The organism is Paenibacillus radicibacter, from assembly GCF_024721995.1.
GTDB classification, from domain to species: domain Bacteria; phylum Bacillota; class Bacilli; order Paenibacillales; family NBRC-103111; genus Paenibacillus_AM; species Paenibacillus_AM radicibacter.
The window spans coordinates 57,672-115,342 of record NZ_JANQBC010000001.1 but is presented as its reverse complement, the minus strand read 5'-3'; the positions used below and the strand labels follow the sequence as shown (position 1 = coordinate 115,342).

Below are 57,671 nucleotides of genomic sequence, written 5' to 3'. Positions count from 1 at the left end.
ATCCAGTGTAGGGACGTGGGAGAAAGGGTCATTCGATTTCACCGACCTGCAGAACAACTATATTAATAAGAATGGCTACACACGTTACATGAATAACAACTCGAAAGTACCTTTCTTGTATAATCCAAGTAACGGTACATTTATTACTTATGATGATGTGGAATCACTTGGCTATAAGACGGATTTCTTGAAATCCAAAGGTTTAGCAGGTGCAATGATATGGGAGCTTAGTAATGATCGCAATAAAATATTGTTAAATAAAGTTGCTACAGATCTAAATATAGGTAGTGGTGGTGGAGGCGATGTAACACCGCCAAGTCAACCAACTAACTTAACTGCACCATCGAAGACAGCTACTAGCGTCAACCTAAGCTGGAGCACATCGACAGATAATGTGGGTGTCACGGGCTATACAATCACATATGGTTCGAATACGGTGAACGTAACAGGTACGACTGCTGAGATTACAGGATTAACAGCCAATACAGCGTATACATTTGTTGTAAAAGCGAAGGATGCGGCGAATAACCTCTCAACAGGTGCAAGCATTCAGGTAACGACGAATCAAGCAGGTGGTGGAGGTGATGTAACACCGCCAAGTCAGCCGACTAACTTAACTGCACCATCGAAAACAGCTACAAGCGTCAACTTAAGCTGGAGTGCATCGACAGATAATGTAGGTGTTACGGGCTATACCGTTACTTATGGTACAAATGCAGTGAACGTAACAGGTACGACTGCTGCAATTACAGGGTTAACAGCTAATACGGCATATACGTTTGTAGTCACAGCAAAGGATGCCGCGAATAACGTATCGACAGGGGCAAGCCTTCAAATAACGACGAATCAAACCGGAGGTGGTGGAGGAGCATGTGCGGCGGTACCTACATGGGATACAACAGTCGCTTATACAGGCGGACAGAAAGTATCCTATAACGGCAAAATTTATGAAGCCAAATGGTGGACACAAGGCGAAAAACCTGATCTAAGTGGACAATGGGGTGTATGGAAAGAAGTTGGCACTTGTACGACAGGACCTGCAACGCTTGAAGTGAACCTTTCTGAAGATCAATTGCAAGCTGAGATTGTTGCTCCAGAACAATAAATAAAAAAAGATCAGTGCTGAGTCGTAGTTAGACGCAGTACTGATCTTTTTTTCTACTTCATGTACTTATTCAGTAAATCATCAATGGATTGATTCATCGTCTCAATAGACACAGGTTTTCCAGGACTATCCTGCATATGATACTTCTGCTTCATCTTAATCACGCGAGCAACACTTTGATCGAGTTGTTCATTTGAAATTGTCCCTTTATCTACAGCATTCTTGATCGCATGCAGCACTCGTGTCTGGTTATCGTATCCATGGCACACCATAACTAAATCACTACCAGCTTGTAATGCCAATACAGCGGCGTCGCCGATATCACGCTGTGAAGTGATAGCAGCCATCGTTAAATCGTCGGTTACAACTACACCTTGGAAATTTAATTCTTTTCGCAAAACATCTGTAATGACAGCGCGGGATAGGGAAGCGGGAAGTTTCGCATCGATTTGGGACATGAGAATATGAGCAACCATAACAGCATCGGCTCCATTATTAATAGCATTAACGAATGGAACGAGCTCAAAGCTTTTCAAGCGCTTCAAGTCATAATCAACTACAGGTAAACCGAGATGCGAATCAACATGCGTATCACCATGACCTGGAAAATGTTTGACGACGGATATAACGCCTTTGGATTGGATACCCTTCATCGTTTGCAAACCGAGCTTACTTACGAGATTTGGCTTATCTCCATAGGCACGAACACCAATTATCGGATTCTGTGGATTACTGTTTATATCAAGGACAGGAGCGTAATTCATGTTAAGTCCAACGGACTTGACCTTGTCAGCCAATCTTTTACCAAATTCATAGGCAAAAGTCTCATTGTTCACACGTCCAATTACACTATTGTTAGGAAGACCTTTATAGGAATCTGGCAAACGGGTTACTTTACCGCCTTCCTCATCGATGCTCATGATCAGAGGGAGTTTATTTACAGCATTAGCTTGTTTTAAATCATTGACGAGTGTCAAGGTCTGCTCTTGGCTCTGAATATTTCTTGCGAACAGAACAAATCCACTGACCTTGTATTTCTGAATTAAGGTTTGCGTATGATCATCAGCCGTTAAGTAATCTGCCCCGACGAGGACAAGTTGTCCGATTTTCTCTTCGGCGGATAAGCTTGCGACTTGATGTTTGATCGCTTCATCATTGGAAAGAGTAGGTGTTTCGGTTGGAACAGTCTGTGGAGTAGATGTGCTGATAACTACTGTATCTGGTGATGATTGTACCGGTTTACTCTGATTGTTCATTGGCGTACAAGCTGTTAGACTAACAAGTAAGAGGCTACATAGTGCAACAGAAAACTTCTGTAATCGAAGGTTCATCGATAATCACATTCCTTTCCATGTATTTTATTGTATCTTTTTCGTTACATTTCATACTTTTGGAAGTGATAATATGAGGAATGAATGAGAAAAAATAATGCGCGGAGGTAACACATTGAACACAAAAGTCAAAGTAACATCCATCATATTCGCTTGTGCAATTGCTCTTGTTGGCTGTGGGGATGGAAAGCAGGCAGAGCCAACTCCTGAGGTGACGAGTTCACCAAAAGGTAGTGGAACGCCAACTCCTATATCTACAACTGCCCCTACAACTAGTGTAAGCCCAAGTGCTAGTCCTGCTGCAAGTAAACCACCTGCTAAGGGCGAAAACACAGGTGCGAAAGATCCTCAAGCGATCACAGTACTTGTAAACAAGCAGAATGCATTGCCGGACAATTACGCACCGAAAGACTTGGTCTATCCCGATGTACGATTTACATTTAATGAAAAGATTGAGAAACGGATGATGCGTAAAGAAGCGGCAGGTGCGTTAGAGGCTATGTTTGCTGGAGCGAAAAAGGACGGTATCAATTTAGCGGGCGTATCCGCTTATCGCTCCCATCAGACACAGACTGCTTTGTTTAATCGTTATGTGAAAAAAGACGGCGAGGCGAAAGCAAAGATGTACAGTGCAGTCCCTGGTCACAGTGAGCATGAAACAGGGCTTGCAATTGACGTGTCTGGAAGTGATGGTAAATGTGCAGCTGAAGATTGCTTCGGGGATACGAAAGAGGCCAAGTGGCTCGCGGATCAAGCTTATAAGTATGGATTCATTATTCGTTATCCAAAAGGAAAAGAAGCGATCACAGGCTATCAATATGAGCCATGGCATTTGCGTTATGTAGGAAAAGGCTTAGCAGCAGATATTCAGAAGAATGGTTTAACATTAGAAGAAGTATTTAATGCAGTACCAGCTTCTAAGTAGTCGTCTCGGTAAGCTCGATGGAGAACGTATCCTTAAATCCGATTAATCCGTCAGGGGTGATTCGAATGGCTCTAGTCTTAGGCAAGCGTTCAATCCATTGCAGTTCTAGCAATCGCTCTAACAACGCATGCCCAACTGCACCTGCAAGATGATAACGACGTTCACTCCAATCCAAACACTGCAAACAAAAGGCGCGGCGCTTCGTACGAACTTGAGCAAGATCGATGTTCAGGTTAGCGAAGAAGGCTTCGCCTTTTTGTGTGACTACATATTCTTTACCTACCTCTTCAACGATTAATTGATTGCGCAAACTCTCTGTTAATCGAACCCCTAAGTTGCCTGCAAGATGGTCATAACAAGTACGAGCTCTCCGAATGGCTTGATCCTCTGTGGCTTGATTTAGTGACTTAATCGGCGTAAGCGGGGTGATCGATAGGAGTGACTCCATGACATGAGCAACTTCTGGATTATGTATGCCATAATAGCGGTGCCTGCCTTGTTGCTGAACAGTCAATGCTTGGGCTTCGATCATTTTGGCAAGATGAAAGCTTGCTGTTTGCGGTTTAATACGTGCTTTTGCTGCGAGTTCAGTAGCGGTATGCATTCTGCCATCCATCAATACGGACAATATGGCCGCGCGCGATGGTTCACTAATTAGCGAAGCGATCAAAGAGACATTTGAGTTAATAGCCATTCTAGTTATCCTCCTTTTGTAATCCATATTTCGATGAACATGGAAGTGTTTCTATTTTACAATAAATCAGAATTAACAAACAAGAGGAGTTGCTATCAAATGAAACCAATGAACAAGAATAAACCAAATACAGTCGTGATCGAACCTAGAATTTTGTATTATGGAAATCCAGTGATCCTATTAAGCACTTTAAATGAAGATGGAACAACGAATGTAAGTCCGCTTTCATCTTCATGGGCACTAGGGAACAATGTCATTATTGGAATAGGTTTAGAGGGAAAAGCCTATGAGAATATGAAGCGTGATCCAGAGTGTGTTATTAATATTCCGAGTCCGGAGTTATGGGAGCAAGTCGAGCAGATTTCTCATTACACAGGTAAGAATCCAGTCCCGACGTACAAGCAAGAGATGGGTTACTCCTATTGTAAGGACAAGCTTGAGCATAATGCATTAACCTGTATTGCTTCTTATGAGGTGAGACCGCAGCGCATACTGGAATGTCCTCTACAATTAGAGGCAAAAGTAATGGGGGACCGGGTTCCAGAACATGCGCCTCACTTTGCGATTATCGAAACCCAAGTTTCTAAAGTGCATGCACATGCGGATATTCTGCTTGAACATCAATATATTGACCCTAGTAAATGGAGTCCGCTTATTTATAACTTCAGACATTATTTTGGCTTAGGAGAGCGTCTTGGTAATAATCGAAGGGCAGATGTTTGATCCCAATAAACAAATCTATAAAAATAAACCCTCAATTTGTTAATAGAATGATTCGTTTTCCGTATTAACTATTGTGAGACTCATACAACCACAACAAATTGCGCAATTTGTTTAGTAATTCAATTTCATTAACTGGTTGCATCTCCAAATGTGAGGAGGAGGGTAAGTAAGTGGAGGTAACTCAAGTGAATACAGGAATCAGCTACAACGACATTCGAGATCTTCAAAAGGGGCTCATGTCAGAAGACAAATTTGCAGAGATTTACGAAGCATACTACAGTCGTATTTACAAATATATTTGCTACCGTATCAACAACCACTATGAAGCGGAAGAGATTTGCAGTCATGTATTTGAAGTAGTGATTTCAAAATACAACAGTTACTCGTCACAAAAGTCCAATTTTGAAGTTTGGTTGTTTGCGATAGCTAGAAACGCTGTGACTGATTACTTCCGCTCACAGAAAAAAAGAGCCACCTTCTCACTAGATTCCATTCTGGACATGATCTTACCAAAGTCATCGCCAGAAGAAATTGTTATCAAGGATGACAGCAACGAAATCTTGTACATGGCACTTGCCAAGCTAAGCGATAAGGAACGTAATATCATCGGTTTGAAATATGCAGCCGGTTTGAAAAATACGGAAATTGCTGATCTGCTTGAAGTCAGTGGTTCAAATATCGGTGTAGTTCTCTACAGATGTTTAAAGAAGTTACAACAGGAACTAGAAAAAGGAGGGTTTCAATATGAAAAATAAGCAGGGTGTAGATGAATTTTCCGACTTAACTGACTTGCTTACCAATCTGGAGCATACTGACAATGCCTCCAAAGATCGAATCTATCAACGTCTTACTCTCAAAATGAGAGCAGGAACGATTAACCCCAATTTACTTAAAAAGGATGATATTGTGATGAAAAAAAAGACATGGAAAACAGTAACTGTTAGTGCGGCAGCTGTCGCTATCTTGTCAGGCGCGTTCTCGACTACCTCTTTTGCACAAAATATAATGGACTCTATTCTTGCACGCTTTCAAGTGGGAAATATTCAAATCACTCAATATGACAAGGAACCAGCTGCACCTGTGAATAATAGCGCATCAAAACAAGCGACGGGTGATGCTTCAGGTGAGATTCAATTGCCAGAAAGTCCTAATCTGACTGTGGATGAAGCTCGTGCTGCTATGGGGCTAAACTTCCCAGCTCCAACTTGGTTAGCAGATTACAAGTATGTCAATACAATAATTCAAGGTAAAACAATGGCAGAAGTACAGTTCGCAAAAGGCGATAAAAGCGTTAACTTCCTGATTTCCAAGGGTGGAGAGAATGGCATCGGTACCACAGGTGAAGTGAAAAAAGAAGTAATCAATGGTGTTACGGTTTATTTTGCAAATGGGATTGTAATTTGGGAGAACAATGGCTTTACGATAGAGCTGTATGCGCAAGACGATTTTGATAAAGTAACACTTGGCAAAATTATTGAAAATTTCAAGGTTGGGGAACCTTTGAAGAAGGAAGAAATCGAGAAAGTAAAGGAAAAAATTAAAAACACGCCTTCAACAGGTGTAGCTGGTCCTGCAGTTGCCCCACCTAGTAAATAAACGGGTAGTAAGAACAATCACAGTCATTGTTATAGCGAAGGAATTCCTTTAGTGGAATTCCTTCTTGTTTTGTATATTTGTTTACATAACATTTGTTATTTTATACATTATCGCACGTTACTTAGGCAAACACGTTAAGGCATTATTAAAAAAGAGGACAGGTTCTTTGTAAATATGTTAAATATACCCATGCATTAGGACGAAATATGCTATGATAAGAGAGTAATTCACCTCCTCGTGTATCGCCTGCGACATTTTCCACTGCACAGATCACTCCAAGACTGTAATATTCATAAGATACCCATTTAGCTGAAGTAGGTCAGAGATCCATATTCCAAGTCGAAAAAGGTTGAAACAATGCGATTATTCTGCATGTTACCTTCCAAATTTTATGAAAACCAAAAGGAATTTGCGAATATACTTAGAATATGTGTAATGTCTGCGCTAAAAAGCTGATGAAGTTTTTATCTCGAAAGGAGTCATCACATGGTCACGTTACCCAAAACGAATGAGCTTGGATTTTTCGAAATTAGATTAGAATCCATCGGAGGTCTTGGCGCCAATCTAGCTGGTAAAATGCTTGCTGAAGCAGGTGTAGTAGGGGCTGGATTAAATGGTGTAAGTTTCTCATCTTACGGTTCAGAGAAAAAAGGGTCTGCGGTTAAAGCGTACATTCGATTCTGCGATGCGTCCACGAACATCCGTGATACATCCCCAATTGAACGGCCGCATGTGGTTGGCATATTCCACGAATCGTTATCAAAAACAGTCAACGTCGTTAGCGGAATATATGAAGACAGTCTTGTATTGGTCAATTCAACGAAATCACCCGAACAATTAAAAGAAAAATTAAAAATGCGTGGAGGTACAGTCGCTGTAGTTGATGCGATTGGTATTTCTCTCGAAGAGAAGAACCGTGTAAACATGGCGATGTTAGGCGCACTGTTCCGGTTATGTGATTTCTTAGATCCCGAAATGATGAGAGGCATTATTCGTAAATCTTTGGAGAAGAAGTACCCGCAAGCTGTAGAGCCTGCGCTTCGTACGTTCGATCGTGGTTATAGTGAAGTAACATTCCAGACGTTCGAACTTCCAGAAGGTGAAGAAATGCCTGCTTTTGTGCGTCAAGATACACCGGTTCTTGGATATGCAACACAGCCAATGGGTGGTGTAATTACGAACCCAGGAAACAGTATCTTGAAGGATTTAAGCATTTCACGTGCGGGCATGATGCCGCATTTCGAAGATAGTGCATGTATTCATTGTGCGCAGTGTGATACGGTATGTCCGGACTTCTGTTTCGTATGGGAAGAGCAGCCGGATAAGAAAGGCCGTCCACAAATGTTCTTGCAAGGCATTGATTATCAATACTGCAAGGGCTGCTTGAAGTGTGTGCAAGCTTGTCCAACTGATGCGCTTTCCAGCGAAAGAGAGACGGAAGGTTATGCGGATGAGAACCGTGTGGCGCACCGTTTTGACTGGGCTGTGAATTAATTTTTCATTTAGAGAATCAATTTAATACTTGATTCAAGAAGGGTGGAATTGCTGTGGCGATTGATATGAAAAAAGAGCTTCAATCCGGAACCGTAGAACAGAAAGTGGTATACGAGTCTGGTAACGAAATGGCAGCGTATGCTGCACATCAAATTAATTATCACGTGATGGGTTATTTCCCAATTTCCCCATCGACTGAGGTTGCTCAGTTTTTAGATATGATGAAAGTGAACGGTCAGCATGATATCGTATTGATCCCGGCTGACGGGGAGCATGGTTCGGCAGGTATTTGCTATGGTGCATCTACAGCTGGCGGACGTGTATTCAATGCGACGAGTGCGAACGGTTATTTATATATGATCGAACAAATGCCTGTGCAATCGGGTACGCGTTTTCCTATGGTAATGAATCTAGTATGTCGCTCGGTATCAGGTCCGCTTGATATTCATGGCGATCATTCCGATTTGTACTATGCATTAAATACGGGTTGGCCGATCCTCATGTGTCGTGATCCACAAGCGGTATACGATATGAACATTATGGCGATCAAATTGGCTGAAGATGCAGATGTGCGCTTGCCTGTTATTGTTGCGTCTGATGGATACTTTACTTCTCACCAGAAGCGTCGTGTACAGACGATTGCAACCCGTGAAGATGTACACAAGTTTATTGGGGAGCAGCCGCCGATTGGCTATCCAGATACATTAGATCGCGATAACCCAATCACAGTCGGTCCTTACATGAATGAGCCGGATTACATTAACAACTGTTACCAACAATCGGTTGCGATGTACAATGCGGGTGAAGTGTTTGACCGTATTCGCAAAGAATATCTGGCACTTACAGGTCGCGACTATCCAGTACTTGATCTCTATCGCATGGAAGATGCGGAAGTAGCTGTATTCTTAATGAATTCATCTTCTGAGATTATTAAGGACGTTGTCGATCAGCTTCGTGCTCAAGGTATTAAGGCTGGTTCTGTTGCACCGAATATGATTCGTCCGTTCCCTGCCAAAGCAATTGCAGAAGCATTGAAGAATGTTAAAGCAATCACTGTCGGCGACCGTGCCGATTCTTATGGTGCGCATGGCGGTAATATGGTCAATGAGATCAAGGCAGCTCTTTTCACAGAAGGAAATAGCACGACGATGGTCATCAGCCGTATTTACGGTCTAGGTGGCAAGGACTTCTATGCAGAAGATGGTCATAACCTATTCCAATTCGCAATCGATGCGGTCCAAAAAGGCAAAGTCGAAGTACCGTTCGACTATTATGGTCATACACCTGGTGATCCTTCGAAAAAACCGCAGCGTGTCACGAATCCGATGAAATATGAAGATCTCAATACAGGTCTTATTACGGTAAAACAAGATGAAGAGACGGGGAAGCTGAACGTAAGAATCCCGCCACTTCGTTCTCTAACGAAGAAGCCGAAGCGTATTGCTCCTGGTCATGGTGCCTGTCCAGGCTGTGGTATTTTCTCTGGTTTAGAACTGTTCTTCAAAGGGATTGAAGGCGACATCGTAGCACTATTCCACACAGGTTGTGCGATGGTTGTTACAACAGGTTATCCGTATTCCGCTCACAAAGCGACTTACATCCATAACTTGTTCCAAAATGGTGCAGCGACACTTTCCGGTGTGGTTGAGATGTTCTGGGAGCGTAAGCGTCGTGGAGAACTGGATCACTTGAACTTGAAAGATGATTTCACATTCGTCATGGTAACAGGTGACGGTGGTATGGATATCGGAATGGGGCCAGCAATCGGGGCTGCACTTCGTAACCACAAGATGATTATTCTTGAGTACGATAATGAAGGTTACATGAATACAGGTGCGCAGCAGTCGTACTCGACTCCAATTGGACACCGTACTTCAACATCGAATGTTGGTTCCAAAAAAGGCGGTAAGCTGTTCCACCATAAAGATACAGCTCAAATTATGGCTGCTACCCACATTCCGTATGTATTCACTGGAAGTGAAGCGTTCCCGCAGGATCTCGTGAAGAAAGCTGCGAAAGCACAATGGTATGCACAGCATGAAGGTATGGTGTACGGTAAAATCTTGATAGCATGTCCATTGAACTGGTTGTCTGAAGATGAAGACGGCACGAACATTGTAAATGCAGCTGTTGATTCTTGTTTCTTCCCGCTATATGAGGTGGAGAATGGCGTAACGACGATTACGTACAATCCAGAAGACAAGAGCAAGAAGATTCCGCTTAGCGACTGGCTCAAGACGATGGGTAAGACTCGCCATATGACGAAGGAAGCTTATGCGCAGACGCTAGTTGCCTTTGAAGAAGAAGTCGAGCGTCGTTGGTCGATCTTGAAAGCGAAGCACGAGAATCCGTATCTATAAACTTGGAGGCTAGACATGGCATTCGTATTGCATCATCCTGAAACAGAGCAAATCTATACGCGAATGCTTGTGAATCATTATGAGCTGGCGTACTATGGGGTTCAGAATTGGGAGACGGAAGAGGAAGCGAAGGCACATTTGGAGGCAGAACCTGCATTTCTTGATAGGGATGGCAAGGTTTCGTGGTTTGTGCTTGAAGTATCCGAGCATCAGATGAAGATATTTAACGTGAAGCTGAAGAACGATCCTCAGAACTTGCTCTACTTGCGTGGGGGAGTAGCGTCTGTACAGCGTGAGACGGTAATTGAATAGCTAGTTGTAACACGAGAGCTGTGCATTCCAAGGAAACTTGGGGTGCACAGTTTTTTTTTATGAGTTTTATCCTTAGATATCTCCGTGGTGAATTGTTATGATCTATATATGATTACGATCTATAACTTTTGAGGAAAGAAAGAGGAGAATGAAATGATTGAAATTACGACTGTTGTGGTTCGTCAATTAATCAATAGTCAATTCCCTGAGTGGAAGGACTTAGAGATAGTACCTGTGGAAAAAAGTGGACACGATAACCGCACCTATCGGTTGGGAAGCGAGATGACCGTTCGCCTACCAAGTCATGAAAGTTACGCCTCGGCGGTTGAGAAAGAGATGACCTGGCTCCCTATTTTCAAGCCACTTCTGTCATTACCCATCCCGGTCCCTATTGCACAAGGTAAGCCGACAAATGAATATCCCCTTCCATGGTCCGTCAACCGATGGATTGAAGGCGAAACCGTTACACACTCCAACATACACAGTTTAAATGAATTTGCTGAAGATCTTGCTGGCTTTCTAAAAGAACTACAAGCGATCGATGCAAGCCAGGGCATTCCAGCTGGCATACAAAACTATCATCGTGGGGGAAATTTAGCGGTTTACGATCAAGATACAAGGTCCGTTATTGACAAGCTATCCGACCAATCTGATCAAAAGCTCTTAACAGAAATATGGGAGCTTGCCCTTGCGACAACATATCAATCTGCACCGCTATGGCTGCATGGTGACGTGGCAGTTGGCAATTTACTTGTGCAAAATGGGCGATTGTGCGGTGTCATTGACTTTGGAACTATGGGCGTTGGTGATCCTTCCAGCGATCTTGTGATGGCATGGAATTTCTTTGATCATGAAAGTCGTAACTTATTCCTCAGCCGCATGAACGCTAATCGGGATACGATTAATCGCGCACGCGGTTGGGCTTTGTGGAAAGCACTCATCACCTATGCCTGGAATGAACCAAACTCAGAAGCTTCACATTGGGGGAAGCATGTGATCGATGTCATTATTCAAGACTACAGATCGCAATAAGCATATGAACCTCCGAAACGGGCAGTTTAAAGGCAATCTTTTGTGGATGGTTTTTGAAAACCAGATGGACATTAAAGCCGACCAAAGCTGGGTAATACAGTCTTGGTCGGCTTTTTTCTGTTTTTTAGATCCGTTTCTTATACACACGCATGGCGAAGAAATAAGCCACGATCATAATTCCGAAACACCACGCAAGTGCAGTCCATATGTCATTTCCAACCGGCTGACCTGTTAGTAGAGCACGAATGGCTTCAACAATCGCAGTTACAGGCTGGTTTTCGGCAAAAACTCGTACTACTGTAGGCATCGAATCGGTTGGTACAAATGCGGAGCTGATGAATGGTAGGAAGATGAGAGGGTAGGAGAAGGCACTTGCTCCATCAACCGATTTAGCCGATAGTCCAGCAATCGCTGCGATCCAAGTAAGAGCTAGGGTGAAGAGAGCGAGTATACCGATTACGGCAAGCCATGGCAAGATTCCTGCCGACGAACGAAAGCCCATTAACAACGCTACTCCAATGATGACGATAACCGAAAGAGCATTGGATACTAGCGAACTTAACACATGTCCCCATAACATGGTGGATCGTGCAATCGGCATGGAGTGGAAACGTTCGAATATGCCACGTTGCACATCGATAAACAGTCGGTAAGACGTGTAAGCCGTACCACTTGCAATAGCAATTAACAGAATACCTGGTAATAAGTAATTGACGTAATTATCTGTGCCGGTTTGGATGGCACCTCCGAACACATAGACAAACAGTAACATAAATGCAATCGGCATAATGGTAACCGTGATGATCGTATCCATACTGCGGAATATGTGGCGCATAGAGCGCCCGACCATGACACCCAAATCACTGAAATAATGTTTCTTAATCGTTTCCATTTAAATAGCCTCCTTCTTACCGATGATTGAAAGGAAGATCTCTTCCAATGATGGTTGTTTTTCGATATATTCCACTTTTGCAGCTGGGAACAGCTTTTTAAGATCGGATAGGGTGCCGTTTGCGATAATTTTGCCTTCATGCAAGATCGCAATTCGATCGGCTAGTTGTTCCGCCTCCTCTAAATACTGAGTTGTGAGAAACACGGTCGTACCACCCTTAGCAAGTTCTTCTACGACCTTCCATACTTCGATTCGTGCCTCAGGATCAAGCCCAGTAGTCGGCTCATCGAGGAAGATAATTTGTGGTTTACCGACAACGCTCATCGCGAGATCGAGTCTACGACGCATACCACCCGAATACGTAGATGCCTTTCGACTTGCTGCTTCCGTTAATCCGAACCGTGCAAGTAAATCGCTGGCGATTTGTTTAGGTTTATCGAGGTGTCGCAGCTTGGCGATCATGATGAGATTTTCAAGTCCCGTTAAGTTCTCATCTACCGCTGCGAATTGTCCGGTCAAACTGATTGAATGGCGCACATGATCGGGGTTAGATGAAACGTTATAACCGTTTACAGTTGCTGTTCCACTGTCTTGTTTCAGCAGAGTAGAGAGGATCTTAACCACTGTTGTTTTACCTGCACCGTTAGAGCCAAGCAGTGCGAAGATACTTCCTTTTTCCACTTCAAAATCTACACCCTTAAGGACTTGATGCTGCTTGTAGGATTTTTGTAATCCTTTTACTTGAATGGACTTGTTAATCATTTGAATTCCTCCTTATATAACTAATCATTGGATCAGACTTAGACTAGTCGGCTTTGCCCGACTTTCGCATCACCATGCATTTCATAGCGTCCTGTGTATTCAACGAGATCAATCTTGCAACCTGCGCCAATCGTAACGTTCTTACCGCGAACGACTTTCGCTGTTGTATATTCCAAGGTAATATTTTCCCCTTCGATCACATCGACATGAAGCTCATTGTGAAGCGATTGGAAGTGGGTCTTGATCATCTTCATCACACTAAGACCGCCTAACATGTTACGACGAACTTCGATTTGATCGGCGTTAATTGATTTGACATGACCATCACCGTAAAGCTGAATATCAATTTTCTTCGCATGCAGTTGCCCTGCAATCCGGAATCCGCCCTTTACGTTGAACTCATCTACGGAGACATCATCTTTCACTTCAATCGCACCGTTGATCGAAATTTCGTTCGCTGTCAATTGACCTTTAACTTTCATGTAACCACTAACACTTGCTTCTTTCATGAATGCGTCGCCGTCTACACGAGCCGAACCACTAACCTTCAGTTCCTCTGTAATCAGATTACCTTCTACACCTACAGAGCCGCTAGCATTCATATATCCAGCCTTCACATCGCCATAGACTACGCCACTGCCACTGCAGTGAAAATCTAGACACTCCACGTTGCCAGATACCTTACCACTACCACTAATCTTAACTTTTTGAAAATCTCCGCCACCTGAAGTTCCAGATCCATTAATAATTAAATTACTTACACGTTCTCTCATCTTATTACCCCTCCACATTTTCCATTATTAAGCAAGAAGTTATATGAGTTGATTATCCAATTACTTCCTGCTTTCGTGAACTCAATATAACATAACACTGTTACGTTGTAAACAGGGTTTGTTATGTTTTTTATAAACAATAAAATTAATAACTGAACTAAAAAGTGAAAAACCCTTTAATAATAAGGGATTTTAGCTAATTTAGTATGCGTTTGTTATACAATGAGTAACTAACACTGTTTCGTTATATCCCAAAAAAATCAGCAATGTTTCGAGGGGGTTGTTACGTTGATACGTTACGATAAGGTAGTGCTTTCTTTTGTTATTGGTAAATAATTTGCTGACAGGTTCATTGAATTAACGGATAGGGCGAATCGATATGAGAAATATTAGGAGGTAGCAGATTTATTTCAGGATGATGAAGTGATAGCGAGGAGTGTGGGCTAATTCGAATGGATACGAAGTTATGGGATGTTGTCATTATTGGAGGTGGCCCTGCAGGACTTAGTGCAGCTTTAGTGTTAGGCCGTTCAATGAGACAAGTCGTTGTGATTGATGCAGGTCAGCCGCGTAATGCCGTCACGCAAGCTTCTCACGGTTATTTGACAAGAGATGGTATTCATCCACTTGAATTTAAGCGTATTGCGATGGAAGAGCTACATCGATATAAGTCGATACAGATTGTGAAGGGATATGCAGAGAGTGCGCAGATATCTGAATATATTTTTACTGTAAAAATAAAAGGTGGAGAGGTATACAATGGTCGGAAGTTGATAGTAGCAACAGGGGTTCAAGATCATTTGCCAGATATAGAGGGTTTGAAGGAGGCATATGGGTCAACCGTGTTTCCTTGCCCTTATTGCGATGGATATGAGCATCAAGATGCAGCAATAGCATTGTTTGGCAACGGAAAAGGACTCAAGCATTATGTACCACTCATTCATCATTGGAACAAGGATATCGTTGTGTTTACGAATGGACGAGCAGAGCTGGAAGAAGGTTTAAGAGCGCAAATGGAGGCAAGGCAGATTCGTATTGTGGAGGAACCTATTGGTAAGCTTGTGGTCGATGAGAAACAATTGCAAGGGGTTCTGTTGAATAGTGGAGAGATGGTTGCTCGCACAGCGGGTTACATCATGGATACGGGGGTTAAGCTGCACACATCAATACCTGAGAAATTTGGCGTGCAACTCGATGATAAGGGGCATTTTGCTACAAATAGTAAGGGACTTACGGCAGTTGATGGTTTATACATTATTGGAGATGCAAAGCATTTGTTCAACGGGCTCATTTGTGCTGCAAGTGATGGCTATGAGGCAGGTGAGGCGATCAATCAATTGTTCATTGAGGAAGAATGGGGAATGAGTGACGATTAATGTCGTAAAATTTCCCTTTATGTCTTGTATGACAGAACCATACCCTTTACACTAATAGTACTGGAAGATGAAGGGATGGTTCATGTGAAAATACCAAAAGTAACAGAAATCGCAAAGATAGCAAAGATACTATGGTGGGTATTGTTTGTGGTTGTAATTACAATAGTTGTTAATGCAGTGGTTAAGAATTTTTGGATAACGTTCCCAATGGTTCTCGGTTCTTCATTACTGATAATGTTTTATCAAAAGCTAATTCTAAATCCGAATGACGACAAGAATGTAAAACAACCGGATACGAATGAGGTTTATGCCGCTAGGGAGAAAGAAATCATAAGAATTGCAGTTAACAAAAAAGGTTTAGTGACCCCTACAGATGTTGCGATGTCTACAGAACTATCATTAGAGCATGCTAAAAAATACTTAGAATACTTGAAAGAAAGTGGCTTTGTCCGATTAAAAATCGCGAATAATGGAACCTATGTGTATGAATTCATGGGTATTCTTACTGAAGACGAGAAAAAGAAAGCAGAAGCGATCTAGTATAACTGAAGAAGGTGATTTACTGTGGATATGGTAGTTGGCATTATTGTTGTGTTACTTATCTTAGGATTTATTTGGAAATTCATCATCCTAGCGATTGAAAATATTTGGATTACTTTAATTGTAATTACAGGGATCTTTTCGGCATATGCGATGTATAGAAGTACGTTTCCTAGTGAAGCGCGAAAAAAGAATGTAGCTCACAAACAGATTAAAAAAGGGAATCTCAAATTTGATGAGAACTATGAGCAGAACGAACAGGATATTCTTGAACTTGTAGACTTTAAAAAGGGCCGCGTGACTCCGTTCGAAGTTGCAATAAGAACAGGACTATCGTTGCAAGATTCGAAGAGATATTTGGATTATTTTATGAGTATGGGGATTGCTAGAAAATTAAAAGCGATAAATACTTCGGACGTATACCACTTTACAGAGGTATTGACAGACGAGGAGAAGAGAAGAGCAGAATCCGTATAAGTACATACAAAGTAATTAAGCTGATGTCGGTTATTTACGGCTTCAGCTTTTTTTATTCCACAACTCGATTGTTAACCCATTCCTTACAAAATAGATTGACAATACCAACGACTTGAAACATACTTAAATCCGATAATGAGCATGGAGATGTGACGCATGATTTTTCAATATCAAATCGGGGAGTCTTTCTTTCACCGAATAGATCCCGTGTCAAAGCTGGTATGGGTCATTGTGATGTCGATTCTACTCTTGAGTTATGAACGGGCAGATGTACAACTAGGACTGTTTGGAGCAGTTGGGATCATTGGATTAGTAGGAGCTAAACTCTGGATACGCGCGATATGGCGAGCGATTCGTATCCCGCTTTACATCGGTATTCCGTACTTTATTCTTCAACTGTTGTTCGTGTCTGGAGAGACAGTTATATGGAAGATTGGCACGTTTGAGATCACAGCAGAAGCACTAGATTTTGCAATTGCGATCTCGATTCGATTCTTGACGCTGATCTTAGTCTCATTCTTATTCGTAGCAACGACTGAGCCTCGGATGTTCGTTCTTGCTTTATCCCAGCATCTTAAGCTTCCATATCGATTCACATTTGCGATCTTAATCGCACTCCGGTTTGTTCCGTTACTTGAGAAAGAAGCGGAGACAATTCGATTGGCACAGCGATTGCGGGGGCTTCGTGAACCGAAAGGGCTGCGTAATCGTTATATCGCTTGGAAAAGATTCGTTCTAGCCGTATTCATTCAGGCCGTGCGTCGCGCACAGCAGACAGCCAATGCAATGGATACGAAGGGATTTGGCGTATACACAGATCGAACGTACCTCAACCTCGTGCCAGTTTTGGCGTCGGGGGTGTATTTTGCAATCGGCAGTGGGCTTGTGATGATAGGGTTGTTGATTTTCGTATAAGCAGAATTGAGGATCGTTTGTTTTATAGGAAAGAAACATTAATGAAGGAGAGTTTAAGATGCAAAAATGGAGTTTGGCACGTTTCACAACAATGGATATTGTACTTATGGCCTTATTGGCAGTAGCAAATGGCGTTATGACGACTTACCTGGCATTCGTGAATAAATTTCTAACGACGCTTGGGGGTCCGATTGCAACTTCGACGATTGTCGGCGTTTATATGGTATATGGCCTTCTTGCGATGTATATCATTCGCAAACCAGGATCGGCACTCCTTACATATTTAATTGGAGCAAGTGTACAGATGTTAATGGGAATCAGCTATGGTGCGGCCAGTGCATATATTGCGGCATTATGTTATGCAGTAGTTGTAGAGCTCGTATTTGCGCTGTATCGCTACAAGAATTGGGGCTACTTCAGCATGTCATTAGCAAGCTTCTTAATGGTACCTCTATGGTTCGTATTTGCTGCGAATATGTTCGGTTATTGGAAATGGGATGTATCCACGCTTGTCATTGCATTTGTTATTCGCTGCATGAGCGGTATTATTCTGTGCGGGATGCTTACGAAATGGCTTGGAGACGCGATTACAAAGACAGGAATGTTACGTACATTTGCAGTTGGTAAAAAAGGAGCAGCGTAACCGTGACTGACGCTTCAATAAATGCTCCAATGATCGAACTACGAGACGTTTCGTTCACGTTTGAGGGTGAGACTGAACCGACTTTGCATCAACTGGATCTGAAACTGCATGCAGGGGAATGGATCAATATTGTAGGGGCTAATGGCTCGGGGAAGACGACGCTGAGTCACATGCTTCATCCTATTCTGCAAGCACAATTGCTTGGAGCACTTCATGGTCGGATTTTGTTTCAAGAAAATGAAGCTTCGTCGTTATCGAAGGAAAAGTCCGCAACTTATGTTGGGATTGTACTACAGAGTGCAGATGTAACATTCGTCCAAGAGATTGTGGAACATGAACTTGCATTCGGTCCTGAGAATATGCGTATTTCGACAATTGAGATCAGTGATCGTATAGATGAAGTGTTGCGTCAAGTTGGGATGGAAGGTGCTCGATATCGACGGATAGACGAGTTGTCTGGCGGTCAGAAGCAACGTATAGCGATTGCCTCTATGCTTATGATGCAGCCGAAAGTACTTGTACTTGATGATGTAACAGCGAGTCTAGATGCAGATGCGACGAAACAATTGGTGGAGACGCTTCATGATTTGCATCAAGCTGGGCATACGATAGTAACCACATCCAGTCGCTTGGAGGATCGAGTGATTGAACATGCAAGTCGGTTGATCGTAATTGATGATGGCGAGATTGTGGAGGATGGATCTGTGAATGATGTTTTAACTTGTAAAAGAGAACTGCTCATTCGCAGCGGCTGTATGCTAGAGGACGCAAGCATACAGTACCTTAAACTAGAAGATCAATCTACAATAATGAACAGAATATTATTTAATGACATTAATAATTTGGATAATCTTGAAATGGAACAACACCCGCTACTCAAAGTGGAGGGCTTAAGCTACTGTTATCCCTCGAAGGGAGTGAAGTCTGAGACTCAGTCTACTGAATCGTATGTATTTAATGACATTAACCTAATGATTAACCCTCATGATTTAATTGCGATTATGGGAGCAAATGGTTCAGGAAAGACGACATTAGGTAAGATTCTAGGTGGACTTATTCGACCAAAGCGAGGGATGATTTTCACAAAAAATAATGATCTCGCAACTATGCCAATCCATGAAATTACGCGTGTGGTCGGCTACATTTTTCAAGATCCAGAACATCAATTTGTAACAGATCGAGTCATTGAAGAATGCATATTCGGTTTAAAAATGCGTCTCGGCCTCCAGCCGTGGGACGCTAGTCCACCTGAACTGCTTGCGCAAGGCGAAGCGATGCTAAAGCGAGTTGGTTTATGGGAACACCGTGAGAAATATCCTTATACTTTGAGCAGTGGGGAGAAGCGCCTACTTAGTATGGCTTCCATCATGATCTTGGAACCTGCTATTCTCGTGTTAGATGAACCGACAGCAGGGCAAGACTACAAGCAAGCTGGCCGATTGATTGCTCTATGTGATGCTTATCGTAAGGAGGGCAAAGCAGTTCTTATGATAACCCATGATCATCAAATGGTGCGTAAGTGGGGGATGCGAGTCTTGAATCTCACTAATAAATGGAGCTGATACGCAACTAATGCGTGGTCAGCTCCATTTTTGATGCGATAATATAACATTCCTGCTTGATCTATTTCTCCATCATCTTCTCATAATCCCGTTTCGATAGGCCGTAAAACACCAAATCCTCATACACATCCCACTTATTCACATGCTCTTTGAATAAACCTTCGTACTGCATCCCAATCTTCTTCATAATATTGGAGGAGCCTGGGTTCTTCGTCATAGCGGCTGCCCATACTCGATTAAGTCCCAGCTGTTCAAATCCATATTGCATAACCCTAGCCGCTGCCTCTGTACCATACCCTTGATTCCAGTAAGGTTTACCGATCCAATAAGCAAGTTCTCCACGATCATGATGTCGTGTAACGCCAATCGTCATCGCACCGATTAGTAGATTTGTTTCTTTATGTATCATTGCAAAAGCATAACTCGTACCCGCTTCAATATTCTGATGTGTCGACTCAATCCATGTTTCAGCTACACCGTCTGGATAAGGATGTGGAATAAACAGCGTCGTACGTGCGATTTCTACATCACCAGCAAGTGCTTGGACTTGCCCAGCATCCTCTAATTCAAATCGTCTTAATCGAAGTCTGTTTGTTTCGTAATTCATCTCTGACATGGTAATTACTCCTCTCATTTTTCTAATAGAGCGCGTTCAAAAAGTTAAACGAAGAGGAATGAGGGTGCTGTAGGAGCGAAGCGTTCGCCTTTGAAATCGTGAAAATACCATATAATCAATTCAAAATTCACGATTGAGACTCACAGGCTTTCCGTGGAAAACCACTTCGTAAGCATTAAAGCACCCTCATTCCTCGTAGTGATCGACTTTTTGCACACGTTAACAGCCTATATTCAACCTCCACTCATGCCGCGCATATAGTATCACAAGTAAGCTGGCTGCGTGACAGATGAGGGAGGTAGTCACCCATATGAAATTGGAGCGAATGTTAGCAATCACGATATTGCTGCTCAATAAAGGTAAGATGCATCCGAGTGCACTTGCAGAACATTTTGACGTATCGATTCGCACGATATATCGAGATATTGACGTCATGGGGCAGGCAGGGATTCCACTCTTTTTCAAAAAAGGGAAGGGAGGAGGTTATGAGTTAGGCACGCAGTTTCGTCGAGATCATCTGTTTATGTCGGTTGAGCAATTGCATGCAATCATTCATGCACTGAGGAGTGTTCAGCCAGCGATTGATGTAAAGTACGTCGGTCGATTTATGGAGAGGGTGAAGGAGATGATTCACCTATCCAACCTCAACATTCCATTAACCATACCAGCAGAACCACTTGATGATCTGAACCCATGGACCCCGATCCATCCCGATTTTCGTAAAATGAACATGCTGCGACAAGCGACGACCCATCATCATCTCGTACGTATGCAATATACCGACATGCAGGGAACGAAGTCTGTCCGCACAATAGAGCCTATGTCACTTGTACTTAATGGATATGAGTGGTATATTCGAGCATTTTGCCGACTTCGTCTCGGTCATCGTATTTTCTTCGTTTCAAGAATTGATGAAATCTCGCTGATGGATGAGAAGTTTAACCCTCGAATAGAGCCTTTATATGAAAATGAAGCCTAATTCAATGAATAGAACATATGTTCTACATCATGAAAATGGGCATTTTTCTTTAGAATCAACTCTATATCCCAGTTAATTCCTGCTATTATAGCATAAATGCACAAAAAAGGATGACCTCTTTAACTATTAGAGATCATCCTTGTTCACGTTAATCTTGATTCAACTGTGCCAATAAACCTTCGAGCATTTGATCTGTAAATGCCCCGCTGCTAAAGGAGACTAATGCGCGTAATGGCATGAATTTCATGACTGCAGCCATCATATCTGAAGCTTCACCAGCTTCCTCCGAGGACACCGGCATCATGGACTTAACCTGTTCCATGAACCCTTGTACGATATGTGCTTTTGACGTATCTTGCATCAGGTCTACCATTGGTGTATTGCGTGTATATGTCTTCTTAATCGCAACCGTAGAAGTGACATGCAAAGTGTCTTGCAATACAATATCTGCGGAAGATCGACCGATCAGAATAGAGAAGTCACCGGTCTCTACATGCCAATCTTTAAGCTCCACATTATAATAGGCAAAAGAGTGCTTATCCAGCGTGAACGTCACGGTTTTCTTCTCACCCGGCTGTAATTCAAGCTTCGCAAAGCTCTTCAACTCCTTGTTCGGACGAGCGACTAGGCTCTCGTTATCCTTCACATACAATTGGATAACTTCTTTCCCTGCACGATTACCTGTATTCTCAACCGTCACATGAACATCGACAGTCTCGGTATCATGGATGTGTGTACGATCTATTTTTAAATCAGAATAGGAGAAGGTTGTATAGCTCAGACCATGACCGAACGGGAACAGCGGCTTCATGTTCTTCGTATCGTAATAACGGTATCCAACGAAGATGCCTTCGCGATATTCCACACGATCACTTTCACCTGGGAAGAACATATAAGCTGGCGTGTCGCTTAACTGCAGTGGGAACGTCTCAGCAAGTTTACCGCTCGGATTTACGATGCCATACAGCACATCGGCAATAGCGCCACCTACAGCTTGACCCCCTAAGTACGCTTCGACAACAGCGCCAACCTCATGAATCCATGGCATTTCAACAGCTGAACCATTCATAAGCACGATCACCACATTACGCTGAACAGCTGCAATTGTATGGATCAATTCAGTCTGATTCGCAGGCAACTGCAAGTGTGTGCGGTCATAGCCTTCAGATTCATAGCGATCTGGTAGACCTACGAATACAACCGCAACATCGGCATCATAAGCAACGTTTTTCGCTTCGCCAATTAGCTCTTGGTCACCTTGATCAGCATTAATCTCATACCCTTGAGCGTAGCTAACCTGACCATTGTCCCTAGAAAGTTTGGTGATCTCATCGAGTGGAATATCAACCTGCGTCGGTTTAATATGCGAACTGCCGCCACCTTGGTAACGAGGTTGTATCGCAAAAGAACCGATTAACGCGACTTTTTGATTTTTTTGCAGAGGGAGTAGGGAAGCTTCGTTCTTTAGAAGTACCATGCTCTCTGAAGCAACCTGACGAGCTAATTGATGTTGAGCAGCGCGGTCATAAGTCGCATTTTCTTTCTTATTGTCTACGCACTTAAATATAATCGTAAGCAATTGCTCGACTGTTTGGTTTAACTTTTCTAACGATAATTTGCCGTTATTCACAGCATCCACGATTTTCTTATCAGACAAGCCGTTATTGGCAGGCATTTCAAGTGCAAGTCCTGCATCAAGTGCTGGCACACGTTCATCAACTGCACCCCAGTCGGAGACGACGAAACCTTCGTGACCCCATTCTTTTTGTAAAATACCCGTAAGTAAGTACTCATTCTCAGAGGCATATGTGCCATTTACGCGGTTATAGGAACTCATGACTGTCCAAGGCTGACCGTTCTTGACAGCGCCTTCAAAACTAGCAAGATAGATCTCACGTAAAGTACGCTCATCAACAATTGCATCTACAGACATACGGCGATGTTCTTGATTATTCACGGCATAATGTTTCATCGACGTTCCAACGCCTTGGCTTTGAACCGCTTGAATATAACTCGTTGCCATCTCTGTAGAAAGGTATGGATCTTCGGAGAAGTATTCAAAGTTACGTCCGTTGAGCGGCGAACGCTTAATGTTGACACCAGGTCCAAGGAGGATAGAGACATCTTCAGCTTGGCAAGTTTCTCCAAGTGCAACGCCTAATTTCGTCACTAATTCACGATCCCAAGAGCTTGCAAGTCCTGCAGCAGAAGGGAAGCATGTTGCCGGAACGCTATCTAGTAATCCTAAGTGATCTCCTGATTGATCTTGTTTACGAAGTCCATGCGGACCATCTGTTACCATTAAGGAAGGAATGCCAAGGCGCTCCACACCTTTCATATGCCAAAAATCCAATCCTGAGCACAAACTTGCTTTTTCTTCTAAAGTCATTTGTTCAATTAGTGCCTGAATGTTACGAGTCATCGAAATTAGCCCCCTAAGTCATAGTGGATTCAAGGTCATTATAGCGCAGTTGGAAGTGTGAATTATGGTATAATCTTTGTATTAATAGTATGATTCTGAGGTGTAATCTATGAATATATTAGCTTGTTGCAAAATGCTCCATGAGAGCTTGCAGCTCTCGGTTTATTACGTTCAAAATGATACAACTGAATTTGATTCCTATATAAACAAATCAAACCAGCATCCATTATTTCAAGATAGATTCCAGCTCTTGCAATCTGTGGTAAAGGGAGCAGAGGATATTCAATATCCGATCATTCGGACGACGAACTATCTAGAGCAGTTTATTGTACTGCCGATTCGAAGAGATGAGGTTAGCAGCGGGTATATGGTTATCGGTCCGAGTCTATCGAATATGCCGACAGATGAGATGGCACGTAATCTACTGAATGATAATGATGTTTCGCAGCGTACCCAATCGTTATGGATCGATTACTGGTCATCCTTACCGATTATGAATAAGCTGCGTCTCTTTCATGTAAGTTTACTTGCGTACAAGCTCATTAATGGGATTGAGCTTGAGATTACAGATGTACAGGCCTATAATTTTCAATTCGAACACCGGTTTGTCCCAGACGATCATATCGAACTGACCCTCTCCAGTCATCAAGAGTATTCGCTATTTCATACTGATTCTGGTGAAGAGTTATTCGATCATATTCGCAAAGGGAATAAAGAAGCGGTATTAAACTTGATGAGTACCATTTCCTATGGAGAGCTAGGGGTACTATCAAAGCGAAGTCATCTGCGTAATGTGAAAAATTTAGGAATATGCGCTGTTGCAATTGCTACGCGTGAAGCGATTAGGGGAGGCGTGTACGAGCGACTTGCTCTATCCCTGAGTGACTTACACATTCAGCACATCGAAGAATTGCGTCATGTCCAAGCCGTTGAGATCGCAACACGTGATGCGATACTAGATTTTGTCGAGCGTGTGAGTGAGAGTCGTAAGGGTGGTGTATCCAAACCCATTGCGCAATGTAAGGAATATGTGTTTACTCATATTTACGAACCGATTACGCTGCATGAGCTGAGCGAATTTACAAATTTAAATGAGAGCTATTTATCTCATCTTTTCAAAAAAGAAACCGGTATGACATTCACGCACTACGTGCAACAAGAGAAGATTGAAGAAGCGAAGAAGTTGCTTCATCTGACGAATGATCCGATCTCGACAATTGCATCGAAATTGAATTTTTACGACCAAACGCATTTGAACAAGATTTTTAAGAAACATGCGAATTTAACACCGAAACAGTACCGTGATCGAAGAAAAATAGAGTAAATCCGGATTTTTTTCAAAAAGATTTATAGAAAACCGAACCTTTTTTCGATAGAGAGACAATATAGGGTGTAAGCTGCTGACGAGGAGGGCCCTCTGAATGAAGAATGAAGATATGTACGAACTACTTTTAAGAATGAAAGATGGTGATCAACAGGCTTTTCATACCGTATATGAGGCGACCTATCAGGATGTTTATCGGACGCTTTCCTTTCTTGTTGATCATCAGCAGGATCGGGAAGATGTGATGAATGAAATCTATATGCAAATGTGGACTTCACTTGCTAATTACGATACGAATCGTCCTTTCAACTTCTGGCTACACGGCTTAGTCATTCGCCAAGTGCAGAGGTTTCGAGTCAAGAGCTGGAGGAGATTCCGAATTTTTGAACGCATCTGTACTTTCTCTCGGGAAGAATCTTATTTGGATCAAGATACGGCATTGATGGATGAGACGAACCAAGAGCTATCGCAATCTATACGCAAACTGACCGATAAACAGCGAGCCGTGATTATCTTCCGCTTTTATCATGACTATACACTAGAGGAGATTGCGACTTTACTCGAAATTCCATTAGGAACAGTAAAGTCCAGATACCATGCAGGTCTTGAGGCGCTTCGAAAATTTGTAGGGAATCTCCCCCCAGAAAGGATGGAAAGGCTAAATGACATTGGAACACAAAATCCGTGAAAACTTGCTTAAAGAAGCAGAGCAGATGGAATGCCCGCCGGCCATTTCCAATCGAATCAAACAATCATATTCTCAATACGCACAACCAAAAAGGAGAGAAACTACGATGAAAAAACGACTAATTGGTGGCATTGTTGCTGCTGCACTACTAATTCCAACTGCGGCATTTGCTGCGCCTACTCTATATGACATGATTAAAAGAACACCGATGACAGCTGAACAAGTAAAGGCAGATGAGGTTGGTAATGCAACGCTTGAGAAGCTTTATAAAGCATACCCGGAAACAAAATCATTCGAGATTATCGATGCAAGCAACGCGAAAGGCGATGTGCTTAAACCGGCAAATCCTGACGATGCAACACAATTGAAAGTGAATCAAACAAGTATCATCCTTCAAGAAAAAGGAGGAAAGGGCAAGAAAATTACTCTACATACTAACGGGATTACGGGTGATATCGAACACGTGAATCAAGAGAATTGGGAGCCTGCGTCGAAGCCCGTTATCAATTTAAGTGAGAAAGAAATCAAAGCCAAGGTGGATGATCTCATTAATAAAATGTATGGCAACGCCAAGGTGTACGAATTTGCTATGGAGCAAATGGAGAACCCGGATAATAAAGTGTGGATGCTAAATTACTCGATAAAAGGAGCAGAAGCACCTTTCTTCCAAGTATTTGTTCATGACAATGCGATTGATCTTATGCGAGTAGGCGGCGAACCTGTACAAAAAAACATTAAAGTAGAAGGTTTGTTCACTAGAGATGGTAAACCAGATCACACCTATGATTCAATTCTCAATGATGATAAGTTGTTTGCTTTACTGAAAATTACCCCACAACAATTAAAAGAAGAATTGGCAAAAGGAAAATCCGTAGCGGAAATTGCAGCTTCTAAGAATATCTCGAAACAACAAGTGTATGACGTAATTGCAAATACACAGGTTGATATCCAATTGGAAGCTGAGAAAAATGGAGTCGTTCCGAATAACAATCGTTCCAAGGAACAAATGTTGAAAGAAATTTCACCAAAGCTTGCTCCAATCCTTGACCATAAGAATGTAACAACCAAGAAAAAATAATAAATAGAGATAGCGACCGAAAAAGTGGAGAGAAACACGACCTTTCGGTCGCTGTTTACTAGCATTTATGTCATAATTAACAGCGTGAAATACATATTTTCACGCTGTTTGCTCTCAGATTGATTAAAGTTATTATGTGCGACCAAGATACACGATAAAAGGTGGTAGTTTTACCTATGAATACCGATATTTGGATAGATTATGAGTCGTATTTGAAAGTATTCCAAGTATGGATGGATGATGCGGGTTATACGAGTGCGACACAGAAAGCTTACATACATACCGTGCAAGATTTTTTGAAACAAGCAAGTGATAAGCAAGTAGAGAAGATGAACAAACTCGATATTATGACTTACTTAACGAGAGCTCGTAGAAAAGGGGTAAGTGACCAAACGCGAAATCGCAAACTGTTTGCAATTCGTTCTTTTTTTAAATCACTAAAAGATATGGAGATGGTAGAGGTAAATCCTGCTATGGATGTGAAGTTATCGAAAACAGAGAGGAATCAGTTACCTGTATTTTTAGAAGAGAATGATCTATCTGTGTTCTTGAAGCAAATTGAGGGAAGGTATAGTTCACGCAATATTGCGATCTTTCTGCTAATGGCATACGCTGGATTGCGGGTGGGAGAGGTACATAGACTGAATATTGCGGATTTTCATCAAGAGAGGGGAAGTCTGCATGTAATGGGGAAGGGGAGGAAGTGGCGAGCGGTTCCGCTTCCAGGTGCGCTTGCCCAAATTCTTGGACAAGTCCTCGGCGAGCGTCGTGATCCGAATCGTAGCATCGAAACGTCATTCTTCATTTCGCAAAAAGGATACCGGCTCTCGATTCGTCAAATTCAGACGATTGCCCAACAGACGTTTACCAAGTTGCAGGAACAGGAAGGTCAAGAAGGGCTGCAAGACCTGAAATTATCCTGTCATAAACTACGCCATTCCTTCGCGACAATGATGCTACGGCAAGGAACGGACATTCGAATTGTGAAGGAATTAATGGGTCACGAATCGATTGAGACGACAATGATTTATACCCATGTCAGCGATAGTCAGCGTGAGGAAGCGATGCAGGCGATTCAACTACCGGATCTTCAGCTGACGAGTGGGTAATAAGTGTATATTTTACAAGTTTGATCATTGACATCTGTACGTAAACTATACGAAAATAGAAAGGTTGGACTTGGACAGCTTAGAGGAGGGAATGACCATCCCACGTAAAGTATGGATATTGTTTATTGGAATGTTTATTAACGTCACTGCAATTTCTTTTATATGGCCGCTGAATACGATTTTTATTAATGGTCATTTGGGTAAACCCCTATGGATCGCGGGTTTAGTATTAACTTTTAACTCACTTGCTTCCGTTATTGGCAGTATGCTCGGGGGTTACTTATTCGATAAGATGGGAAGCTATCGCACAATTGTGATAGGTATTAGCATATCCGTTGTCGGCGCAATCATACTTGCTATTGATCATGGTTGGTATGCGTATGTACCTGCCTTACTTATTACTGGTTTTGGATCGGGGATGGTGTTCCCGGCCATCTATGCACTTGCTGGTAAAGTGTGGCCAGAAGGTGGAACGAAGACGTTCTCGGCCATTTATGTTGCACAAAATGCAGGAATGGCGGTTGGCGCTGCACTCGGCGGCTACATCGCATCGTACTCATTTGATTATATTTTTATCGGAAATGCTGTTGTGTATGTGGTATTTACCGTGTTTGTAATCGCCACATTCCGCGGTATGGCAAATGATTCTGAACGTAAACCGTCGAAAGCGAAGAGTGAAGAGAGAGGGTGGAGAAAAGTTTCGCCATCCATGCGCGCACTATTGTTCTTGTGTATCGCATATATCTTCTGTTGGTTCGGTTATACGCAGTGGCAAGCTACAATTTCAGTTCACATGGAGCGTTTAGGTATTGATCTGAAGATGTACAGCTTACTGTGGACGATCAACGGATTATGTATCGTCTGCTTGCAGCCGCTTATTACGATTATTTTGCCCAAAATATTTAAGTCCATTAATCGTCAGATGGTGGCGGGCATGTTCATCTTCTGTTTATCGTTCTTGCTGCTCATTGGTGCAAAAGGGTTTAACATGTTCTTGATCTCGATGATCGTCATAACGCTTGGTGAAATGCTGGTGTGGCCAGCGATTCCAACAGTTGCGAACCGTCTGGCGCCGCCGGATAAAGTTGGATTTTTCCAAGGTGTCGTGAACAGTGCAGGTACCGTAGGGAAAATGGTTGGACCTCTTATTGGAGGACTAATCGTGGACTTATCCGATATTAATTTGTTATTCATCGTCATTGTTGCGTTAATTGGTGTTGGAATGGTTATTACGAGTGTATATGATCGAGGATTACCGAAGGAACTACAGACAGATCCTGAATATGCGTCATAATCGAGAAGAAAGGCAGAAGAAAGGCAGTCCTAGTGGACTGCCTTTTCCTTTTGCCTACATATATATGGGTTTGGTTACTTGTTGTTACGTTCGTTACCGCGTTTAAAGTTACCTGTAACTTTTGCCATAATCAATTGTGATTCTAGAAAATCCACACCTTCGATGCTTGCAAGGAATTTATCTCTTTCTTTTCCTGAGAGAATCGTCACTTGTTTGCCATACCACGAAATAAACACTTTACCGTCCTTGTTCACGCGATACGCAAACACTTCTTCATCAAACCGATTGTTCTTATCGATGTTCGAGATAGTTAACTCTACTTTCATGTCAAAATAGCTGTACTTCTAGCTTGGAAGATGCTGGCATATATATTTTAACATGTGAATAAGGAAGTCGAAATGACTTTCTACAAAATATGCTTAAGCTTGTTAATTCAACCAATGGTTTCGACAAAAGTAGAAGGAATGTTCTTCTTTTGACAACGAAATAGTGACACTTTACCCATGGACAATGCGCTATAATCGTTATCAGACGAACCGTTGGAACTACTTTTTAATAGAAGTGAGGTTACCTAAAGTCATGATCAATGAGAAGATGATGCCTCTAGTAGGCGAAGAGTTAACCCCAGATAACCGGATTGTAATGGATGTCAGAAACATCCTCAGTCAACTAGGGATCGATCGAAAGAGTAGTTCCGGCGAATTGTTACGGTTGTTAAATGGTGAGGGTGAAATGGCGAGTTAAGTGAATACAAATTAAATTAAAGGTAGTCACTGGACTACCTTTTTGTATATAGCTCAATTGAATTATTGAAAGGAACGTTCAGCGCGGATGAATGCAATAAACCGCTTGGCTTCTTCTGGGGTTAATTCTTTGCCATCAATCGTTAAGGCGAATTTTTCTAGGATGGATTCATCGGATAACTCTAATTGATCAACAAACTGATTCATATTCGGATCAAGTTCAGTGTGGGGATTGTTCGTTCTACCAAGCAAATAATCTACAGAAACATTAAAATATGTAGCAATCTTATTCGTCGTTTCATAGTCAGGTTCTCTTCGATTAGTCTCATAATGTGAGAGGGAAGCGCGGGAGATACCGATTTTATTCGCCAAGTCGCCTTGCGTTAAACCATGCTTCTCTCTTAATTGCGATATTCTGTCACCATATTTCATTGTTGTAGTTCCTTTCCTATGAGAATGTTTCTATTATACCAGACTAGTTCTTAATTACATATAAGGTTAATCGTTCGTTCTTGTTTTTGATAAAATGTGTCGCAGCTACGTTTATGTAGATACAAAATGTCGCAATTTACTGATAAAACTCTTGACATGATACAAAATGTATCATAAATTAAGATTAGTAGTCAAATAAGCAATATAAAGGATGAAGGTGCAGTAATGAACGATATACATTGTCACATTCTACCGAACCTAGACGACGGGCCAAGAGATTGGAATGAGGCTATGCGAATGGCTGTGGTTGCCGTAAATAACGGAATACATTCCATAATAGCCACACCTCACCATGGTATACATGGATATGTGAATCCGAGTGAAAAGATTACAAGGGAAGTTCATATATTTAATCAAATGCTGCAAGAGAAGGGGATCTCGCTTCAAGTCCATGCTGGACAAGAGATTCACTTCAATAATCAAATCTTCGATGAATATGACCGTGGTCATTTACTTCCTCTAGGTGATTCCAAATCTTTACTTATTGAGCTTCCTATCCAGACAATCCCATCAAACTTCTATGAATTTGTTTCTTATATGAAAACGAAGAATCTGCAAGTCATTGTTGCCCATCCAGAACGTTATACGAACATTATCGACAACCCGCATATTGTTAAAGAGTGGGTAGAACGCGGCATACGAACTCAGCTTACAGCAAGCGCACTCCTAGGATTAAGCGGTAGAAAAATTCAAAAAACAGCAATGACACTTATAAGTTATCAATTCGCGCATTATATTGCATCGGATGCACATAACACCATATTGAAGGGTTTCTACATGCGAGAAGGCTACTATAAATTAGCGGAAATGTTTGGACAAGAGCGGATGGCAGACTTCCAAAGGAGGGCCGATACGCTAATCGAAACGCCTATTACGCTATAGTTGGAGGGTTCATGATGGATATTGAATTGAAAACAATACTGCGCATGTTTAAGAAAAGATTCTGGCTGATCGCCTTAATTGTTTTCACAATTACTTCACTTGTGGGTGCTTATTTTTACTTGTATTCCAAACCAACTTATGAAGCTTCTACAAAAATCATTGTGAATAAGACACGTCAAATAAATGGTCAGTCTGAACTAAATGCAGGTGATGTCGAAACGAACATGAAAATCATGGGGACGTATAAAGATCTGATGAAAACCGAGTGGATGATGAAGGATATCGTGTCGGCTCATCCTGAGTTCAATCTAGGTGTTAAAGACTTAATTGATAAAGTTAGCGTGAGTGATTCAAGCGGTTCTCAAGTGATGACATTCAGTGTTAAAGATCGTTCTTATGAACGCGCCGTCCAAATTGTCAATGCAGTGACCAAACAGTTCTATAAGAAGATCCCCGAATTAATCGAAGTTCAGAATATTACGATCTTAAATGAAGCTGATGCTAAGGCAACGCCAGATCGAGTAGGGGCTTCTCCATTATTTAATGTCGTTATTGCATTCATCGTATCGTTCATTCTCGGCATTGGTCTTATGTTCTTGCTTGAACATCTAGATGACACGATAAAGAGTGAGCGCGATATTGAAATAGCTCTTGAACTTCCTACACTCGCCATTATTAGTAAGATTCACCGACAGGATTATAAACCTCATGCAGATAAACACGCGTTAGCTGAGAATAGCAAAGTGGGGGACAAGTATGCGACGAACTAATCGACAAGCACTCATTACCGATTTAAACCCCCTATCACCCGTGTCAGAAACGTACCGCATGCTGCGGACGAATCTACAATTCCTTATTCAAGAACAAGAGCTTGAAGTCTTATCTGTTGTATCTGCTCATCCTGGTGAAGGGAAGACGACGACACTCGTTAACTTAGCCATAACATTCGCTAATGAGAATCGAAAAGTCATTCTAATCGATGGGGACTTAAGAAGATCGACACTACACCATATTTTTCACAAAAATAATGACTTTGGCTTATCTTCTGTGCTTCGTAAATATCAAGAATTAAGCAATGCCATCCATTCAACCCATATTAATAACCTAGATCTGATTACAGCAGGCCCAGTTCCTATTAATCCTTCGGAGTTATTAGGCTCACAAGGAATGAAAGATGTCATGGAGCAGCTAAAGGCACGTTACGACTTGATCCTGCTGGATTCACCACCGTTACTTGTTGCAGACTCGAAAATCATTGCAAGACAATCGGATGGTGTCATGATGATCGTCCGATCTGGGAAGACCAAGCGTGATGATGCTTGGAAGGTGAAAACACAGCTTGAGAATGTGAATGTGAAATTGCTTGGCGTTGTCTTAAACAATCATAAGCTCAAGAATAATAACGATTACTACAATTATTATCGTGATAACAAAAACCTATAAACCAGCAAGGAGATGCTCATACTAGCCGTGTGAGTGTAGGAATTCTTCTAAGGTAATGTCTACCTCACCTTTATCAATGTAGGCACTCGGTTATGCTGTGGGCATTAAACCTGCCTTAGACATGCTTGTCAGGGGTGTGACGTGAGGTGGGGTTAGATGCCCCTTTATCTTTATTAATCATTTGTTGATTGTCTGCCAGAAGCTATGATCTCCAATCAAGAGATGATTAATGGTGTAATTGAATTCGATTAGGGAACAAGGTGATGCGGTTTTGACTACACGATTACTTCAGTTGAGAAGGAAATTGCTCTCCAATAAGCTATTCATGAATACGTGGTGGATGCTGCTTGGGCAGGGATCAAGAATATTAATTCAAGCCGTTTATTTTATCATTATTGCTCGCGTATTAGGTCCGCAAGGATTTGGAGCGTTTGTTGGTGTTGTTTCATTGATGGCAATATTATCGCAGTTTACGGGTTTAGGCACTGGACTACTCATGATTAAGCATGTTGCAAGAGATCAGACTAGTTTCCCTGTTTTTTGGGGAAATGCATTAGCTGTGACAATTGCCTCTGGCCTTATTATGATTGGACTATCACTTGGGATTGCACATCTTGTATTTCCAACAACGATTTCCCTATCATTAGTACTTGTTATCGCATTTTCGGATTTATTGTTCTTGCCTTTGCTCGACCTTAGCACACTTGCATTTCAGTCTTTTGAAAAAATGTTCTGGACTTCACAGTTGCAAGTAGTTATGAGCGTGCTACGTATGATATTTGCGCTGTTCTTACTTTTCTTTGATGCGCAACCTTTACCTGAAGATTGGGGAATTCTGTATTTAATCGGAACGATCGTTAGCGCGGCGATTGGCTTCATCATGGTGACATTCAAATTAGGATTACCTGATCTTAACTTGTCTCGATATTATAAGGAAGCGAAGGATGGCTTATATTTGTGTTTAAGCCAACTAGCGCAATCGATCTTTAATGATGCAGATAAATCGATGATGCCGCGTCTATCTAGTGTTGAAGCTGCGGGGATCTATACATCAGCCTATCGGATTATTGATGTCTCGTTTACTCCCATACGATCTTTGCTCGCAGCATCGATGTCCAGAATGTTTAAGTACGGGGAAGCGGGGATTGAAGGGGTATGGTCTTTCGCACGGAAAATCATTTTGATTGGTTGTGCACTAGGGGCAGTGACAGGAGTCTTCTTGTACTTCATCGCACCAGTCATGACCTATATACTCGGCAGCAGTTACCAGAGTTCAATTTTCGCAATACAATGGCTTGCCGTTATTCCATTATTTAAGGCTATTAATTATTTTGCAGCAGACATGTTGACGGGTTCAGGGTATCAAGGGCGTCGGAGCTTTATTCAATTTACAGTTGGGTTTATTAGCATCGTTATGAACTTGATCTTAATTCCAAAGTTCTCGTGGCATGGGGCTGTCTTTATGAATATAGCCGCTAATTTTCTCTTAGCTATTGGCTTATGGGGTGCGGTAATTAATCTTAGAAAGCAAGAGAGACGCAAACCGACAGCTGCTTTATATGAATCGGTATCATCATAAACACAAAAGTAAGAATCATCTAATAGGGGGTTGCGCCTTTTGATCGTTGCTGTACACCAACCGAATTATATCCCGTGGATCGGCTTTTTTGACAAAATGGATCAGGTCGATCAATTCGTTATTCTCGATATGGTGCAACACTCAAAGATGAGTGTGACACATCGTAATTCGATTAAGAGTCCGAGCGGGAGCTTATTATTATCAGTTCCGCTTAAGAATAAGGGAATGCCCATTCATGAATTGCAAATTCGTAATGATGAGGATTGGCTAGCTAAGCACTGGAAAAGCATCACTTATAACTATAGTAGGAGCAAACATTGGGAGATGTATGCTCCTTTTTTTCAGCAAATCTATGAATCGACTTGGACTTCGTTATCGGATCTGAATATGAGCTTGATTCTATTGATTCGAGATATATTGCACATCGAAACAGCCATTGTCTATGAATCTGAACTTAAAGCGGAATCGGGTTTAGGTAGCACCAGAATCGTCAACATCTGCAGTCATCTCGGTGCGATGATTTATTTATCAGGCAATGGCGCGAGATCATATAACAACGAATTAGAGTTTAGAGAACGTTCGATCAAGCTCGTCTATCAACAATTTAATCATCCGGTGTACGCCCAACAATGGGGGGCGTTTATCAGTCATTTATCGATTATTGATATGATTTTTAATCATGGGCCGCAATCGATTGAGATCATTCGTGCAGCTCGTAAATTGGATATAAGGTCGGAGGCTCTGTATGGATAAAAAAATCGTAGTATTATCTCCACACACCGATGATGGGGAGCTCGGTTGTGGCGGGACGATAGCGAAGGCAATCGAGATGGGGCATGAGGTTTATTACCTTGCATTCACAGGTGCTGAAATTTCGGTCCCTGCGGGATTTCCATCCGACATTCTTCGTCAAGAAGTCAAGAAAGCTACTCGTGTTCTGGGCATGCAAGCGGATCATGTGGAGGTATTAACATACCCCGTTCGGGAGTTTAGCTCATGCCGTCAGGAAATATTAGAGGACTTAGTCAAGATGAATCGACGTATTCAGCCTGATATTGTCTATCTGCCATCGCTTCGAGATCGACATCAAGATCATCACGTCATTGCGAATGAAGGGCTTCGAGCTTTCAAATCGGCTTCGATATTCAGTTATGAACTACCGTGGAATAATGTGGAGTTCGCTGCACAAGGATTTAGTGAGATCGAAGATCGATTTTTACAGCGAAAAATAGAGGCATTAAGTTGTTACGAATCGCAAAGTCATCGTCCTTACATGACGGAGTCTTTCCTTAAAGGATGGGCGAATATGCGAGGGGTGCAATGTGGAAAAACGTATGCAGAGGCTTTTGAGATTGTGCGTACATTCTTATAAGAGGAGAAGGTGAATCGGTTGTCTCAAACCTCAGTCATTGCATTTAAAGATCGAATCCTGGACAAAATTCGCAATCGTACAGCAGTTGTAGGTGTAATCGGGCTTGGATATGTTGGATTGCCATTTGCAGTTGAGAAAGCCAAAGTCGGTTTTCATGTCATTGGACTGGATTATAACTCATTTCGTGTGAATCAGATTAATCAAGGCATTAGTTATATTGAAGATGTTCAAAGTGAAGAACTGTCGGGATTAGTAGAGCAAGGACTTATTCATGCGACATCTGATTTTCAATCGCTACATGATATGGATGCAATTGTAATCTGTGTACCGACACCGCTTACGAAAAACTTGGCTCCAGATCTTCAATATGTTACCTCTGTATCGCAAGAAATTGCCAAGAGAATTAGACCCGGACAATTAATTAGCTTGGAGTCGACGACCTATCCGGGAACGACAGAAGAAGTTATTTTACCCCTATTAGAAGCATCTGGACTTAAGGTTGAACTGGAAATATTCTTGGTTCACTCACCTGAGCGTGTGGATCCAGGTAATACCCGTTACTCCACGAAAAATACGAATAAGGTAGTTGGTGGAATCGGTCCGCACTCGCTTGAGGTGGGTGAAACCTTCTACAAACAGACAGTGAATAATGTGATTACGGTATCGAGCAGCAATGCAGCAGAGCTTGTCAAAGTGTTCGAGAATACGTTTCGCGCTGTGAATATCGCACTTGTGAATGAACTTGCCTTGCTCTGTGATCGTATGGGGCTGAATGTATGGGAAGTGCTGGATGCAGCATTTACGAAGCCGTTCGGAATTATGCCATTCTATCCGGGACCAGGCGTTGGCGGTCATTGTATTCCGATTGACCCCCATTACTTGGAATGGAAAGCGAAGGAGTTTAATTTCAATACGCACTTTATCGCCTTGGCAGGTGAGATCAATCGTAAAATGCCAGAATTCGTAATGGAGAAGACACTGCGCATTTTGAAAAAAATCGATAAGCCGATCTCACAAGTCGAAGTGCTTGTGCTTGGTGTTTCCTATAAAAAGGACTTACCCGATTATCGAGAATCTCCAGCGCTCGAGGTTATTCGATTACTAAAGGAAACCGTCAAGGTTCAGTATCACGATCCTTATGTACCTTCATTTGATGAGCATGGTTTACAGATGACTTCCGTCTCTTTGACACAGGAAGTAGTAGAAAGCGCAGATGTTATCCTCATCCTAACCGATCATCAAGTGATTGATTATGAGTGGGTTGTACAAAGCGCGAAACAGGTGTTTGACACACGTAATGCGGTTCGTACTCTATCAGGTCAGAAGGAGAATGTTACGTTATTATGACGAAAGTAGCCGTAGTCGGAGCAGGTCATTGGGGTAAAAATTTGGTTCGAACGTTCTATGTACTTAATCGGTTGGCCGCAATCTGCGAGACGATTCCATCCTTGGCTAATCAAATGTGCGAACAATATCCTAACATTCCTATATATAGTGATTACTTGGATATCTTAGACAGTTCGATCTCGGCAATCGTTATTGCGACGCCAGCTCCTACGCACTATGAACTCGTTAAACTTGCGATTATGGCAGGGAAAGATGTATTTGTAGAGAAACCGATCACGTTATCGGCGAGTGAAGCAGAACATTTGCAACAGCTTGCTGAGCATGCAGGTTGCGTCCTCATGGTCGGTCATATGCTTGTCTATCAACCAGCTATTCACTTCATCAAGGAATCAATTGATCGGGGAGACATTGGGAAATTGCATAGTCTACACCTCAAACGCTTGAAGCTTGGAAGAGTGCGAACAGTAGAGAATGTACTCTGGAGCCTAGGTGTCCATGATATAGCCGTATGTATGTACTTAACAGGGCAAGCGAAGCCAGATGTGAGTATTAGTGGTCAACGTGTGCTCCAAACTCATATTGAAGATGACTTCTACCTGCATATGCAGTTTAAGGATCAAGTTCAAGCACACATACACACCTCATGGATGTGGCCAATTCAAGAGCGGCAGCTTGTAGCTGTTGGGAGCCAAGGAGCTATGGTGTATAACGAACTTACACAGACCGTGACGCATCATCGTACTTATATCGATATCAATTTACAAGAAATTAATGAAGGTTCTGAGCTCGTCTTTCAAGGCGAATCAGAACCTTTGCGTCTAGAATGCGAGCATTTCTTATCCTGCATCGAAAATCGAATCCTGCCTAGATCTGATGCAGGTCAAGGTGTTGCGGTCGTACGTGTTATGGAGCAGGCAACTAACTTATTAGGTAAAGGTGATCTTGATGAATACAAGCGAATATTGGGTACATGAATCTGCATATATAGATGAGGGTGCTTCTATTGGTGCGGGTACGAAAGTATGGCACTTTTCTCATGTGATGAATGGTTCTACAATCGGTGAGCGTTGTTCGTTGGGGCAGAATGTGTTTGTTGCTCGTGGTGTTCATATCGGATCTAATGTCAAAATCCAGAATAACGTTTCGGTATATGAAGGTGTTGTACTGGAGGATGATGTGTTCTGTGGACCGAGTGTAGTATTCACGAATGTCAAAACGCCACGATCAGCGTTCCCACGAAATACGGCAGAAGATTATAAGGTAACACGTGTGAAGAACGGGGCAAGTTTAGGTGCGAATTCGACGATTGTATGCGGCGTGACGATTCATGAACATGCACTTGTTGCAGCGGGCGCTGTTGTGACGAAGGATGTGCCCAAACATGCTATCGTTGCTGGTGTGCCTGCTGTGATTATAGGCTTTGCATGTGAATGCGGGGAAGTGCTTGATATATCGAAGGTTGTTTTACATTGTCAGGTTTGTCAGCGGGAATATGAACAAATGGCACAGAATGGAGTGAACCCTATTGAAATCGATTCCGATCTTGGACTTACAATATGAAATTAATGAACTCTGGGAAGAGTTGAATAGTTCGATACAAGCAGTTCTTCGGTCAGGTCACTTTATCATGGGGCCGAATGTGCAAGCTTTTGAAGAGGAAGCAGCAAAGTTCTTAGGTGTTAAACATGCAATCGGTTGTAATTCGGGTACCGATGCTCTTGTGATTGCCTTAACTGCCGCAGGCGTGGGTCCTGGTGATGAGGTCATTACAACTTCGTTCACCTTTTTTGCAACGGCTGAAGCGATAAGTCAGGTAAGAGCTCATCCTGTTTTTGTTGATATTGATCCGTTGACGCTTAACATCGACCCGCTCCAAATTGAGAAAGTAATCACTTCTCGAACAAAGGCAATCATCCCTGTACATCTGTTCGGGCAAGCGGTTGACATGCAGCCGATTACGGAACTGTGTATAAAGTATGGACTAAAGATCATTGAGGATGTCGCGCAAGCTTTTGGCGGCAGTTATAAAGGGAAAATGCTTGGTTCGATTGGTGATGTAGGTTGTTTCTCCTTTTTCCCAACTAAAAATTTAGGGGCATATGGGGATGGCGGACTGCTCACGACAAATGATGATGGGATTGCAGATGTTTCTCGGATGCTACGTGCACACGGTTCAAGGAAAAAGTATTATAACGAGCTTATTGGTTACAATTCGAGATTAGATGAATTACAAGCGGCAATTCTGCGCGTTAAACTGCCACATCTTAAGCGGTGGAATGAGCTGCGTAAGAGTGTTGCTTCTGTATATAATGAGCTTCTTCATGAAGCAAGTGGCATTACAACACCTTATCATGCCCCATATGCTGATCATGTTTATCATCAATATACGATTCGAATTGCAGAGGGCAAGAGAGATCATGTTGCACACGTGCTACAAGATCATGGAATCAGTACGATGATCTACTATCCAACTCCAGTCCATCAATTACCTGTCTATGCGCATTTAGGATATAAGCTGCCACATACTCGTGAAGCTGCAAACGAAGTCCTATCTTTACCTATATGGCCCCAGATGGAGCGCGAGATACAGGAGAAGATTGTGGAATCATTACGTCATGCTATGAATTAGCTGTGTATCTTAGGGGGAGCTAAGTGTGATGATGAACTTTATTATGTTCAAAGATATTTTGCTGTACGCAACCGACACTTACTTCCACATCATTGCAGAGGATATGGGGCAGTTCTTACCTATATATGTGGGTTCAAGAAGGATCAGAGAAGATCTCCCTTTAGATGAGAAGCGGATTAAGGTGCTCAATAAAGGGACGTGGTTTGGCTGGCTTAGAGAGGCTGTTTTTAAAACAACAGGTTTAGCATTTGGGCTAATTCGTGCACTTAAACCATATAAGCCTGCCTTTATTCATGCACATTATGGATTCGGTGGAGTGTTATCTTTACCGATACAACGATCGCTTAATATTCCATTAATCGTGACTTTTCATGGTCATGACGCGACCGCGAAAGATGAAGCTGACAATGAATATTACACGCATCGACTTTATGTGCGTAAAAGAAAGATTTTGCAAGAGCGAGCAGCGCTATTTCTGGCTGTATCGGATTTTATTAAGAGTAAGATGATCGCTCAAGGCTATCCTGAGCACAAAATTGTTACGCATTACTTAGGGATTGACTTGGATTTTTTTAAGCCAGATCCTACTATACCTAGGAAACAACTTGTTCTTTTTGTCGGGAGACTGGTTGAGAACAAGGGTGGGGAGTATTTGATTCGAGCAATGGAGCAAGTACAACAATCAAGTCCTGAAACCGAGCTTATTGTGATCGGTGAAGGTGATCTTCGTGAAGCACTTGAGGTCCAAGCCGAATATTCGCTTACGAATTATCAGTTTATTGGAACGCAAAGTCAAGAGTCGGTAAGAGCATGGCTAAATCAAGCCAAAGTCTTATGTGTACCGAGTATTACGATAGAATCGGGTAAGTCCGAAGGGTTTGGTCAAGTGTTTATCGAGGCGAATGCGATGGGGGTTCCAGTCGTTAGTTTTGCAACGGGTGGTATACCTGAAGCAGTGGAACATGGGAAGACAGGTTATCTACTGCCGGAGAGAGATTGGAGTGGGCTTGCAAAGCATATTCTTCTTCTCATACAGAGTGAATCGCTATGGCAGCAGTTTAGTGAGCAGGGGATGAAGCGGGTGTCCGCAGAGTTTAATTTATCGATTCAGAAGAAAAAACTCGAACATATTTATGATCAATTTCTTATTCGTGATTCTAGTATGTAAACCTATTTTCAAAGGAGAACAACTTGTGCTGCAAATACGAAGCGAACTGCTACAAGTATACCAAGCGAATCAATTAGTTCCCGACCCTAGGTTAGCTCATTCATACGATTATCAAATGGACATTTTGAGCGAGGATATTATACAACAATACTTTTCTAAGGATTTTGCTAGGAAAAAGGTGTTTAGATCTTTTCTCAAAAAGGGATATCAAGGTGTGTTATTAAGTGATGATAACAAGTGGGTAGGGTACGGTTGGATGACAAACTTAATGTTAAATCGACCTCCTCATTTACCGAAGCAACTTCTACCTAGTACAGGGTATTGGATATTCTATTGTCATACCAATCACGATTATCGTGGACAAGGTTGCTATAGACGGACATTGTATGAATTGTATCAATTGATCCTACAGACTCAGCTGCATCCAGATATTTATGTGGATACAGATCTTGGGAATAATGCGTCGCATAGGGGAATTGTATCGTCAGGTTTTGAGCGAATTGGCTGTGTACAAAGCCGTTATCTTGTCTTGTTAAATACTTGGATACCTATTAATGCGAAATGGGGAGAGAGCATTTGAATTCAGAACAGCTTATCCAAATGGTTCCTAATCCTAGCATAAATACTACTATAGTCGATGATCTTTATAAAAACGATGTGTTCTTCAGTGATGGTTGGGCAACTTTTAATGAAGTGAAGTGGGGCGTTACGAGTAAGCGTATTAACCTTGTTGGATATGACACCGATCAGCCAAGTATGCATGCGATGCTGTTTTTGAACAAAGAAGGTCGCATTGTCCGCCCACCGATGAATCCCTACTTACCTATTCAGTTTAAAGGGACTTCAACTTCGAATGTGTTTCGGTTGAATTCACAATGGTTAAGTTTGTGTAAGCCACTGCTTCAAGAGTTTTCGCAGCATCAATTCTCTAACACCATTTTCCTACCCCCACATATACAAGATATTCGTCCATGGCAATGGGCGGGATTACGTACGAGTGTCCGGTATACGTATATCATTGAATTCCCTTACCACATACAGCAAGCGGATGCGACGGTGCGACAAAAAATCAAGAAAGCCCACAAAAATGGTTATATTATGGAACGTTCGACCAACATGGAACATGTGTTTGCGTGTTTAGAAGAGACGGAAGCCCATCAGAACTTTAAACATCAAATCACATTAGAAGATTTGAAATTAGCCTATTCCTTATTAGGTGATAAGCACTTCTTAGCTTATGTGGCGTATGCGCCAAATGGTGAACCTGCGAGTGCAGAGATTATTCTGTATACACCAGATGGGTTCGGATATGGATGGGCATGTGGGAATAAGAGAGAACATCTTAAGTATGGGACACAATTCGCCTTAACAAGCTATGCCATTGACGATTTAAAAGCGATGGGAGCAAAAGGGCTCGATATGTGTGGTGCTAATATTCCTAGCGTTGCACAGACCAAGATGAGTTGGGGAACCCCAATAGCACCTTATTACACAGTAGATAATTTTAGTATTCAGACTTTAACGAAGTGGAGTCGGGATTGGTTTCGTTACGCAAGACAGAAGGGCAGGGAGAAATAAGTTGTTATACATCTATCATCCTCCTGGTTATGAAGCCGAACGTACCTATATCTTACATGTGATCTTCGATGTCTTTCTTGGACTTCCATATAAAGCGTTTATTGAACAAGGGAATACCATTCGCATCGTTGCAACAGAGGACGGTTTGACCACCACTACCAAACAACTCGTGATTCACGATGTGCTCATGCAAACCAAGGAGCGGGATTGGCTTACGATCCCAACACTACCCGTTAAACCTCTTGATCGAGTGGCAGATGACACACATGATGATTTGCCTGTCATTTATGGTAGAAAATTACCAAATGGCAGCTACTCTTCATTTACTGAAAAATCGATAACGCTTGGAATTGATCTATTCGGCAGTATCTTCTATATGTTAACGCGTTATGAAGAACTAGTTCTGCCTGATCGTGATGCTAGAGCAAGATTTCCTGTTACAGCATCCCTTGCATATCAAGAAAATTTCCTGAATCGTCCGATTGTAAATGAATATGTGGAACTGCTCTATCAGTGTTTACAACAACTGTATCCGCAAATGACTCGGAGACAGCGATCTTATCGTATCCATTTGAGCCATGATGTAGATGTTCCTCTATTTGCTGCTGGTCGAACATTCAAGCAAGTTGTGCGGCATTCGGTAGGGGATGTCGTAAAAAGGAAATCCGTTGCCACAGCGGCGAAACGTATGCGTGCTTACGTCGGTGGACACTTCAATAACTACGATTGGGATGAAGCGAACACGTTCGATTTTATCATGAACTTAAGTGAACGAAAGGGTCTACAAAGCGCATTCTATTTCATAACAAACCGTAGTGCAGGTTCGATTGATGGGGATTATTCGATGCAGGAGCCTTGGATTCGTATGTTGCTACGAGATATCCATACACGAAATCATGAAATTGGCTTGCATCCGAGTTATCTTTCATTTGATCGTCCAGAAATCATACAACACGAGTTCTCCATCTTACAGCAAGTGTGCCAAGAAGAAGGAATTGAGCAAGAACAGTGGGGAGGAAGACAGCATTTTCTTCGGTTTGATGCAGCATGTACATGGCAGGCATGGGAGTCTTCTGGCTTGCATTATGATAGTACACTTAGCTTTGCTGAGCATGTTGGTTTCAGGAGTGGCGTATGCTATGAGTATCCAGTATTTGATTTACGTATAAGACGCCAGTTGAAGCTGCAAGAACGTCCACTTATAGTCATGGAACAGTCTCTGATTCATGAGAATTATATGGATGTGTCAACGGAAGTGGCATATGCGAAGATGCTGGAACTTGCTCATCGTTGTAAAAGATATCAGGGTGATTTTACCCTGCTTTGGCATAATGACCAATTGGTCGAACCCGAATATCGAAATTTATATCAAAGCATCGTTGAAGCGATCTAAGGGCAATTGAGGAGGGCATTGGGATTGCGCATTTTATTGATTTCTTATTTTTTTCCACCCTATAATACGATTGGTGCTGTTCGAACCGGTAAAATGGCGAAGTACTTGACGAAGATGGGGCACGATGTACATGTAATCTCTGCGAATAATCAACCCTTACAGCGAACGTTGCTCTTGGAGATTCCTGAGGATCGTGTGACGTATACAAAGTGGATAGATGTGAATAAGCCTGTTCAAACTTTGTTAGGGGGAAGGGACAGCATTGCTAGACAAGGCTACATTCCCCCTAAAGGCATACTTCGTAAATCGTTCAAAATGCTGGGTCAAGCTTATAAGACGTTATTTAATTTTCCGGACGGGCAAATTGGCTGGGTGCCATTTGCTATTCGTGAAGGTTCCAAACGTATCAAAGCGTGGAAACCAGATGTTATTTATGCAAGCGCAATGCCACACTCCTCATTACTTGTTGCCAAAGCATTGTCCATGAAGTTTGGGATACCATGGGTTGCAGAGTTTCGAGATTTATGGGTGGATTATCAATATTATCATTATGGACAGATCCGTCGTACGATGGAAACTTGGCTGGAACGCACGACACTCTCATCAGCTGCAGGTTATGTAACAGTCTCAGAGCCTTTAGCCGAAACACTTCGGTCGAAGTATGATTCGAAACCTACACAAGTGATCATGAACGGATATGATGTTGATGATTACAAGGCTCAGTATGTATCCGATCAGCAAGATGTCCTACGTATTGTCTATACGGGAATGGTATATGAGGGCAAGGAAGATCCATCTCCCTTATTTCAAGCATTAAACATGTTAGGTGATCAGAGTCGTCATGTTCGAGTTGAATTCTATGGACGATATTTGGAATCGGTAAAAGTTTTAGCGATGAAGCATGGGGTTGAACATCTAATTCAAATTCATGATCCTGTGACGTATCAGCAATCTGTTCAAATTCAATGTCAGGCAGACATTCTTCTCCTTTTGCTATGGAACGATAGGAATGAGAAGGGGATATATAGTGGTAAATTGTTCGAATATATCGGGGCAAGAAGACCTATCTTAGCAATAGGTTCACAAGAAAATGTTGCTGCTGATTTAGTTCGGGAGCAGGATGTGGGTGAATCCTTGCAAGATGCCATGGAGGTAGCAGAAGTGCTATTGGGATGGATTGAACAGAAGTTAATTTCTACCATTACAAGTAAACCTCTTGAAGGTGTCCTACATTTATCCAGGGAAGCGCATGCGAAGCGGTTAGACGTGTTCTTGCGCAGTGTTGTCTATGCGCAGGAAGCCATTATAGAGTTACATGGTCATGAGGTGGTCTAAGTTGAATCCTATTGAATTAAGTCCAATTCAGATGAAATCAACCGCCTATCCAGCCTGGTATGCAAGGTTAGTCTGGCTGTTGTTGCCACTTTGTGCGGTTGTCTTTATTGAACCAGCGCCTTATGAAGCATTCATGTTACTTGCTTGTGCCATTGCGATCTATCATTCTTACATGAAGTTCTCGAGCTATATGAGTGTGCCTATGTTGTTCATTGGTATTTTCCTCGTTTGCAATATGATCCCGCTTCTCTTTGTTAGAGAGGGTCTGATGCAATCGATGAAGTACTTCATGGTCACTTTATACTTGATTATCTCTTGGTTATTCTTCATTGGTCTATTGAATCAATTCAAAGAATCGATTTTAAAGATTATATTCTCAGGCTATATGGCCGCGGCATTGTTCGCAACTACAATCGGGCTATTAGCGTATCTTCATATCATTCCTGATTTCGGAATCATGCTGAAATATGATCGAATTATGGGGCTGTTCAAGGATCCGAATGTATTTGGTCCCTTTCTAGTTCCTGGTGTAGTGATTGCCTTACATTATATGGTAACAAAACCAAGACGCACTGTCCTCCTATGGATAGGCGTCTTTATTTTTCTCATCATCGGCGTGTTGTTCAGCTACTCAAGGGCAGCATGGGGAAATTGTTTTATCGCGTGTGGTGCTTACTTGTTGTTTCCCTATAAGGCAAGTCTGAAAAAGCGTCTTCTCATGCTGTTTGCAGTCATGTTGACGTTAATTCCTGTTCTTGTGTACGTCATCTCAAGTCCCAGTATTAATACGATGTTTGTCGATCGCTTTGCCATGAAGAAATATGATGATGATCGATTTGGCACTCAGGCAAAAGCATTGGAAGAGGTTCTCGAGAAACCGCTTGGAATTGGTCCTGGACAGTCCGAACTGGTGTATTCCTATGCCACCCATAGCTTGTATGTCCGTGTTCTTACTGAATATGGTGTTGTTGGGTTTACTGTATTTGCGCTATTTATGGTTTTTACGATTTATCGTTCGTTTTCTGTCGCATGTTTACGGGGGAGTCCGTATAACACTTACTTTATTGTGTTCTTTGCTTGTTTATTAGGACTAATGTTCAATAGTTTCTTTATCGATACGCTGCATTGGAGGCATTTCTGGTTGCTGTTTGCTTTCCCATGGATGCCACATGATGCTATTAAACCACATTTCCCACGTAAAGAGGGGTTCTATGAAAATCGTACAAATCATCACACGCTCTGATAATATTGGCGGTGCACAGATGCATGTGTTCGACTTATCGAAGTCATTAATGAAAATGGGGCATGAGGTCACCGTAATCGTCGGGGGAGAAGGACCTTTCTGCGAACTACTGCAGGAACACGGTATTGCCTACCGATCGATTTCTCATTTAGTTCGCTCGATTCGACCTGCTGCAGATGGGCGAGCTTTTATTGAAATTCGCCGCGTATTGAAGCAAATTCAGCCTGACTTAATCGCTACACATTCCTCCAAAGCAGGCTGGATCGGTCGTATGGTAGGTAAAACACTTGGCATACCGACCGTATTTACGGCGCATGGTTGGTCATTTGCGGAAGGGGTTCCGTCCAAACAAAGACGGATCTATGTCATTGCGGAGAAACTGGCTGCCTATTTGGCAACACGCATAGTGACTGTATCGGAGCATGATCGCACATTAGCACTTAAACATAAGGTATCTTCGGCTAAACAACTAGTTGCGATTCATAATGGTATACCCGATATCCCGAATTTGCTAGCTAATCCCAAGCAGAATCCACCCCATATGATTATGGTGGCACGATTTGAGCAGCAGAAAGATCACAGAACGTTACTCGAAGCACTTTCGCTGGTCAAAGACTTGAATTGGAAACTTGATTTAGTTGGAGAGGGTCCTCTTAAGACGGAAATGGTGAAACTTGCTCAAGAATTGAAGCTCGATCATCAAGTTCGTTTTCTTGGAGAATGCAAGGATGTACCTCGCATGTTGACACAAGCTCAAATCTTCCTTCTTATCTCGAATTGGGAAGGGCTGCCGATTAGTATATTAGAAGCGATGCGTGCAGGCCTCCCTGTTGTTGCATCTGATGTCGGTGGTGTATGTGAGACGGTAGAGGATCAAAGTAATGGATTCTTAATCCCACGAGGAAATGTAAATGTATTAGCAGAGCGTATTCGTGAACTCATTGAATCTCCAGAATTACGTATTCGCTTCGGAGCGGAGGGTCGTCTCAAATTCGAGAATCAATTCACGTCTAAACATATGAACGACAAAATACTATCTTTATATGAAGCGATCACATCAAAATCAGGTATGAGGGGGTAGGGAAGATGAGCACCATCTCCAAATTTAGTGCAACACACTTTTGGATCATCTTAATGGATCTTCTCTGGGTGCACATTGGCTTCCTGTTAGCCTTCTGGGCGTATGATGAATACAACATGCAAGAAGCTCACCTTACCTTATATATGTCCTTTCTTCCTTGGATTACGATCGCTGCCTTTATCGTGTTTTATTTGTTTGGACTTGGGCATGTGAGCCGTGGTAAAAAGATGCAGACTGATATTTACACGTCCATCTTATCTGTCTTAACCTTACATGCCACGCTGCTCATTTGCTTACTGCTGTTCCATGTATTTACACTCCCAGCTTCCGTCTATGTAGCAGCATGTGCGACGCAAGTGATATTCATTCTTACTTTTCATCTGACGATTAATTCCGTTAATAAAAAATGGTTCGGTGCTCAAAAGGTGATCATTATTAGCGATTCGATACAGAATTGCAGACACCTCGAACAAAAAATGGCAAACCTGAAATCCGGTTGGTTTGAAATATCGGACTTCGTACTTACAACCGATTGGAAGATGAAACAGCACACATTGAAACAAGTGGACATCGTTCTCATCCAGTCGGATTATAAGGATAAAGAGGAATTGATCAACTACTGCACGCGTATGAGGATTGAACTGATGGTCATTCCTGCGCTTCCTGAGTTGTTTCTTGTGAATGCCCACACCGAAAGCATTGACGATGTCCTTGTATTATCCATTAAGCCCCCGCAATTGAGTATTGGAGAGAGGTTGTATAAGCGTACTTTTGATTTTCTAGTGTCCTCTATTCTATTAGTGCTCTTGAGTCCATTGTTCCTAGTTCTGACTATATGGATCAAACGTAGCTCGCCAGGTAATGCCTTGTATTCGCAAATACGATCGGGCTTACACGGTAAAGAGTTTCGAATCTATAAATTCAGATCTATGGTTCATAATGCTGAAGTTCAGAGTGGACCGATGCTTGCCACAGAGAAGGACCCTCGTATTACATCAGTAGGTAGAGTACTTCGTGCTACAAGACTAGATGAGCTTCCGCAACTATTTAACGTATGGAAAGGGGACATGAGCTTAATTGGTCCAAGACCCGAGCGACCGTTCTTTGTGGAGCAATTTATGGAGGTGATTCCGACATACGATTATCGGATGTCCATTCGCCCGGGTATTACAGGTCTTGCTCAAATCATGGGGAAGTATACGACTTCAGCAGAAGATAAGCATCGATTTGACTTGATGTATATTCGGCAATACAGCTTTCTCTTAGATTTAAAAATAGTACTGCAGACGCTGCTCGTCATCCTCAGCAAAGAGCAAGCAGAAGGTGTGAAGCAACCTGTCGTAGTTTCTAGCTCTTTACCTACGATGCAAGAGTCGGCGAATAAAGTATGAAGAAGCGTTGGTACCGCAAGTGGAAGCTTATTGTGCCACTCTTGCTGCTTGTTATCGCTACTGGATGCGGCTTTTGGATGTATGGGAAATATGAGCCCGGACGACATTTTGAACAAAATGCGATCCCTGTTTTAGTTCAACCTAAGCCCCAATCACTGTCTGCTAAGGAACAATCTAGCGAAGTAGAGTCTGAAGAGGAAACTGCAAGTAAGACGACAACCTCAATACAGCCGTCATCAAAGGAGCCAGATCGTTCTTTTAATATCCTAATCATAGGAACGGATGCGAGGGACACGGAAATATCCCGTTCAGATGTTATTATGGTCGCCCATGTGAATCCGACAAGTAAAGAGGCACGGCTCTTATCTATACCACGAGATACACGCGTTAATATTGATGGAGTCGGGTATACGAAAGTGAATCATGCCCATATTCTTGGCGAAGGAAAAAGCGGGAATCATGGAGGCACCGAATCCGTCATGCAGGTCATTAGCAACATGTTAAACATTACGATTAACTACTATGTCAAAACGAATTTTGAAGGGTTTGAGCGGTTTATCGATACAATAGGTGGTCTTGATGTACAGCTGGATGAAGAAGTCCGCTTTACTTACACCGATAATATCATGGTGGGTCCTGGGCTTGTACATCTGAATGGTGAAGAGGCGCTTATGTTCGTTCGAGAGCGGAAATCACTCTCTGAAGGTGACTTTGGTAGACAAAAAAATCAAGCCCTGATTCTCAGGGCCATTGCCAAAAAACTATTACAAGCCAGTTCCATTAAACAGATGCCATCCTTAATCACTCAAGTAAAGAAGGATGTGCTGGATACGAATTTTACGGATGGGGATCTAATTAGTCTGGCTTGGATGATGTCAGATATGAACAGTGACCGTATGGAATACAGTTCAATTCCTGGTCACAGCGCACAGCTGATGGATCCGTTAGTTCGGCAGCAGTTGTATTATTGGATTCCAGATCAAGATGGAGTCCATGCACTCATCGAGCGATTTTTTAAATCCTAAGATGATTGGCATATTAATGAGGTTAGATATACGTCACTTGTGATTGTGTGATCTTGTATAAGGAGCTACTAAATACACTAGCGGTGTTGCTGCCAACCGTTGCTGTACATTTCTCTAAGATTACACGATAACGTGTTGTGTTGTTAAAGCGGTTACCTGTTACGGTGACCGTTCCACCGCTAATATAGACAGCTCCGTTGGCGTTAAACGTATTCTGAGTTATCGATGTTCCTGTACTTGAGCGAATTTCGATACATTGCTCGGTTGTAAGATTAAACTGATTGTTAGCAATGGAACAATTGACAAGATGGGAAGCGCCGTCAGCTAATATCCCTTTCGCCCAACCGACAAAGTTATTACCCGATATACCAAGCTGTGTAGATTGGTTCTGAGCAAAAAGCGCTTGTTGAGCAGCAGTAGAACCTTTCACGTACTCCAACCGGTTGTTGCTAATGACGGAGTTGTTGCAACCTGAGGAAACGAATATACTATACACTTCGCCTCGGATTGTATTGTTCGTTATGGTGCAATTCGTTCCATTCCACATATACAAACCAGCCCCAGTTTTCCCCGAAATACCTGCAATCGGGTTATCTGTTCCAGTTGTAACATTGGCAATGACATTGCTAGTGATCGTTATCGCATTGCATACTGTTCCATTAACCGGGTATAGCTCTAACATTTTGAACGTGGACGTCTGGATCAATACATCACTAGCTGTCGACACACGCATGTGTCGAATGTTGCAATTCGTTACTGTCATCCCGCGTAATTGCCATAACAAACCCTCTTGGAATGTCGAGTCTTTCACGACAATATTCGCTAGTTCTGCATCGTTCTTGGAAGCAGATTGGAGCTCATTAAACGTACAGTTGCTCGCTGTAACTCGCTTGATAAGTGGCAACTCCGGTTCGAAATCGAGTGTCCCCGTACCTACACAATTCGTAATCAAAACATCGTAAGCGTGTACAATTGCGATGTCCTGACGTCCAGTCGTCTGGAATGTACAGTTCGTGATGTTAATGAATTGAGGGACGATCTGTTGGCTGCCATCCTCTGATGTTCGAATTCCATCCCCACATGTGTTTTGAAAATATACCCGTGTTATCGTTAAATTCTTCGTACCACCCTCAACATCAATCCCGTGCATTTGTACGTCATTTAAACCAATCACATCCGCCGACCCATCAATTGTCATATCAGAGATCGTAGCGTTCTGAGCGGGTACATTACCCCCTGTAATCAATACCATGTCCCAAACCTTACCATTAGTAGGTAATTTCAATACCGTTGTTGCACCTGCTCCGACAAGGTTAATGTTGGATTTAATCACGACATTTTTGAGTATGAACACACCTGTTGGTATTTGAACGGTTCCTCCCGCTGGCATTAAGCTGTTGATTGCATTCTGGAATGCTTGACTGCAATCTTTGATTCCGTTGCCTACAGCTCCAAAAGCTGTAACGTTGACTGTGGCCATCTTGACTCCTCCTGTTGGTAGTGATTCCCCCTTTACTTTCTTCACTATATTCACGAATTGATAATGTTCGTCTTGCATTGGTCTAATAGGTTAGCGGATTTAATAATGAATTCACAAGTCTGATAGATTTGTATTCTTAGCGGAAAGCGGGAGTAAGCGCTGCTGCATGTACTTCTTCATCTTCTGCACCCAGATATAACTAAAGTACGAGATGATCAGTATGCTTGGTGTGTATACGATTTGGAACATAAGATTACTTAGTAATGCCTTATGCCCAAACAGATCCAAGCTGTTCACGACAAGACTAATAAAGAATGTATGCATGACATAGATCCCTACGGTAGTTTTACCAATCTTCGAGACAAAGGTGCCTTTACCAAGTGCGGGGCTTGCAAGTACGAAGAGAATGAGACTCACAATTAGCGGTATGGTTGAAAAATAATAGTTCTCACCGATCCCAGCACCATACTGGTACAACAAGTAAGCCCGCTCCATCATCTGGGTAATTGAAAAGAAGAAGAATAAAGCGAGATAGATTTTAGCAGGTAATTTCATGAGCTTGCTCTGAATGGATTTATAATGAACCGCCATATAATAGCCTAATGTTAAATAAAATAAGCCATAGAATAGGGCATCTCGTGTTTCAATTGGTAATTTCGCTAGAACGGAATAAGATTGTCCAAAAATACCGATGAGGTTAAGTACAAAGCTTGCAATTAAGAGGAGATTGAGCTTCTTCCATTTCACAAAAACGAATAAGAGAATGACAGACCAGATGAGTGCGGTTAAATACCACAATTGGTGAGCGGTAGCGGGAGGGCCATAATAGAGCGTATTTATGCTGAAGAACGTATCGAGGTAGCCGTAGAGCTTTTGACTTTCACCACGTATAACTGCAAATAAGATTCGAACAACCGTGTCATAGAGAAAAAAGAATAGGGTCCAGCTTGCAAATAGTTTTGTTGTTTTCCATAAATAATGCTTAAAGTATGCTTTGGACGGATCATTGTGAGCCTTCTGTCCAATAAGAAAGCCGGAAATGACGAAGAAGAAGGGGACAGTAAAGCGTGAGAAGGTATTAATGAAGAAGTGCAAATCTAAAAGTTCAGTCACATAAAAACCTTTCAAGAAGCCCGTATGCACACTTACGACAATAAATATCGCAAAAAATTTAATGAAATCAATCGCATAATTACGAACCTGCGGCATAAGCGGCACATCCTTATTTTTTTATAATGATTAGGCAGAAAAGGTTGACAATATGTGGGAACTAGACTAGATTAATGTTAATATCATGATACAATATGTATCATTTTATCATTTATGATACATTTAGTAAACATAGGAAGTGGAGATTGATATGGAGGGGAACGGTTCATGTCCAAATTTCTTGTTACTGGTGGCGCAGGGTTTATTGGTTCCAATTTAGTTGAGGCATTACTAATGAAGAATCATGAGGTAACCGTATTAGATAACCTGTCCACAGGAAAGCTGTCGAATATTCATCCTTTTTTAAGTGATATTCGATTTATAAAAGGGGATATTCAGAATCTAGCAACATGCAAGCGTGCTGTGCGTGGGGTAGATTATATCCTTCACCAAGCAGCTATGGGTTCTGTTCAACAATCGATGATCGATCCCGTACAAACCCATCAGAACAATGTGAATGGTACTGTAAATTTGCTTACCGCAGCTCGCGATGCGAATGTTGAAAAAGTCGTTCTGGCCACTTCCTGTGCTGCTTACGGTAATTCCGATCAACTGCCATTAACTGAAGATGTTCCCGCATCACCTGTGTCTCCATATGCAACCTCCAAACTTGTTACTGAGCTTTATGCATCTATTTTTCATCGGGCTTATGATTTGCAGGCGGTTTGTCTACGTTATTTCAATGTATTTGGGCCCAAACAAGATCCTCTCTCCCAATATGCTGCTGTTATCCCCAAGTTTATGTTACAACTGCTTCAGAACGAGTCCCCAGAAATTCATGGGGATGGAGAACAAACACGTGACTTTACTTATATTGATAATGTCATTCAAGCAAATCTTCGAGCTTGTGATGCCAGCGTGCATGCAAGCGGCAAAGTATTCAATATCGCTTGCCAGCAGCAAGTATCTCTTAATCAGTTATATGATTTGCTTTGCACGAAACTGGGTAAATCAATTATGCCAACTTATATAGAAGCTAGATCAGGAGATGTGAAACATAGCTTAGCAGATATCTCGCAAGCTCGTATGTACTTGAACTATGAACCTGAGGTTGATTTTGCACAAGGCATGGAGAAGGCATTAGATTGGTATATCCAGTCGAGTGAATGGCCAGCTGCTGCAACTGAATCTCGGATTATGCATTCGGTGTAAGACATGACAATCAAAAAAAGACGAAGTTTACTCGTTGCAATTATCGTTCTAGTTGTAGTTATTGGATACTTTTATTATGGGAAAACACAAGATCATATCGAAAAACCGGACTTCACAAAACTACCTATCGTGAATGTTAGCGCATTTGGCGCGGATGCAAATGGATCTACGGATAGCAGCCGTGCTTTTCAGAAAGCGATAGATAGTTTAATCGATGGGGGTACGGTTCAAGTTCCTAAAGGTACTTACCAAGTGAAGAATGTCGTTATTAAGTCAAATACACAGCTTATTGGAGAAGGGGCTAACAGCTTATTGAAACTGCCTTCCAGCAGTAAGGTGTGGGATATGGTATTAATTACTGGAGGGAATGTAAAAGCAGAGAATGTCATTATCTCTGATCTTGCCATTGATGGTTCAGCAGACGAAATTGGACTTCGCGATGTGCAAATGCACGGACTTGATATTCAAGGTGGCAGCATGTTTGTACAAGTCAATCGCGTACACTTCCGAAATACAAGCGGGGATGGCATTCGAATGACCGAGGACGGGGATATAGGAACTGTTCCACAATTCATATCGATTGATGGGTCTACTTTTACACAGGCAGGGCGACAAGATATAGCGGTTGTACACGCTTATGACGTCACGGTTACGAATAGTACCGGTACAGGTTCGCTTGATATTGAACCTGAGAAGCCGTTAGTGAAGCGGGTTACGGTGACCGATAGTAATTTTGGCAGATTGGATGCCGCTTCAGCAGATCGTGCCGCGCAAATTATCGTGAAGAACTCCCACTTTCAAGATTCCTTACTTTGGAATTTGAACGGTATGCATATTGAGAAGTCTACTTTCCGATTCATGCGTGTATCAAGTGCAGTGGATGTTACGCTCCAGAATAATTCCTTTAAGATGCTCGAAGTGTTCCCACCATCAGGTAAAGTGAGCCGCAATCTTACGATAACGGGGAATCAGATCGATAATACCACACAAGATGGTAAGCCAGCCGTTGTTGGTACAGCAGATGAAGCTGGTGTGGGGTTATATATGTGGAATACGCGTGATACAGTTGTATCAGAGAATACGATTCGTGCGGAATCTGTTGGCGTCTTTCTTTCAACAGGGAATGCTCAAATTACGCTCGAGAATAATAAAGTAGAACAACTGCAAGGCACTTTAACATCTAAATACGGACTTTATGCCGTAGAGAAGGTCAATGGTCTTAAGATAACGCAAAATTCATTTATCGGATGGTCAAATGGCGTCTCTACCAAGAATACAGAATTACCGATTGACAAGCTTCTAGCCGTAAATACAATCCAAAAGTAGCCTTCTATTGTGTTTCCCCCCGATTCATGTCATGATAAGCTCTTAGAGACCAGATACTAAGTATTACATGCAATTGGGGGAAGCTGACATTGGTGGAGCGTTATCCGTTTAAACATAATCCGTCGGAATCGTTTATCAAACAGGTAAGCGATTTTGTAGCGGATGTTTTTTATGACATTTTACCGGAAGCGGGATTTGAAGTCCGCGATGAACAGATTTACATGGCTTTTCAACTGGAACGCGCATACGCAGATAAATCAACAATCTTTGCTGAAGCAGGGGTAGGGACAGGGAAGACTCTTGTGTACCTCCTATATGCAATCTGTTATGCACGTTATACAGGTAAGCCTGCGATTATTGCATGTGCGGACGAATCATTGATTGAGCAGCTTGTGAAGCCCGAAGGCGATATCGCGAAGCTCGCTCAGCACTTGAATATGACCATCGATGCACGCCTTGGCAAATCACCCGATCAGTACGTCTGTCTGAACAAGCTTGATGAAGCCAGATTTAGTGATGATGAAGCCGAGGAAGACATCTATCGCGAAATTTACAGTGAATTACCGGCGTTCGTGGGCTCCTATGAAGCCCTACAAACGTTTTATCCATATGGGGATCGGAAAAATTATCCGCACCTAAATGATGAGCTTTGGCGTAAGATCGGATGGGATGCGTTCCAAGACTGTCTCATTTGTGAAAAAAGACATCGTTGCGGTCAGACACTTTCCCGCGAGCATTATCGTCGCTCTGCGGACCTGATCATATGTTCGCATGACTTCTATATGGAACATGTGTGGACGTATGAAGGTCGTAAACGTGAAGGACAGTTGCCATTACTGCCTGATCATAGCTCTGTCGTATTTGATGAAGGTCATTTACTTGAGACAGCAGCACAGAAGGCGCTAACGTATAAACTGAAGCATAACGTATTTGAAGAAATCGTTGTGCGTCTGCTTGAAGGGGAAGTTCGTGAGGAGCTTGCGGTAGCCATTGATGAGGCAATTGCGCATAGCGAACATTTGTTTGGGTTACTGCGTTCAGGCAGTAAAACCGTTACAGGTTCCGATCGTAAAGAGATTGCATACACACCTGAATTATTAGGTGAGGTTAAACGTCTTCGCACGCTCATTTCCAACATTGAAGAAGAGATTGCCCTTGAAGCGGGTATGTTTACATTAGATGATTATCAACTTCGCATTGTAGAAGAACACCTTGAGATGATCGGACTTGCGCTCCGTCTATTCGATAAGGTGGAAGACCTGATTTCTTGGGTATCTGAAGATCAAGATGGATTGACTTTAGTCGTGATGCCGCGGATGGTGAAAGAAGTGCTTGAGGAGCGGGTATTTGCGCAGCGAATGCCAATTGTGTTCTCTTCTGCGACCTTGTCTGTTGACGGAGCATTTAATTACGTGGCAGATAGCTTAGGCATTTCACAATATGAATCCTTTTCGGTCGATTCACCGTATGAGTATGAAGAGCAGATGAAAATGTACGCTCCGAAGTTCGATTCTGAAGATCATTTGACTGAAAAAATGAACCACGCGGTTCAATTATTACAGCGCACGAATGGTCGTGCCCTTCTCTTGTTCCCATCTAGAGAAGAGATGCATGTGTTTAAAACACGTATCAGCCAGTATGATGCTTGTGCGCATATGAAATTCTTTTTCGAGGGAGATCAAGAAATTAGTCACCTGATCTCTGCATTTCAGAATGATGAAGAGAGCATTCTATGTGCAGTGACATTATGGGAAGGTCTCGATATACCTGGCCCGTCACTATCGAATGTGATCATTTGGTCCTTACCGTTTCCTCCGAATGATCCCGTATTTATGGCTAAACGCAAGGCAGTGGAGCAGCCATTTGAACAAGTTGACATGCCATACATGCTGCTTCGCCTTCGTCAAGGAATGGGTCGCTTAATTCGTACACGCGAAGATCAAGGAATCATCACGATCTTAGGTCAAGAGCTGCATAAGGATGAGCACGTCCGTTCTCATGTGATCGAAGTATTGCCAAATGGTGTAAAGTGGGAAGAATCACTTTAAAACTTAGTACCATGTGTTAGACTAACAAGGTTGACCTATAACGAAAAGAAACGAGTCGATTGCAATGACAATTAAAATAATTACAGACGGTTGTGCAGATTTACCATTAGAAATGTTGCAAGAACATGATATTACATTAGTTCCGCTTTATGTTCATTTTGGACATGAGCAGTTCACTTCTAACAACTTGGATTCCAGTTACTTTTATAAGCGTATGAAAACGGAAAAAGAGCTCCCAAAGACGTCCAGTCCTTCTCCATATGAATTTTATCAACGCTACAAAGAAGCAGGTGAGGATGCAGATACACTTGTGTTCTGTACATCTTCCAAGCTTAGCAGTACGTACTGTCACGCTGTAATGGGCAAAGACATGTTGCTTGAAGAAGGCTTTAAAGGCAATATTGAAATCTTTGATACCAAGACAGCTTCTGTCGGCCAAGCTAGGCTTATTATCCGCGCGGCTGAAATGGCGAAAGAAGGATTTTCTTATCAAGAGATTATTTCCGAAATCAATAAGTTAATTGCTGAAAGTAAAATCTTCTTCTGTCTAGAGACGCTTGAGAATGTGATTAAGGGTGGTCGTCTAGACCGTGTACGCGGAACAATTGCTTCCGTTCTTCATATTCGTCTTGTCATGCGTGCAGATGAAGAAGGTAAAGTTGATGTGTACGAGAAAGTTCGCGGAACGAAAAATGCAATGAAACGCTTGATCGAAATTATGGGCGAGAAGAAA

General features: G+C 42.2%; 56 protein-coding genes (2 of these 56 cut by a window edge). 45 read left to right on the top strand and 11 right to left on the bottom strand.

From position 1 onward, the window contains the following. Positions 1–1,105, top strand: the 3' portion of a protein-coding gene (locus NV379_RS00525; RefSeq protein WP_258205306.1) for a glycosyl hydrolase family 18 protein. It extends 1,070 nt beyond the left edge of the window; only the last 1,105 of its 2,175 coding nucleotides appear in the window; the start codon falls outside the window, past its left edge; it ends in the stop codon at positions 1,103–1,105. Between the two features lie 53 nt (positions 1,106–1,158). Here NV379_RS00525 and nagZ read toward each other — a convergent pair whose 3' ends face one another. Further along, complete coding sequence (nagZ, locus tag NV379_RS00520; RefSeq protein ID WP_258205305.1) at positions 1,159–2,436, bottom strand: beta-N-acetylhexosaminidase; 1,278 nt, start codon at positions 2,434–2,436, stop codon at positions 1,159–1,161. A gap of 115 nt (positions 2,437–2,551) precedes the next feature. Between nagZ and NV379_RS00515 the strand changes: the two genes are divergently transcribed. After that, positions 2,552–3,361, top strand: coding sequence for a D-alanyl-D-alanine carboxypeptidase family protein (locus tag NV379_RS00515; RefSeq protein ID WP_258205304.1), 810 nt, complete (start codon positions 2,552–2,554; stop codon positions 3,359–3,361). On the opposite strand, the gene NV379_RS00510 is transcribed toward NV379_RS00515, so the two are convergent. Continuing rightward, positions 3,354–4,055 (bottom strand): ArsR/SmtB family transcription factor, encoded by a 702-nt coding sequence (locus tag NV379_RS00510; RefSeq protein WP_258205303.1) that lies wholly within the window; start codon positions 4,053–4,055, stop codon positions 3,354–3,356. The two genes, NV379_RS00515 and NV379_RS00510, sit on opposite strands and share 8 nt — an antisense overlap. Positions 4,056–4,154: 99 nt before the next feature. Between NV379_RS00510 and NV379_RS00505 the strand changes: the two genes are divergently transcribed. The 7 genes from NV379_RS00505 to NV379_RS00475 all read left to right on the top strand — a co-directional run bounded on the left by NV379_RS00505 (position 4,155) and on the right by NV379_RS00475 (position 11,572). Continuing rightward, positions 4,155–4,778: a flavin reductase family protein gene (locus NV379_RS00505; RefSeq protein WP_258205302.1), complete on the top strand. Its 624-nt coding sequence runs from the start codon at positions 4,155–4,157 to the stop codon at positions 4,776–4,778. A gap of 170 nt (positions 4,779–4,948) precedes the next feature. Next, positions 4,949–5,533: a sigma-70 family RNA polymerase sigma factor gene (locus NV379_RS00500; RefSeq protein ID WP_258205301.1), complete on the top strand. Its 585-nt coding sequence runs from the start codon at positions 4,949–4,951 to the stop codon at positions 5,531–5,533. Beyond that, a complete protein-coding gene (locus NV379_RS00495; RefSeq protein WP_258205300.1) occupies positions 5,523–6,374 on the top strand; it encodes a hypothetical protein in 852 nt (283 codons plus the stop codon). Before NV379_RS00500 ends, NV379_RS00495 begins: the two co-directional genes overlap by 11 nt. A 486-nt stretch (positions 6,375–6,860) precedes the next feature. Further along, a complete protein-coding gene (locus NV379_RS00490; RefSeq protein WP_258205299.1) occupies positions 6,861–7,868 on the top strand; it encodes a 2-oxoacid:acceptor oxidoreductase family protein in 1,008 nt (335 codons plus the stop codon). Positions 7,869–7,933: 65 nt separating this feature from the next. After that, positions 7,934–10,228 (top strand): thiamine pyrophosphate-dependent enzyme, encoded by a 2,295-nt coding sequence (locus NV379_RS00485; protein WP_373426074.1) that lies wholly within the window; start codon positions 7,934–7,936, stop codon positions 10,226–10,228. Positions 10,229–10,243: 15 nt separating this feature from the next. Then, positions 10,244–10,540: a hypothetical protein gene (locus NV379_RS00480; RefSeq protein ID WP_258205297.1), complete on the top strand. Its 297-nt coding sequence runs from the start codon at positions 10,244–10,246 to the stop codon at positions 10,538–10,540. Positions 10,541–10,693: 153 nt separating this feature from the next. Beyond that, positions 10,694–11,572 carry an aminoglycoside phosphotransferase family protein gene (locus tag NV379_RS00475; protein ID WP_258205296.1) on the top strand — a complete coding sequence of 293 codons (879 nt, stop codon included), beginning with the start codon at positions 10,694–10,696 and terminating at the stop codon, positions 11,570–11,572. A gap of 124 nt (positions 11,573–11,696) precedes the next feature. On the opposite strand, the gene NV379_RS00470 is transcribed toward NV379_RS00475, so the two are convergent. From NV379_RS00470 to NV379_RS00460, 3 genes are read right to left on the bottom strand one after another with little or no spacing between them, the layout of a single operon-like run. Continuing rightward, positions 11,697–12,464: an ABC transporter permease gene (locus tag NV379_RS00470; RefSeq protein WP_258205295.1), complete on the bottom strand. Its 768-nt coding sequence runs from the start codon at positions 12,462–12,464 to the stop codon at positions 11,697–11,699. Continuing rightward, positions 12,465–13,226, bottom strand: a complete 762-nt coding sequence (locus NV379_RS00465; RefSeq protein WP_258205294.1) for an ABC transporter ATP-binding protein — start codon at positions 13,224–13,226, stop codon at positions 12,465–12,467. Positions 13,227–13,264: 38 nt separating this feature from the next. After that, positions 13,265–13,999 carry a polymer-forming cytoskeletal protein gene (locus tag NV379_RS00460; RefSeq protein WP_258205293.1) on the bottom strand — a complete coding sequence of 245 codons (735 nt, stop codon included), beginning with the start codon at positions 13,997–13,999 and terminating at the stop codon, positions 13,265–13,267. A 452-nt stretch (positions 14,000–14,451) separates the two neighbouring features. Between NV379_RS00460 and NV379_RS00455 the strand changes: the two genes are divergently transcribed. From NV379_RS00455 to NV379_RS00430, 6 genes are all read left to right on the top strand, one after another. Then, positions 14,452–15,375 carry an NAD(P)/FAD-dependent oxidoreductase gene (locus NV379_RS00455; protein WP_258205292.1) on the top strand — a complete coding sequence of 308 codons (924 nt, stop codon included), beginning with the start codon at positions 14,452–14,454 and terminating at the stop codon, positions 15,373–15,375. 84 nt (positions 15,376–15,459) lie between these two features. Continuing rightward, entirely contained in the window at positions 15,460–15,915 is a 456-nt protein-coding gene (locus NV379_RS00450) for a hypothetical protein (RefSeq protein WP_258205291.1), read from the top strand. 24 nt (positions 15,916–15,939) lie between these two features. Further along, positions 15,940–16,392 carry a hypothetical protein gene (locus tag NV379_RS00445; protein ID WP_258205290.1) on the top strand — a complete coding sequence of 151 codons (453 nt, stop codon included), beginning with the start codon at positions 15,940–15,942 and terminating at the stop codon, positions 16,390–16,392. A 156-nt stretch (positions 16,393–16,548) separates the two neighbouring features. Next, a complete protein-coding gene (locus NV379_RS00440; RefSeq protein ID WP_258205289.1) occupies positions 16,549–17,307 on the top strand; it encodes an energy-coupling factor transporter transmembrane component T family protein in 759 nt (252 codons plus the stop codon). A gap of 58 nt (positions 17,308–17,365) precedes the next feature. Beyond that, positions 17,366–17,950 (top strand): ECF transporter S component, encoded by a 585-nt coding sequence (locus NV379_RS00435; protein WP_258205288.1) that lies wholly within the window; start codon positions 17,366–17,368, stop codon positions 17,948–17,950. A gap of 2 nt (positions 17,951–17,952) precedes the next feature. Then, on the top strand, positions 17,953–19,512 hold the full coding sequence (locus NV379_RS00430; protein WP_258205287.1) for an ABC transporter ATP-binding protein: 1,560 nt from the start codon (positions 17,953–17,955) through the stop codon (positions 19,510–19,512). 61 nt (positions 19,513–19,573) lie between these two features. On the opposite strand, the gene NV379_RS00425 is transcribed toward NV379_RS00430, so the two are convergent. After that, positions 19,574–20,128, bottom strand: a complete 555-nt coding sequence (locus tag NV379_RS00425; protein WP_258205286.1) for a GNAT family N-acetyltransferase — start codon at positions 20,126–20,128, stop codon at positions 19,574–19,576. A 310-nt stretch (positions 20,129–20,438) separates the two neighbouring features. Here NV379_RS00425 and NV379_RS00420 point away from each other — a divergent pair, with 310 nt between their 5' ends. Continuing rightward, the gene (locus NV379_RS00420; protein ID WP_258205285.1) at positions 20,439–21,107 is read left to right on the top strand and encodes a helix-turn-helix transcriptional regulator; all 669 of its coding nucleotides are present in this window, start codon (positions 20,439–20,441) and stop codon (positions 21,105–21,107) included. Positions 21,108–21,255: 148 nt separating this feature from the next. Here NV379_RS00420 and NV379_RS00415 read toward each other — a convergent pair whose 3' ends face one another. Continuing rightward, a complete protein-coding gene (locus tag NV379_RS00415; RefSeq protein ID WP_258205284.1) occupies positions 21,256–23,529 on the bottom strand; it encodes a glycoside hydrolase family 3 C-terminal domain-containing protein in 2,274 nt (757 codons plus the stop codon). A gap of 259 nt (positions 23,530–23,788) precedes the next feature. Here NV379_RS00415 and NV379_RS00410 point away from each other — a divergent pair, with 259 nt between their 5' ends. The 5 genes from NV379_RS00410 to NV379_RS00390 all read left to right on the top strand — a co-directional run bounded on the left by NV379_RS00410 (position 23,789) and on the right by NV379_RS00390 (position 29,022). Beyond that, positions 23,789–24,853: a helix-turn-helix domain-containing protein gene (locus NV379_RS00410; protein ID WP_258206186.1), complete on the top strand. Its 1,065-nt coding sequence runs from the start codon at positions 23,789–23,791 to the stop codon at positions 24,851–24,853. A gap of 97 nt (positions 24,854–24,950) precedes the next feature. Then, entirely contained in the window at positions 24,951–25,541 is a 591-nt protein-coding gene (locus NV379_RS00405) for a sigma-70 family RNA polymerase sigma factor (RefSeq protein ID WP_258205283.1), read from the top strand. Next, entirely contained in the window at positions 25,516–26,619 is a 1,104-nt protein-coding gene (locus NV379_RS00400) for a helix-turn-helix domain-containing protein (RefSeq protein ID WP_258205282.1), read from the top strand. Before NV379_RS00405 ends, NV379_RS00400 begins: the two co-directional genes overlap by 26 nt. Positions 26,620–26,795: 176 nt before the next feature. Then, positions 26,796–27,728 carry a tyrosine-type recombinase/integrase gene (locus tag NV379_RS00395; RefSeq protein ID WP_258205281.1) on the top strand — a complete coding sequence of 311 codons (933 nt, stop codon included), beginning with the start codon at positions 26,796–26,798 and terminating at the stop codon, positions 27,726–27,728. Positions 27,729–27,825: 97 nt separating this feature from the next. Next, positions 27,826–29,022, top strand: a complete 1,197-nt coding sequence (locus tag NV379_RS00390) for an MDR family MFS transporter (protein WP_258206185.1) — start codon at positions 27,826–27,828, stop codon at positions 29,020–29,022. 74 nt (positions 29,023–29,096) lie between these two features. Here the strand turns inward: NV379_RS00390 and NV379_RS00385 are convergent, their stop codons facing one another. Further along, positions 29,097–29,330, bottom strand: a complete 234-nt coding sequence (locus tag NV379_RS00385; protein ID WP_258206184.1) for a hypothetical protein — start codon at positions 29,328–29,330, stop codon at positions 29,097–29,099. A 202-nt stretch (positions 29,331–29,532) separates the two neighbouring features. On the opposite strand from NV379_RS00385, the gene NV379_RS00380 reads away from it, so the two are divergent. Continuing rightward, complete coding sequence (locus NV379_RS00380) at positions 29,533–29,766, top strand: hypothetical protein (protein ID WP_258205280.1); 234 nt, start codon at positions 29,533–29,535, stop codon at positions 29,764–29,766. Positions 29,767–29,828: 62 nt separating this feature from the next. Here NV379_RS00380 and NV379_RS00375 read toward each other — a convergent pair whose 3' ends face one another. Beyond that, complete coding sequence (locus NV379_RS00375) at positions 29,829–30,197, bottom strand: helix-turn-helix domain-containing protein (protein ID WP_258205279.1); 369 nt, start codon at positions 30,195–30,197, stop codon at positions 29,829–29,831. Positions 30,198–30,422: 225 nt separating this feature from the next. Between NV379_RS00375 and NV379_RS00370 the strand changes: the two genes are divergently transcribed. The 19 genes from NV379_RS00370 (at position 30,423) to NV379_RS00280 (ending at position 49,723) form a co-directional block, all read left to right on the top strand. Then, a complete protein-coding gene (locus tag NV379_RS00370) occupies positions 30,423–31,139 on the top strand; it encodes a tyrosine-protein phosphatase (protein ID WP_258205278.1) in 717 nt (238 codons plus the stop codon). Positions 31,140–31,153: 14 nt separating this feature from the next. Beyond that, the gene (locus NV379_RS00365) at positions 31,154–31,909 is read left to right on the top strand and encodes a YveK family protein (RefSeq protein ID WP_258205277.1); all 756 of its coding nucleotides are present in this window, start codon (positions 31,154–31,156) and stop codon (positions 31,907–31,909) included. Beyond that, on the top strand, positions 31,896–32,582 hold the full coding sequence (locus NV379_RS00360; protein WP_258205276.1) for a CpsD/CapB family tyrosine-protein kinase: 687 nt from the start codon (positions 31,896–31,898) through the stop codon (positions 32,580–32,582). Before NV379_RS00365 ends, NV379_RS00360 begins: the two co-directional genes overlap by 14 nt. 271 nt (positions 32,583–32,853) lie before the next feature. Next, a complete protein-coding gene (locus NV379_RS00355; protein WP_258205275.1) occupies positions 32,854–34,161 on the top strand; it encodes an oligosaccharide flippase family protein in 1,308 nt (435 codons plus the stop codon). Between the two features lie 39 nt (positions 34,162–34,200). After that, positions 34,201–34,914, top strand: coding sequence for a WbqC family protein (locus NV379_RS00350; protein ID WP_258205274.1), 714 nt, complete (start codon positions 34,201–34,203; stop codon positions 34,912–34,914). Further along, on the top strand, positions 34,907–35,533 hold the full coding sequence (locus tag NV379_RS00345; protein WP_258205273.1) for a PIG-L deacetylase family protein: 627 nt from the start codon (positions 34,907–34,909) through the stop codon (positions 35,531–35,533). The genes NV379_RS00350 and NV379_RS00345 overlap by 8 nt, the downstream gene beginning before the upstream one ends. 36 nt (positions 35,534–35,569) lie before the next feature. Further along, positions 35,570–36,880, top strand: a complete 1,311-nt coding sequence (locus tag NV379_RS00340) for a nucleotide sugar dehydrogenase (protein WP_258206183.1) — start codon at positions 35,570–35,572, stop codon at positions 36,878–36,880. Continuing rightward, entirely contained in the window at positions 36,877–37,854 is a 978-nt protein-coding gene (locus NV379_RS00335; protein WP_258205272.1) for a Gfo/Idh/MocA family protein, read from the top strand. Before NV379_RS00340 ends, NV379_RS00335 begins: the two co-directional genes overlap by 4 nt. After that, positions 37,826–38,440 (top strand): acyltransferase, encoded by a 615-nt coding sequence (locus NV379_RS00330; protein WP_258205271.1) that lies wholly within the window; start codon positions 37,826–37,828, stop codon positions 38,438–38,440. Before NV379_RS00335 ends, NV379_RS00330 begins: the two co-directional genes overlap by 29 nt. Then, positions 38,424–39,509: a DegT/DnrJ/EryC1/StrS family aminotransferase gene (locus NV379_RS00325; RefSeq protein ID WP_258205270.1), complete on the top strand. Its 1,086-nt coding sequence runs from the start codon at positions 38,424–38,426 to the stop codon at positions 39,507–39,509. Before NV379_RS00330 ends, NV379_RS00325 begins: the two co-directional genes overlap by 17 nt. Positions 39,510–39,537: 28 nt before the next feature. Continuing rightward, positions 39,538–40,677, top strand: coding sequence for a glycosyltransferase (locus tag NV379_RS00320; protein WP_258205269.1), 1,140 nt, complete (start codon positions 39,538–39,540; stop codon positions 40,675–40,677). Between the two features lie 256 nt (positions 40,678–40,933). Continuing rightward, entirely contained in the window at positions 40,934–41,257 is a 324-nt protein-coding gene (locus NV379_RS00315; RefSeq protein ID WP_258205268.1) for a hypothetical protein, read from the top strand. Continuing rightward, entirely contained in the window at positions 41,254–42,255 is a 1,002-nt protein-coding gene (locus NV379_RS00310; protein WP_258205267.1) for a GNAT family N-acetyltransferase, read from the top strand. Before NV379_RS00315 ends, NV379_RS00310 begins: the two co-directional genes overlap by 4 nt. Before the next feature lies 1 nt (position 42,256). Continuing rightward, positions 42,257–43,648, top strand: coding sequence for a polysaccharide deacetylase family protein (locus NV379_RS00305; RefSeq protein ID WP_258205266.1), 1,392 nt, complete (start codon positions 42,257–42,259; stop codon positions 43,646–43,648). A 24-nt stretch (positions 43,649–43,672) separates the two neighbouring features. Next, on the top strand, positions 43,673–44,983 hold the full coding sequence (locus tag NV379_RS00300) for a glycosyltransferase (protein ID WP_258205265.1): 1,311 nt from the start codon (positions 43,673–43,675) through the stop codon (positions 44,981–44,983). Between the two features lies 1 nt (position 44,984). After that, a complete protein-coding gene (locus NV379_RS00295) occupies positions 44,985–46,226 on the top strand; it encodes an O-antigen ligase family protein (RefSeq protein ID WP_258205264.1) in 1,242 nt (413 codons plus the stop codon). Beyond that, positions 46,195–47,307, top strand: a complete 1,113-nt coding sequence (locus NV379_RS00290; protein ID WP_258205263.1) for a glycosyltransferase family 4 protein — start codon at positions 46,195–46,197, stop codon at positions 47,305–47,307. The genes NV379_RS00295 and NV379_RS00290 overlap by 32 nt, the downstream gene beginning before the upstream one ends. Positions 47,308–47,312: 5 nt before the next feature. Then, on the top strand, positions 47,313–48,698 hold the full coding sequence (locus NV379_RS00285; RefSeq protein WP_258205262.1) for a sugar transferase: 1,386 nt from the start codon (positions 47,313–47,315) through the stop codon (positions 48,696–48,698). Next, entirely contained in the window at positions 48,695–49,723 is a 1,029-nt protein-coding gene (locus NV379_RS00280) for an LCP family protein (protein ID WP_258205261.1), read from the top strand. Before NV379_RS00285 ends, NV379_RS00280 begins: the two co-directional genes overlap by 4 nt. 22 nt (positions 49,724–49,745) lie before the next feature. On the opposite strand, the gene NV379_RS00275 is transcribed toward NV379_RS00280, so the two are convergent. Both NV379_RS00275 and NV379_RS00270 read right to left on the bottom strand, forming a co-directional pair. Next, the gene (locus tag NV379_RS00275) at positions 49,746–51,203 is read right to left on the bottom strand and encodes a right-handed parallel beta-helix repeat-containing protein (RefSeq protein ID WP_258205260.1); all 1,458 of its coding nucleotides are present in this window, start codon (positions 51,201–51,203) and stop codon (positions 49,746–49,748) included. A 111-nt stretch (positions 51,204–51,314) separates the two neighbouring features. After that, positions 51,315–52,412: an acyltransferase gene (locus NV379_RS00270; protein ID WP_258205259.1), complete on the bottom strand. Its 1,098-nt coding sequence runs from the start codon at positions 52,410–52,412 to the stop codon at positions 51,315–51,317. Between the two features lie 168 nt (positions 52,413–52,580). Here NV379_RS00270 and NV379_RS00265 point away from each other — a divergent pair, with 168 nt between their 5' ends. From NV379_RS00265 to NV379_RS00250, 4 genes are all read left to right on the top strand, one after another. Further along, a complete protein-coding gene (locus NV379_RS00265) occupies positions 52,581–53,564 on the top strand; it encodes an SDR family oxidoreductase (RefSeq protein WP_258205258.1) in 984 nt (327 codons plus the stop codon). A gap of 3 nt (positions 53,565–53,567) precedes the next feature. After that, positions 53,568–54,890 carry a glycosyl hydrolase family 28-related protein gene (locus NV379_RS00260; protein WP_258205257.1) on the top strand — a complete coding sequence of 441 codons (1,323 nt, stop codon included), beginning with the start codon at positions 53,568–53,570 and terminating at the stop codon, positions 54,888–54,890. Positions 54,891–54,982: 92 nt separating this feature from the next. Further along, the gene (locus tag NV379_RS00255; RefSeq protein WP_258206182.1) at positions 54,983–56,938 is read left to right on the top strand and encodes an ATP-dependent DNA helicase; all 1,956 of its coding nucleotides are present in this window, start codon (positions 54,983–54,985) and stop codon (positions 56,936–56,938) included. A 64-nt stretch (positions 56,939–57,002) separates the two neighbouring features. Then, a protein-coding gene (locus NV379_RS00250) for a DegV family protein (RefSeq protein ID WP_258205256.1) crosses the window boundary here: on the top strand, positions 57,003–57,671 show its 5' portion. It continues 174 nt past the right edge of the window; 669 of the gene's 843 nt are visible here — the first part of the coding sequence; the start codon lies at positions 57,003–57,005; the stop codon falls past the right edge of the window.

What these genes read in the sequence shown, in the direction of transcription:
- nagZ (WP_258205305.1), bottom strand. Translation starts at nt 2,436, where the DNA reads ATGAACCTTCGATTACAGAAGTTTTCTGTTGCACTATGTAGCCTCTTA.
- NV379_RS00510 (WP_258205303.1), bottom strand. Translation starts at nt 4,055, where the DNA reads ATGGCTATTAACTCAAATGTCTCTTTGATCGCTTCGCTAATTAGTGAA.
- NV379_RS00505 (WP_258205302.1), top strand. Translation starts at nt 4,155, where the DNA reads ATGAAACCAATGAACAAGAATAAACCAAATACAGTCGTGATCGAACCT.
- NV379_RS00495 (WP_258205300.1), top strand. Translation starts at nt 5,523, where the DNA reads ATGAAAAATAAGCAGGGTGTAGATGAATTTTCCGACTTAACTGACTTG.
- NV379_RS00490 (WP_258205299.1), top strand. Translation starts at nt 6,861, where the DNA reads ATGGTCACGTTACCCAAAACGAATGAGCTTGGATTTTTCGAAATTAGA.
- NV379_RS00485 (WP_373426074.1), top strand. Translation starts at nt 7,934, where the DNA reads ATGAAAAAAGAGCTTCAATCCGGAACCGTAGAACAGAAAGTGGTATAC.
- NV379_RS00480 (WP_258205297.1), top strand. Translation starts at nt 10,244, where the DNA reads ATGGCATTCGTATTGCATCATCCTGAAACAGAGCAAATCTATACGCGA.
- NV379_RS00475 (WP_258205296.1), top strand. Translation starts at nt 10,694, where the DNA reads ATGATTGAAATTACGACTGTTGTGGTTCGTCAATTAATCAATAGTCAA.
- NV379_RS00470 (WP_258205295.1), bottom strand. Translation starts at nt 12,464, where the DNA reads ATGGAAACGATTAAGAAACATTATTTCAGTGATTTGGGTGTCATGGTC.
- NV379_RS00465 (WP_258205294.1), bottom strand. Translation starts at nt 13,226, where the DNA reads ATGATTAACAAGTCCATTCAAGTAAAAGGATTACAAAAATCCTACAAG.
- NV379_RS00460 (WP_258205293.1), bottom strand. Translation starts at nt 13,999, where the DNA reads ATGAGAGAACGTGTAAGTAATTTAATTATTAATGGATCTGGAACTTCA.
- NV379_RS00455 (WP_258205292.1), top strand. Translation starts at nt 14,452, where the DNA reads ATGGATACGAAGTTATGGGATGTTGTCATTATTGGAGGTGGCCCTGCA.
- NV379_RS00440 (WP_258205289.1), top strand. Translation starts at nt 16,549, where the DNA reads ATGATTTTTCAATATCAAATCGGGGAGTCTTTCTTTCACCGAATAGAT.
- NV379_RS00435 (WP_258205288.1), top strand. Translation starts at nt 17,366, where the DNA reads ATGCAAAAATGGAGTTTGGCACGTTTCACAACAATGGATATTGTACTT.
- NV379_RS00425 (WP_258205286.1), bottom strand. Translation starts at nt 20,128, where the DNA reads ATGTCAGAGATGAATTACGAAACAAACAGACTTCGATTAAGACGATTT.
- NV379_RS00420 (WP_258205285.1), top strand. Translation starts at nt 20,439, where the DNA reads ATGAAATTGGAGCGAATGTTAGCAATCACGATATTGCTGCTCAATAAA.
- NV379_RS00415 (WP_258205284.1), bottom strand. Translation starts at nt 23,529, where the DNA reads ATGACTCGTAACATTCAGGCACTAATTGAACAAATGACTTTAGAAGAA.
- NV379_RS00405 (WP_258205283.1), top strand. Translation starts at nt 24,951, where the DNA reads ATGAAGAATGAAGATATGTACGAACTACTTTTAAGAATGAAAGATGGT.
- NV379_RS00400 (WP_258205282.1), top strand. Translation starts at nt 25,516, where the DNA reads ATGACATTGGAACACAAAATCCGTGAAAACTTGCTTAAAGAAGCAGAG.
- NV379_RS00395 (WP_258205281.1), top strand. Translation starts at nt 26,796, where the DNA reads ATGAATACCGATATTTGGATAGATTATGAGTCGTATTTGAAAGTATTC.
- NV379_RS00380 (WP_258205280.1), top strand. Translation starts at nt 29,533, where the DNA reads ATGCGCTATAATCGTTATCAGACGAACCGTTGGAACTACTTTTTAATA.
- NV379_RS00375 (WP_258205279.1), bottom strand. Translation starts at nt 30,197, where the DNA reads ATGAAATATGGTGACAGAATATCGCAATTAAGAGAGAAGCATGGTTTA.
- NV379_RS00370 (WP_258205278.1), top strand. Translation starts at nt 30,423, where the DNA reads ATGAACGATATACATTGTCACATTCTACCGAACCTAGACGACGGGCCA.
- NV379_RS00365 (WP_258205277.1), top strand. Translation starts at nt 31,154, where the DNA reads ATGGATATTGAATTGAAAACAATACTGCGCATGTTTAAGAAAAGATTC.
- NV379_RS00360 (WP_258205276.1), top strand. Translation starts at nt 31,896, where the DNA reads ATGCGACGAACTAATCGACAAGCACTCATTACCGATTTAAACCCCCTA.
- NV379_RS00345 (WP_258205273.1), top strand. Translation starts at nt 34,907, where the DNA reads ATGGATAAAAAAATCGTAGTATTATCTCCACACACCGATGATGGGGAG.
- NV379_RS00335 (WP_258205272.1), top strand. Translation starts at nt 36,877, where the DNA reads ATGACGAAAGTAGCCGTAGTCGGAGCAGGTCATTGGGGTAAAAATTTG.
- NV379_RS00330 (WP_258205271.1), top strand. Translation starts at nt 37,826, where the DNA reads ATGAATACAAGCGAATATTGGGTACATGAATCTGCATATATAGATGAG.
- NV379_RS00320 (WP_258205269.1), top strand. Translation starts at nt 39,538, where the DNA reads ATGATGAACTTTATTATGTTCAAAGATATTTTGCTGTACGCAACCGAC.
- NV379_RS00315 (WP_258205268.1), top strand. Translation starts at nt 40,934, where the DNA reads ATGACAAACTTAATGTTAAATCGACCTCCTCATTTACCGAAGCAACTT.
- NV379_RS00290 (WP_258205263.1), top strand. Translation starts at nt 46,195, where the DNA reads ATGAAAATCGTACAAATCATCACACGCTCTGATAATATTGGCGGTGCA.
- NV379_RS00285 (WP_258205262.1), top strand. Translation starts at nt 47,313, where the DNA reads ATGAGCACCATCTCCAAATTTAGTGCAACACACTTTTGGATCATCTTA.
- NV379_RS00280 (WP_258205261.1), top strand. Translation starts at nt 48,695, where the DNA reads ATGAAGAAGCGTTGGTACCGCAAGTGGAAGCTTATTGTGCCACTCTTG.
- NV379_RS00275 (WP_258205260.1), bottom strand. Translation starts at nt 51,203, where the DNA reads ATGGCCACAGTCAACGTTACAGCTTTTGGAGCTGTAGGCAACGGAATC.
- NV379_RS00270 (WP_258205259.1), bottom strand. Translation starts at nt 52,412, where the DNA reads ATGCCGCAGGTTCGTAATTATGCGATTGATTTCATTAAATTTTTTGCG.
- NV379_RS00265 (WP_258205258.1), top strand. Translation starts at nt 52,581, where the DNA reads ATGTCCAAATTTCTTGTTACTGGTGGCGCAGGGTTTATTGGTTCCAAT.
- NV379_RS00260 (WP_258205257.1), top strand. Translation starts at nt 53,568, where the DNA reads ATGACAATCAAAAAAAGACGAAGTTTACTCGTTGCAATTATCGTTCTA.